Here is a 57671-nt window from a genome sequence, read left to right as displayed (position 1 = left end):
GTCACAGCTCAAGGGCGCGGACGTGACGCTGCCCGACATCCGGGCCGGGTTCTCGGCCGTGCTGGCCGCCGCGGTGGCGGACGGGACCTCGACGCTGCGCGGCGTCAACCACATCGAGCGCGGCTATCACCAGCCGTTCGAGCAGTTCGCGTCACTTGGTCTGAATATCCGCAGACAACAGTAAAGACGCGCGAGGCCGGTGTTTGCCGATGGCTTCCCGGCCGCAGATCAACTGAGTGACTGTGCTCAGATCCGTCGGCGTGCTCGCCGTGGCCGGGGCGATCGGCGGGGTCCTGGCGGCGGCGCTGGCAGCCCCGGTCGTGACCGGGGCGGGCCTGTCCGCCAAGAACGTCGCCATGACGTTCGTCGACCTGCCGCCCGCCCCTCGTGAGGAGCCGCTGTCCCAGGTGACCCGCCTCCTCGACCGGAACGGCAAGCAGTTCGCCCAGTTCTACGAGGCCAACCGGACGACGGTCCGGCTCGATCAGGTGGCGCAGGTGATGCGCAAGGCGATCGTGGCCATCGAGGACGCCCGGTTCTACGAACACGGCGGTCTGGACGTCAAGGGCACGATCCGGGCACTGCTCACCAACACGCAGGCGGGCGGGATCAAGCAGGGCGGCTCGTCCCTCACCCAGCAACTGGTGAAGAACATCCTGGTGGAAGGCGCCCGAACTGACGCCGAGCGCGACCGGGCCCGCGCGCCCAACCTGGCCAGGAAGATCACCGAGCTGCGGTACGCGCTGGCGATGGAGGAGAAGTACCGCAAGGACGAGATTCTTGAGAAATATCTGAACATCGCGTACTTCGGCGCGGGCGCTCATGGCGTCGAGGCGGCGGCCAGGCGGTTCTTCTCGACCACGGCCGCCCGCCTCACCCTGACCCAGGCGGCCACGCTCGCTGGGGCCGTGCGCGTGCCGTACTCGACCGACCCCTCGCTGGGCGAGCGGCACCTGGACCGGCTGCGGCAGCGGCGCGACATCGTGCTGGACCGGATGGCCGGGGTGGGCGCGATCTCGCAGCAGGAGGCGGCCGCGGCCAAGCGGACCGGCCTCGGTCTCAAGCTCCATCCGGAGCCCGGCGGCTGTGCCCAGAGCAGCTACCCGTTCTATTGCTATTACGTTCAGCGGGAGCTCCTGACCAATCCCGCCTTCGGCAACACCGCCGCCAAACGGCAGGCCAGGATGAGCACGGGCGGGCTGGTGATCCGTACGAGTCTCGACCCGGTGGCCCAGCGGGCCGCCGAGCACGCCATCCGGCAGCGGGTGCACCCCGACGACACCCAGGTGGCCGCCGAGGCCATGGTCGAGCCGGGCACCGGGCGGATCATGGCGATGGCGGCGAGCAAGCGTTTCGGCCGCAACCCGGGCAACAAGAAGAACGGCGCCAGGACCACCTTCAACCTGCCGGCCGACATGACGCACGGCGGCGGGATGGGGTTCCAGGCCGGTTCCACGTTCAAGGTGTTCACGCTGGCCACGGCGCTGAAGCAGGGCTGGCGGTTCGGGGACGGGTTTCAGACCCCCGGCGAGCTGACGCCCGATCAGGGCTATCGCGACTGCCGGGGCCGGCGCGTCAACGACCCGAAGACGACCATCTACAACGCCTCCGGCGAGGGCGCCGGCGGCCCGCACAGCCTGGAGACCGGCACCTGGAAGTCGGTCAACATCTTCTACATGATGCTGGAGCGCAAGGTCGGCCTCTGCAACGTGGTCACGACCGCCAAGGCGCTGGGCATCTCCCGCGCCGACGGGACGCCGCTGCGCGAGGTGCCCACGTTCACGCTCGGGGCCAACGAGATGGACCCGGTGACGGTGGCGGCGGCGTTCGCGACGTTCGCGGCCAGGGGGAGGTACTGCCGGCCGCTGGCGATCGTGGAGATCACCGGCCGGGCCGGCGAACGCACCCAGGTGCCGCCCGCCTGCGAGGAGGCCCTCGACCGGCCGGTGGCCGACGCGGTCAACTGGGTGCTGAGTGGTGTCTTCACCGAGGGCACCATGCGCGGCCAGAGCATCGGCCGTCCCGCGGCGGGCAAGACGGGCACGAACAACGGCTACACCTCGGCGTGGTTCGCCGGTTACACCCCGGACCTGGCGGCGGCGGTCAGCGTCGGGGACATCAGGGGCGCTTACCGCTACCCCCTGCAGAACGTCCAGATCGGCGACGAGTACTACGGCTCCGTGCAGGGCGCCTCGCTACCGGGCCCGATCTGGGTCGACTCGATGCAGGAGGCGCTGAGCGACACCGCCCCGTCGGGCTTTCCCCGTCCCGACATGTCCCGCTTCGGCGGCGGTTTCACCCCGGGCCTGAAGGAGGCGCTGGCGGCGGAGGCGAAGGCCCGTCACGAGCACGAGCGGTTCGCCCGCGACAGGCGCCGGAAGATCACCCACCGCGGACGCTTCACGTTCATGGAGCGATGGAACCGCCGGGACTTCCGGGAGCCACGGCATCGCCGTGACGCCCTGGAAAGGCGTCCCGGTGCCGCCCTGGAACCTCGGCGTCCCGAGGGCGCCCGAGACCCCCGGCGTCCCGAGGACGTCATGGAACCTCGGCGTCCCGACGACGTCATGGAACCGCGGCGTCCCCGTGATCTCCTGGAGCCGCGTCATCGCCGCGACAGGATCAACCGGCACTTCCGATAGCGGCGGTGACGGCCCCCGTCAGCGAGATCAGGTTGGCGGGGGCGGTCTCGATCTGCAGCCCCCGCTTGCCGGCGGAGAAGTAGATCGTCCCGAACTCCAGCGCCGACGCGTCGACCACGGTCGGCAGCCTCTTGCGCTGGCCCAGCGGGCTGATGCCGCCGACCACGTAGCCCGTGACGCGTTCGACCTTCGCCGCGTCGGCCATGGCCGCCTTCTTGCCGCCGAGCGCCGCCGCCAGCGCCTTGAGGTCGAGCTTGCCCGAGACCGGCACGACCGCCACCGCGAGCGCGCCCTCCACCTCGGCCACCAGCGTCTTGAAGATCCGCTCGTGCGGCACGCCGAGCGCGTCGGCGGCCTCCTCGCCATAGGCCTGCGCGTTGGCGTCGTGCTCGTAGGGATGAAGGGTGAACTCGGCCTTGGCCTTCGTCAGCGCCACTGTGGCCGGAGTGCCCCCTTGGGCTTTCGCTCTGCTCACAGGACGCCAGTGTAGCGAATCTACATTGTAAAGGCGCGGCCCGGGGTGTACCCGAGAGCTTCCCGGAAGGCGACGATGAAAGCGCTGGCGGTGGCCCAGCCGCACCGGTGCGCGACCGTGGTGACCGCGATCCCGTCGGCCAGCAGCAGCAACGCGTGGTGCAGGCGCAGCTGCGTACGCCATTGCGGGAACGTCATCCCCAGCTCGCTCCTGCAGAGCCGGGCCAGCGTCCGGTCGCTGGTGCCGGCCAGCCGCCCGAACTGCGCGAGCGTGCGGTGGTCGGCCGGGTCGTCGTGCAGGAGTGCGCAGACGGCGGCCAGTCGGGGATCGCGGGCCGTGGGCAGGTGGAACGGCTGCTCGGGGGAGCGGCGGAGCTGGTCCAGCAGGACGGCCCGCAGCCGCTGCCGCTCAGCGCCGCCGTCGCTGGGGTCGGCGGTATAGGCGATTCGGCCGTCGCCGGGGTCCGCGGTGTAGGCGATGATCAGCTCGCGCAGCAGCGGGCCGACGGCGAGCACGGCGGGCCGGTCGAGGCGCAGCGGGTTGTCGGTGATGGGCAGGCCGACGAGCCGCAGGTCGGTGTCGCCGTGCGCGCGGTGCTCGTGGACGGTACCGGCCGGCACCCAGATCGCCCGGTTGGCCGGAGCCACCCAGGTGCCCGCGCTCGTCGTCACCGACAGGACGCCCCGGCAGGCGTAGGTGATCTGGTGGGTGTCGTGGCGGTGCGCGTCGATCCCGGTGCCGGGCGCGAGCGGCCGGATCCCGGTGGGTGCCTCCGGAAGATGGCGGATTTCCATCATGGGTTGGCATTTTATCGGAAGCGGGCCAGGTCATCCCGGGGCGACGATCAGAGGGTGAAGGCGAACAAGGTCGTGATGCTGGCCGTCGGCCATGCCGGTGTGGACGTGTACCAGGGGGCGGTGCCGGCGTTGGTGCCCTTCCTGGTGGCGCAGCGCGGCTACGGGTACGTCGCCGCGTCGGGCATCGTGCTCGCCGCGACGCTGCTGTCCTCGATCGTCCAGCCGGTCTTCGGCGCGCTCACCGACCGCCGGCGGATGCCGTGGCTGATCCCGGTCAGCATGCTCACGGCCGGGCTCGGGGTGGCGCTCAGCGGTGTCACCGACGTGTACGCCCTCACCTGGCTGGCGGTGGCGCTGTCGGGTCTCGGCGTGGCGGCCTACCATCCGGAGTCGGCCCGCCTGGCCAGGATCGCCAGCGAGGGCAGTCACGTGCGGATGAGCTGGTTCTCGCTGGGCGGCACGCTCGGCTTCGCCACCGCGCCGATCGTCGTCACGCCGCTGCTGTCGCTGTGGGGGCTCGGCGCCTCGCCGTTGCTGGTCATCCCCGCCGTGGTGGGCGCGCTGCTCACGCTCACCGTGATCCGCTCGCTCTCCCGCCACGGTGAGGCGGCTCGGGCGAGCGCCCGTTCCGCCGGGCGGGACGACTGGCCGTCGTTCGTCCGGCTCACCCTGGTGATCGTCTTCCGGTCGATCGCGTACGTGGGGTTGAGCGCGTTCGTCGCCCTGTACATGGGTGGGGGCGCGGCGGGGGCGGTGGCGTTGTTCGTGCTGTTCGCCGGGGGTGCGGTGGGGACGCTGCTCGGCGGCCGGCTGGCGGGGCGCTGGGGCCGGGTGCGCACCATGTGCCTGGCGTACGCGGCCGCCGTGCCCGCCATCGCCGGGGTGGTGCTGGCGCCGGGTCCTTTCGCGTACGTGTTCATCGCGGCCTCGTCGATCACCCTGTACGCGCCGTTCTCGCTGCATGTGACGCTGGGCCAGGACTTCCTGCCCAATCGTCTGGGCACGGCCAGCGGCGTCACGCTCGGCCTGGCGGTGAGCGCCGGTGGCCTGACCAGCCCGCTCGTCGGGGCGGTGGCGGAGGCGACCTCGCTCCGGGTCGCGCTCGCCGGTCTGATCGTCTTTCCGGCCCTGGCCTGGCTGCTGGCCCGTACGCTCAAGGACCCCGCTCCCGCCGTACGGGAGCCGCTGCCCGCTGCCGGCGCGTAGCGATCGGCTCAGCCGGCGGCCCAGTCGCCGGTGTCCAGGCGTATCTCGTCCGGTTCGCGGTCGGGGCGCAGGCCGCGCCACGAGGGGTGGCGCAGGCGGCCGTCGCCGGTCAGCTCGGCGTACCGGACCTCGCCCACCAGGCGCGGTTCGACCCAGTGCGCGTCGCGGGCGGGCTCGCGGGGGACCGGTGCGGCGAACGGTGACTCGGGCCGCTCCAGCGGGGTGAGGCGCTCGTACAGGTCGTCCAGCATCGCCTGGGTGAAGCCGGTGCCCACGTGGCCGACGAACCGCAGCCGCCCGTCCCGGTCGTGCGCGCCGAGCAGCAGGGAGCCGATCGTGCCCGCGCGCCGGCCCGCGCCGGCCTTCCAGCCGCCGATGATCACCTCGACGGCCGTGAGGTTTTTGACCTTCGTCCACTCGGCGCTGCGCCGGCCCGGCCGGTAGGGCGACGACAGGCGCTTGCACACCACGCCCTCCAGGCCGAGCCGGCGAGAGGACTCGAGCGCACCGTCCGCGTGGTCGTGGAACCACACCGGCACCTGCCAGCGGAAGCCGGGCGTCAGGACGTGCTCCAGGAGCTCACGGCGTTCGGTGTAGGGCCGGCCGATGGTGCTGCCGGAGCCGAGGTGCAGCAGGTCGAAGGCCATGAACGTCACCGGTACCGCCCTGGCCAGCTCGGCGACCTTGGCCGGGTGGCGCTGGTGCATGCGGGGTTGCAGCGCGCCGAAGCTGGGCCGTCCCGCGTCGTCGAAGGCCACGATCTCCCCGTCGACGACCGCCGGCCGCCCGCCGGTGGCGCCCGCCATCAGCTGCAGCTCGGGGTAGGCCGCGGTGACGTCCTTGCCGTTGCGCGACAGCAGGCGGACGCCGCCGTCCTCCAGGTAGACGAGGGCGCGTACGCCGTCCCATTTCATCTCGACGGCCCACTTGTCCCCGCGTACCGACGGCAGGGAGCCGAGCTGAGCCAGCATCGGCGCATAGACGGGCAGCCGCGCCATGACCCCTGGCATACCCCTGCGGCAAGATCGGCACCTGGGGGCGGGGGTCTGCAGATGGTCAAGCCGGGAGATGGCTGTCCGGGCCTTATGCCGCTGGCGTACTAGATTCGTAATATCAGGACAAATGCACCTAAAGCCGAGCATGGTGTGGCGCTCGGGAACTCCCAGAGCGGGGCATTCGGGACGACCCGCCCCCGTCCCGGATGCTGGACAGAACCGGATTCAGGGAGGGGACTCCGTAAACTGGGTGGGTGATTTCCCGTATTGACATGCGCGGTTCCCTCCCGGCGAACCTGCGCGACGTGCTGCCCCGCGCCGAGCTCGACGTCGAGGCCGCCCTGGAAAAGGTGCGGCCCATCTGCGACGAGGTCCGCCATCGCGGGGCGGCAGCCGTACGGGAGCTGACCGCCAAATTCGACGGTGTCGAGATCCAGCAGGCCCGAGTTCCCCAGGAGACGATCCAGGCGGCGCTGCGGGAGCTGCGGCCCGAGGTCGTGGCCGCGCTGGAGGAGGCGATCCGGCGCACCAGGCTGGTCCACCGCGACCAGCGCCGCGCCGACGTCACGACCCGCGTCGTGCCGGGCGGCACCGTGACCGAGCGGTGGGTGCCGGTCGACCGCGTGGGCCTCTACGTCCCCGGCGGGCGCGCCGTCTACCCGTCGAGCGTGGTCATGAACGTGGTCCCGGCCCAGGAGGCGGGCGTGGAGTCGCTCGCCGTGACGAGCCCGGCCCAGCGCGACCACGGCGGGCTGCCGCACCCCACGATCCTGGCGGCCTGCGCGCTGCTGGGCGTGGACGAGGTCTACGCCGTGGGCGGCGCCCAGGCGGTGGCGATGTTCGCCTACGGCACCGAGGAGTGCCCGGCCGCGAGCATGGTGACCGGGCCCGGCAACATCTGGGTGGCCGCCGCCAAGCGCCTGCTCAAGGGCCGCATCGGCATCGACTCCGAGGCGGGACCGACGGAGATCGCGATCCTGGCCGACGAGACGGCCGACCCGGTGCACGTGGCGTCCGACCTGATCAGCCAGGCCGAGCACGACGTGATCGCCGCGGCCGTGCTGGTCACCGACAGCGTCCGGCTGGCCGAGGCCGTGGAGAAGGAGCTGCCGGGCCAGGTCGGCGTCACCAAGCACGCCCAGCGCATCACCGAGGCGCTCGGCGGCCGGCAGTCCGGCATCGTGCTGGTCGACAGCATCGACGACGGCCTCAAGGTCGTCGACGCCTACGCCGCCGAGCACCTGGAGATCCAGACCGCCGACGCGGCGGCCGTCGCGGCGCGGGTCCGCAACGCGGGCGCGATCTTCGTAGGCCCCTACGCCCCGGTGTCCCTCGGCGACTACCTGGCCGGCTCCAACCACGTGCTGCCCACGGGCGGCTGCGCCTGCCACTCCAGCGGCCTGTCGGTGCAGTCGTTCCTGCGCGGCATCCACGTCGTCGACTACACGCGCGAGGCGCTGGCCGAGGCGGCCGGGCACGTGACGGTGCTGGCCGACGCCGAGGACCTCCCGGCGCACGGCGCCGCCATCCGCGCCCGCTTCGACTGGCAGGTCCCATCGCGAAACGAGGCCCAGTGAATCCCCGCGTGAATCTTGACGTGACGCTCGACGACCTGCCGATCCGCGACGACCTGCGGGGCCGCACGCCCTACGGCGCTCCGCAGATCGACGTGCCCGTCAGGCTCAACACCAACGAAAACCCCTACCCGCCCTCCCCGGCCCTGGTCGCCGACCTGGCGGAGGAGGTGCGCGCCAGCGCGGCCGAGCTCAACCGCTACCCCGACAGGGACGCCGAGGCGCTCCGCACCGACCTGGCCGGCTACCTGGGTCACGGGCTGACCAAGGACCAGGTGTGGGCGGCCAACGGCTCCAACGAGATCCTCCAGCAGATCCTGCAGGCGTTCGGCTCCTACGGGCGCACCGCGCTGGGCTTCGAGCCGTCCTACTCGATGCACCCGATCATCACCACCGGCACCAGCACGGAGTGGATCTCCGGGGCCCGTGAGGCCGACTTCTCGCTCGATCCGGACAAGGCAGTCGCCGCGGTCGAGGAGCACCGGCCCGACATCGTGTTCCTGACCTCGCCCAATAACCCGACCGGCACCGCGCTGCCGATGGAGACGATCAGCCGGGTGCTCGACGCGGCCAAGGGCATGGTCGTGGTCGACGAGGCCTACGCGGAGTTCGCCCGGGAAGGCACGCCCTCGGTGCTCACCCTGCTGCCCGCGCACCCGAGGCTGATCGTGACGCGGACCATGTCCAAGGCGTTCGCCATGGCGGGCACCCGTCTGGGCTATCTGGCCGCCCACCCTGCCGTGATCGACGCGCTGCTGCTGGTGCGGCTGCCCTACCACCTGTCAACGCTCACGCAGACGGCGGCCCGCGTGGCGCTGCGGCACCGCGCCGAGCTGCTCGCCACGGTCGACACGCTCCGGCAGGAGCGCGACGACATCGTGGCCTGGCTGCGCGGTAAGGGGTTGACCGTCGCCGACTCAGACGCCAACTTCGTGCTGTTCGGGCGTTTCACCGATCGGCGGAAGGTGTGGGAGGCCCTGCTGGCGAGCGGTGTGCTCATCCGCGAGGTGGGCCCGCCAGAATGGCTGCGGGTGTCGATCGGCACCGACGAGGAGATGGCGGCGTTCCGCGCCGCCCTGGAGGGAGTCCTGCTGTGAGCGAGCCAACCAACGGAAACGGCGCTTCTGCGGCTCACAGCCCCGACGAAGGTGGGCCGGTGGGCCGGGTCGGTCGCGTCGAGCGCGCGACGAAGGAGACCTCGGTCCTGGTCGAGGTGGGTCTCGACGGCACGGGCCGGGTCGACGTCTCGACCGGGGTCGGCTTCTTCGACCACATGCTGGCGCAGCTCGGCAAGCACGGGCTGTTCGACCTGACCGTCAAGACCGAGGGCGACCTGCACATCGACTCGCACCACACGATCGAGGACACGGCGCTCGCGCTGGGCTCCGCGTTCCGCGAGGCACTGGGCGACAAGTCGGGCATCAGGCGGTTCGGTAATGCGTCGTGCCCGCTGGACGAGTCGCTCGCCGAGGTGACCGTCGACCTGTCGGGCCGGCCCTACCTGGTGCACACCGAGCCCGAGGGCATGGCGCCGATGATCGGGCCCGACTACGACACGACGATGACGCGCCACGTCCTGGAGTCGTTCGTCGCCCAGGCGGCGATCTGCCTGCACGTACGCGTGCCCTATGGCCGCAACGCGCATCACATCGTCGAGGCCCAGTTCAAGGCGCTGGCCAGGGCGCTGCGCGAGGCGTCGGAGTTCGACCCGCGCGCCACGGGCGTGCCGAGCACCAAGGGCGTGCTGTGACCGACAACACGATCGCCATCGTCATGGTGTTCATCGGGCTGTTCCTCATCGGCGGCGTGTTCTCGCTGTTCAGGCAGGGACTCAAGCTCGGCGCCGCCGCCTGCGCGGTCGGCGCCGCGCTGGCGATCACCGCGGGGGTGATGTGGTGGTGAAGAACATCGTCGTGCTCGACTACGGGTCGGGCAACCTGCGTTCGGCCGAGCGGGCCCTGGCCCGGGTGGGCGCCAACGTGACCGTCACCTCCGACTTCACCGCCGCGCTCGAGTGCGACGGCCTGGTCGTGCCGGGCGTCGGCGCGTTCGAGGCGTGCATGACCGGCCTCAAGAGTGTGTACGGCGAGCGGATCATCGGCCGGCGCCTGGCCGGTGGCCGCCCGGTGCTCGGCATCTGCGTCGGCATGCAGATCCTGTTCGCCAGGGGCGTGGAGCACGGGGTCGAGACCGAGGGCTGCGGCGAGTGGCCGGGCACGGTCGAGCGGCTCGACGCTCCCGTCCTGCCGCACATGGGCTGGAACACCGTCAAGGCGCCCGCGGGCAGTGTGCTGTTCGACGGGATCGACGAGGCGACGCGCTTCTACTTCGTGCACTCCTACGGCGTGCGCGAGTGGGAGCTGCACCCGGGTGACGGCTTCGCCGAGCCGCTGGTCACCTGGGCGGAGCACGGCGTGCCGTTCGTGGCGGCCGTGGAGAACGGCCCGCTGATGGCCACCCAGTTCCACCCGGAGAAGTCCGGCGACGCCGGAGCCGCGCTGCTCTCCAACTGGCTCGGCACCCTTGAGTAAGGAGCGGGCGCGCCGCCGGGCCGAGCGTGAGGCGGAGCGGGCGCGCGCGATCCGGCTCAACGAGGCACGGCAGGCGCGGGCCGCCCGCCGCCGCGCCTTACTCGGCCGGCTGGTCCCGCGCCCGGTCCGGATCGCCCGCCAGGGCGGCCTGCTCGCCCGCCGCCGCCGAGGCCAGAACGCCGTGGTGGCCCTGCTGTTCGTGCTGGTCCAGGTGGTGGCGTGGCTGGTGTGGGGCGCGCCGCTCCTGAGCCTGGCCGTGTTGGTGTTTTCCCTGCTGCTGGCACCTGTTGTCATGACTCTCGCTTTCGACCGGAGGACCTGATGTCGCTCGTATTGCTCCCTGCCGTGGACGTCGCGGACGGTCAGGCCGTACGCCTCGTCCAGGGTGCGGCCGGGACCGAGACCGGCTACGGCGAGCCGCTCGCCGCGGCGCTGGCCTGGCAGGAGGCGGGCGCGGAGTGGATCCACCTGGTCGACCTCGACGCCGCCTTCGGCCGGGGTTCCAACCGGGAGCTGCTCACCGACCTGATCGGCCGGCTGGACGTGAACGTGGAGCTGTCGGGCGGCATCCGTGACGACGCCTCGCTGGCCGCGGCGCTGGCCACCGGTTGCCGCCGGGTCAACATCGGCACGGCCGCGCTGGAGAACCCCGAATGGTGCCGCCGTGTCATCGCCGAGCACGGAGACAAGATCGCCGTCGGGCTGGACGTACGCGGCACGACGCTGGCCGCCCGCGGCTGGACCGAGGAGGCCGGGGACCTGTGGGAGGTGCTCGAACGCCTGGAGGCGGACGGCTGCCCCCGCTACGTGGTCACCGACGTCACCAAGGACGGCACCCTGCGCGGACCCAACCTGGACCTGCTTCGCGCGGTCTGCGAGCGCACCGACAAGCCGGTGGTGGCCAGCGGCGGCGTCTCCTCTCTTGACGACCTGGTCGCGCTGGCTTCGCTGGTGCCCGACGGCGTGGAGGGTGCCATCGTGGGCAAGGCCCTTTACGCTCAAGCTTTCACGCTGGAGAGCGCGCTGATCGCGGTACGCGCTTAGTTCCTCGGGAGGGGGCGTGATGGGCAGCATGAGTATGGAAAGCACCGGACCAAGGGTGTTCTCCGGAGGCATCTGGGAAGAGAGATACGGCTACGCGAGGGCGGTGGTCGTCGGTGACCGGGTGATCGTGTCCGGGTGCACCGCCACCGTCGACGGCGAGGTACGTCACCACGGTGACGCCTACCTGCAGAGCAGAACGGCCATGGACATCGCCCTCGAAGCGGTCGCGATGGGCGGCCTGAGCAGGGAGGACGTCGTCATGGTCCGCTACTATGTGGTCGAGCACGGCCACTTCGACCAGGTCGGGCGGGCGATCGGCGAGGTGTTCGGGCGGGTGCGCCCCGCCTGCACCGGCGTCCGCGTCGCCGGGCTGGTCGATCCCCACATGCTGGTCGAGATCGAGATAGAGGCGCTTCGGGCATGACGGTAGCCGTACGGGTGATCCCGTGCCTGGACGTGGACGCGGGGCGCGTGGTCAAGGGCGTCAACTTCGCCAACCTGCGCGACGCGGGCGACCCGGTCGAACTGGCCAGGCGCTACGACGCCGAGGGGGCCGACGAGCTGACCTTCCTCGACATCACCGCCTCGTCGGGCGAGCGCGACACCATGCTCGACGTGGTGCGCAGGACCGCCGAGCAGGTGTTCATCCCGCTGACCGTGGGCGGCGGAATCCGCTCGGTCGACGACGTCAACACGCTGCTGCGCGCGGGAGCCGACAAGGTGTCCTTCAACACCGCCGCCATCGCCCGGCCCGAGCTGCTCACCGAGGCGTCGCGGCGCTTCGGCGCGCAGTGCGTGGTGCTGTCGGTCGACGCGCGGCGGGCGCCGGGCACCGAGAGCGGCTTCGAGGTGACCACGCACGGCGGGCGCCGCGGCACCGGCATCGACGCGGTCGAGTGGGCCGCGCGCGGTGAAGAGCTCGGCGTCGGCGAGATCCTGCTCAACTCGATGGACGGCGACGGCACGCTCGACGGTTACGACCTCGAGCTGCTGCACGCGGTCAGGGCCGCGGTCCGGGTGCCGGTGATCGCCAGCGGCGGCGCCGGGCGGCTGGAGGACTTCCCTCCGGCGGTCGCGGCCGGCGCCGACGCGGTGCTGGCGGCGAGCGTGTTCCACTTCGGGACGTTGAAGATCTCCGAGGTCAAGGACACGCTCCGGATGGCCGGCCACCCGGTCCGCTAGAACCTGCGGACGGTCGGCTAGAACACCCGCATGTGGTGGAACAGCTCATAGGAGGCGTCCTTGGCCGCGAACGCGGCGGCCTCGGACCGCTTCACGGCCAGATACGCGCTACGCCGTAGCGGGCCGAGCGCCTCCATGAGCACCTCGTCCGCCTCCAGGGCGTCGAGCGCCTCCTCCAGTGAGGCGGGCAGGCGCGGGTAGCGGCCGGGCCGCGTGTCGGGGTCGACGTCGACCGCCTCGCCGGGGTCCAGCTTGCGCCGGATCCCGTCGAGCCCGGCGTGGATGACCGCGCCGAGCGACAGGTACGGGTTGGCCGAGGAGTCGGACGGCTTGAGCTCCAGGTTCGGCTCGCCGCTCTCGCCGAGCGGCGAGCAGACCCGGATCGCGGCCTCCCGGTTGTCGGGGCCGTAGACGGCGTAGGCGCTGGCCCACGTGCGCGGCGCCAGCCGCCGGAAGCCGTTGACGCTGCCGCAGGTCAGCGCGGTCAGGGCGGGCAGGTGGGCGATCAGGCCGCCGATGAAGCCCGCCCGCAGCTCGCCGTCGTCGGCGAAGACGTTCTGGGTGTCGTTCCACAGGGACAGGTGCAGGTGGGCCCCGTTGCCCGCCTGGTCGGCCAGCGGCTTGGGGGCCAGTGACGCCCACATCGACATGCGCATCGCGACCCCGCGCACGGTCTCGCGGTAGAGGACGTGGTTGTCGGCGGCCCGCAGGGCGGGCGCGTGGCGTACGGACAGCTCCTGCTGGCCCGGCCCGAGCTCGGGGTGGTAGTGCTCGACGTGCAGGCCCTGCGTCTCCAGGGCGCGGATCAGCTTGATCGTGTAGTCGTGGGCGGTGTCGAAGCCGGTGGCGGCGTAGCAGAGCGTGTCGTCGAGCGGCACCAGCCGGTCGAAGCCGCCCGTAGGGTCGGGCAACCGCCGGCCGAGCGTGAACTCCGGCTCGAAGGCGGCCAGCAGGGTGTAGCCCTCGTCCGCCAGCGCGCCGACCGCGTCCTTGAGGAAGGTGCGTGCGCAGGCCGCCCAAGGTGAGCCGTCCGGCTCGCGGAGATCTGAGAGCATCGCCGCGGCGCCGGGGGCGTGGGGGAGCGGGACGAAGGTAGAGGGATCGGGGACGATGCGCACCTCGCCCACCGGACCCAGGTGCTCGACCTCCTGCAACTGGTCGAGCATGTTCATCGCCATCATCGCCACCGTGTGCCCGATCCCGGTGTTGAGCCGCTCGGCGAGTCGCGACCGGGATGCCGCTTTCCCACGGATGACGCCTCCGTGGTCGGCGTACAGGAAGCGGACCAGCTCGATCCCCTCGATCTCGGCGCGTTCGAGGACGCGCCGGGCGTGGGGATCAGGCTGATTGAGTTTGGTGACGCTCGGACGATCTCTCATTCTGCCTGCGTAACACGATCTGGCATCGTGGGGAAGCGTCTAGCGCAGACAGAACCACACCTCAGGTCAGCACATTGGTAAAGAAGACAGCCAACTGGTTGGCGCCATGAACGATCCCGTCGAACACGCCGTTAACCGCGGATGCGGCCTGGGCCGGCCGGGTGAACAGGTAGAAAATCACGAACGCCACTAGAACGTACGTGACCACCTTCTTGACCTGCATGGGGGCCTCCTGCAGTCCATTCCCAGCCGTATATACCCGGATCTGGGCGATCCTTGGCATCTTCTGTGAAGACGTTCCTTGATCCTAACCGGGGGGCTTGTTTCTCACGCCATGGTAAGGCCAAGAGGTATCGCCGAGGCCCCTACGGAACCCCGGAAGTTGGTGCGCCATCACATGCCCAGCTTGGCGTTCTTGAGCCGGGCGACGGCGTCGGCATCGCCCGCCAGTTCGACCCTGGCGTGCTCCTGACGCCCGAAGCAGAACAGCAGCAGCTCGCCCGCCCGGCCCGTCACCTCCACCTTCGGGCCCTGCTGCGCGCCGCCCAGCGTCACGCCGCCGCCCAGGCGGTGCAGCACCACGCCCACGGGTGATCGGCGCAGCATCAGCCGTCCGCCGCCGGCCACCCGCTTCCACATGATCTGCTCCAGATCGGCGGGCAGCTCGCGCGGCTCCCACTCCGGCTGCGCGCGGCGCACGTCCTCGTGGTGGACGAAGAACTCCAGGGTGTTGACGGCGTTGTCGAGGAAGGGGAGCACGCCGTACACGCCGCCCGGCTTGCGGACCAGGTCGACCAGCTCGGGGTAGGAGTGCTTGGCCTTCAGCCCCTCCTGCACCGAGGCCGTGTAGCCGGCCAGCGGTTTGAGGGCGATGCCGCCCATGGCGTCGGGCCGGCGCTCGCGCAGGACCAGGTGGGCGGCCATGTCATAGGTGTTCCAGCCCGTGCAGAGCGTCGGCGCGTCCGGGCCGAGCTGGTCGAGCAGGTCGCACAGCGCGGCGCGTTCGCTACGAGCGTGAGTCACCCGGCCAACCCTACCCGCGGGAATAACGTGTTGATCGCCAGTGATAGTGACATATGTAGAAATGGGCGGGGAAAGGAAAATTTGCGAGTGGCGACCAAGGTCACCTCGGCTGTCATGCGTCAAGGGCTGCGCGTCCTTGGGGTGGCCGTCCGTACGGAGAAGGCGGTGTTCGCCGCGGCCGTCCTGGCCAGCGCGCTCTACGGTGGCATGACCGTGGCGTCCGCCTGGGCGCTCGGCTGGGCCACCCAGAACGTCGTACTCCCCGCCTTCGACAAGGGCGACACCGCCGCGGGCGCGCTCTGGACCGGCGTGCTGCTCATCATGGGCGCGGCGCTGCTCAAATCCATCGGCGTGGCGGGCCGCCGCATCCTGGCCGGGCTGATGCAGTACCGCATGCAGGCCCGTTCGCGGCGCGCGGTCACCAGGCAGTACCTGCGGCTGCCCCTGTCGTGGCACCACCAGCACCCGACCGGGCAGCTGCTGTCCAACGCCAGCGCCGACGCCGAGGCGGCCTGGGCGCCGCTCGCGCCGCTGCCCATGGCCGTCGGCGTGATCGTCATGCTGTTCACCGCGGCGATCGGGATGCTGCTCACCGACCCCGTGCTCGCGCTGGTGGGCTTCCTGATCTTCCCGGCCATCGCCGTACTGAACCTGATCTACCAGCGCCGCCTGAGTCCGCTGGCCACCCGCGCGCAGCAGTTGCGCGCGGAGGTCAGCGAGATCGCGCACGAGAGCTTCGACGGCGCGCTGGTCGTCAAGACGCTCGGCAGGGAGGCGATGGAGACCGAGCGCTTCCGGCGGCGCGCGCACGAGCTGCGTGACGCGAACATCGCCGTCGGGCGGGTGCGCGGACTGTTCGACCCCCTGCTGGAGGCCCTGCCCACGCTCGGCGTGCTCGCGGTGCTCGGCGTCGGCGCGCTGCGGCTGTCCACCAACTCGATCGACTCCGGCGAACTGGTGCAGGTCGCCTACCTGTTCACGCTGCTGTCCTTCCCCATCCGGGCGCTCGGCTGGGTGCTGGCCGAGCTGCCGCGCAGCGTCGTCGGCTGGGAGAGGGTGCAGGCCGTACTGGAGGCCGAGGGGTCCATGGAGTACGGCGAGGTCGCGCTCAGCGAGGCCCGGCCCGCCAAGCTGGAGGTCTCGGACGTCTCCTACGCCTACGGCGCCGACGAGGTGCTGCACGACGTCACCTTCGACGTGCCGGCCGGCGGCACCGTCGCGCTGGTGGGGCCGACCGGGTCCGGCAAGTCGACGCTGGTGCAACTGCTCGTACGGCTGGTCGACCCGGCTTCCGGACAGGTGCTGCTCGACGGCGTCGACGTGCGCCGGCTCGCCTACGGCGGGCTGGCCGAATCCGTCGCGCTGGTGCCGCAGCAGACGTTCCTGTTCGACGACACCGTGCGCGGCAACATCGCGCTCGGGCTGGACACCGACGACGCGGACGTGTGGGCGGCGCTGCGCGTGGCCCAGGCCGACGGGTTCGTCGCCAAGCTCGCTTCGGGACTCGACACCCGCGTCGGCGAACGCGGCACGTCGCTGTCCGGCGGCCAGCGCCAGCGCCTCGCGCTGGCCCGCGCGGTCGTCCGCCGCCCGCGCCTGCTCATCCTCGACGACGCCACCTCCAGCGTCGATCCGCAGGTCGAGGCCAAGATCCTGTACGGCCTGCGCGACGCGGCGTCGAGCGTCGTGGTCGTGGCCTACCGGATGGCCACGATCGCGCTGGCCGACGAGATCGTCTACCTGGACCGGGGGCGGGTCGTCGACCGGGGCGGCCACGAGGAGCTGCTGGAGCGCTGCGAGGGCTACCGGAACCTGGTGACCGCCTACGAGCGGGAGGAGGCCGAACGGGCGGCCATCGAGATTGAGCCCATCGAGGAAGAAGAGGTCAGCGCATGAGCGTCGGGCAGGGGATCCCCGGCAACACCGGGCGGGAAGTCAGCGCATGAGCGTGGAACAGGGCATCCGCGGCAACGCCGAGCGGTCGGCGCTGGCCACGATCCGCCAGGGGTTCTCGCTCACGCCGGAGTTCCGCAGCGGCCTGGCCGGGACGCTGGCGCTGGCCGTCATCGCCACCGGCGGCAAGATCATCGTGCCGATCGCGGTGCAGCAGACCATCGACACCGGCCTCAAGGGCGGCACCCCCGACCTGCCGTACATCTGGCGGGCCGTCGCCCTGTGCGCCGCCGCCGTGATCCTGACCGCCCTCGCCGGATATGTCATGAACGTTCGCCTCTACAAGGCGACCGAGTCCTCACTGGCCACCCTGCGGGTCCGCGGCTTCCGCCACGTGCACGACCTGTCCGTCCTCACCCAGAACACCGAGCGCCGCGGCGCCCTCGTCTCCCGCGTCACCAACGACATCGACCAGATCAGCACGTTCATGCAATGGGGCGGGCTGATGATCATCGTGGCGTTCGGCCAGGTGCTCGTGGCCAGCGTGCTGATGTTCATCTACTCCTGGCAGCTCACACTGCTGGTCTGGGCCTGCTTCATCCCGCTGGTGATCGCGCTGCCGCGCTTCCAGCGCTGGCTGTCCGGCGCCTACACCACCGTCCGCGAGCGGACCGGCGACATGCTCGCCGCCGTCAGCGAGTCCGTCGTCGGCGCCGCGGTCATCAGGGCGTACGCCTCCGAGCGGCGCACCGCCGACCGCATCGACACCGCCGTCGACGCCAACAGGTCCGCGCAGATCAAGGCGCAGACGATCGTCGGGTTCGTCTTCCCGCTGACCGAGATCGTGGCCGCGGTGGCCATCTCCGGGATCGTCCTGCTCGGGGTGCGGCTCGGGCTGTCGGGCGAGATCACGGCCGGGCGACTGGTGGCGTTCCTGTTCCTGGTCACGTTGTTCGTCTCGCCCCTGCAGACGGCCACCGAGGTGCTGAACGAGGCCCAGAACGCGGTCGCCGGCTGGCGGCGCATCCTCGGCGTCCTCGACACCCCGCCGGACGTGGCCGACCCCGGCGACTCCGGCGTGGACCTGCCGCGCGGCCCGATCTCCGTCGCCTTCGAGGACGTGCACTTCAACTACCCCGGCGGCGTCCCCGTACTGCGCGAGGTCACGCTGTCCATCCCGCCGCGCTCGCGCATCGCGATCGTGGGCGAGACCGGCTCCGGCAAGACCACGTTCGCCAAACTGCTCACCCGGCTCATGGACCCGGTCGCGGGCCGCGTCACCGTCGACGGCCACGACCTGCGCGACGTGCGCTTCTCCTCGCTGCGCGAGCGCATCGTGATGGTGCCGCAGGACGGCTTCCTGTTCGACGGCACCCTGGAGCAGAACGTCCGCTACGGCAAGCCCGCCGCCACGCGCGAGGAGATCCTGCTGGCCTTGACCGAGCTCGGCCTGGCCGACTGGCTGGAGGGCCTGCCCGCCGGCCTCGACACCCCGGTGGGCCAGCGCGGCGAGTCGCTCTCGGCGGGCGAACGCCAGCTCGTCGCGCTCGCCCGCGCCTACCTGGCCGACCCCGACCTGCTGCTGCTCGACGAGGCCACTTCGGCGGTCGACCCGGCGACGGAGGTACGACTGGCGCGGGCGCTCGAAGGCGTCACCAGGGGGCGGACGGCCATCTCGATCGCGCACCGGCTGTCGACGGCCGAGAACGCGAACGAGGTGCTCGTCTTCGACGTGGGGCGGCTGGTGCAGCGGGGGCCGCACGCCGAGCTGGTGACCGAGCCGGGCGTCTACGCCGACCTGCACGCCTCCTGGGTGTCGGCCGCCCACTCGTAGCGTGTTGTTCTTTTGGTGCGATTCTTTTGGTGCGATCGGGCTCATTCCCGGGCGGCGGCGAAGCGTACGCTGGTGCCGCCCGGGCCGGAGACGACCGTGACCTGGTCGCACAGCAGCCTGGTCAGCCACAACCCGCGCCCGCGCGGCTCGTACCCCGGCGGAGTGTGAGAGGCGCCCGTCCAGCCGGGCGGCAGGCCCGGCCCCTCATCGGTCACCTCGCACCAGAGCCGGTCGTCGTGCCACCACAGCCGTAGCCGTCCGCTGCCGCCGCCGTGCAGCACGGCGTTCGTGGTGATCTCGTTGACCGCCAGCACGAAGTCCTCCAGCCTCTTGCCCGCCAGACCCTCCCCGGCCGCGCGCTCGGTGACCAATCTGCGCAGGGCAGTGATCCGCCCTTGCGCGAACCCCGTACAGAGGACCTGTCTACCCATCGACGGCCCGGCGGACGGCGATGACCTCGTCGGCCCTGATCAGCCGCAGCACGCGCGCGACCGTCCCGCGGCACACCACCACCGTGCGATGGTGGTGGGCGGCGGCGCGTGCCAGCGCTGTCAGAGCGAGCAACTGGGCCGACCCGGCGTCGATGAAGTCGAGCCCCGTCGCGTCGATGACCACCTCGGCCGCCACCGCCTCCAACTGGGTCAGTACCGAGGCGAACGCCAGCCGGTTGGTGATGTCGATGTCACCCGACAGCAGCAGCCCCGGCTGCGGGCGCATGTTGACGAACCGCAGCAGCGCCTGCCCCGGCGCGATCGGATGGATTGCCGCCGCCCGGTTGACGGCCGCGGCCGAGTAGAGTCCGCGATCGTACTGGCACACGGCCGCCAGCCACCGCTCACCGAACAGCGCGTTGACCGCCGCCTCGAACCCCTCCCGCCCCGCCGCGTCCCGCACCCCCCACGCCGCGTCGACCAGCGCGTAGACTCCGCGATGCCCCTGCTCCCTGGCCTGCTCGCCGGCCGCGACCAGCACGCCCAGCAGCCACGCGGGCCCGTCCGCGCCCGCGCACGCCGTGATCTCGACCCGCCCCGCCGCCTCCGCCGCGGCCAGCCCCGGCACGAGCGGCGCCAGCCACTCCCGCGTCCGCTCCGGCGTGTCGGTGTGGGTGATGATCACCACTTTGGTCCGGCGGCGCAGCCCGTTCGCCGTGAACGCCCTGGTCGCGGCCATCCGCTCCCGATCACCCTGGAACGGCAGGCAGACGTGATCGCCCAGGTCGGGATCGAGGACGGAACCCGCGACGTCCACCACGAGCGTCCCTCCCCCTGCCGTGCGTCTGCCGGGCGTCGCACAGAAAATACTCCGCCGCGCATCATTACGTAATGCGTTCTTCGCAAAACCCTCGGTAACGTGGCGCGTCCCGGTGTACCTTTTCCGCGGGGGCCGCTAGTGGCGGAGTCATGAGGAGCATGGGCGTGGATGTGCTGGAGATGACGCGGCGCCGACATGGCGAGCTCGTGGTCGTCAGCCTCGCGGGCGAGGTCGACGCGGACAACGTGTCAAAGGTCCGCAAATGTTTCGACGAGGCGGTCGCGACACACGGGCCGCGCCTGGTCGTCGACCTGAGCAACCTGACCTTCATCGACACATCGGGCTTGGGGGTGCTGGTTCGCCAGCTTGCCGCTCTGCGGGATCGCGACGGCACCATGGCGCTGATCGCCACGGACGGCCAGGTCCTGAGGCGCCTGCGCCGGACCAACATCGCACCACTGTTCCCGATCTACGAGACGCTGTCACAGGCACTCGACTAGATCCTCGGGGGCGGTGCCCCGGACCGTCACAGGGATTTCAGGGCGGTCGTGTGACGAACCGCCCGGGTCGCCGCACCAGTGATCGGCGGCCTGGCCAGAGTGCCGGAACTGCGGCTGTGCCACCGTCGATTCGGGGAGCGGCCGCTCCGGCTGGTTGAATGACGACATGTCCCTTGACCCCAAGATCGCCGCGCGACTCAAGCGCAACGGCGACGGGCTGGTGCCCGCGATCGTCCAGCAGTACGACTCGGGCGAAGTGCTGATGCTCGCCTGGATGGACGACGAGGCGCTGCATCGCACCCTCACCACCGGCCGGGCCACCTACTGGTCGCGCAGCCGGGGGGCCTACTGGGTGAAGGGGGATACGTCGGGGCACGTGCAGCACGTCAAGGCGGTGTCGCTCGACTGCGACGGTGACACGGTGCTGCTCAAGGTGAACCAGGTGGGAGCGGCCTGCCACACGGGCGACCACACCTGCTTCGACGCCGACACGCTCGAGGTGACGATCACACCATGACGGCCACCGGACCTGACCCGGACACTGGATCCGAGTCGGTAACCGGATCCGGGTCGGTCACCGGACCTGAACCGGGCGTTGGACCCGGGCCGGTCACTCGCCCCGAGTCGGACGCCCGGCCCGAGTCAGACGCCGCGCCTCGATCAGGCGGTCCGGAATCCGGGTCTCGGTCGGGCGCCATGTCCCGGTCGGATGGCCGGGAGCCCGAGACTCGGTCGGAGGTCGCGTCTGGGACAGGCGGGGCGGCGGCGGGGTCTCAGACGGGTGACGTGTCCGAAGCCGGGGAGCAGAGCAGGGCCGGGGAGCAGGGCGAGTCTCCGGCTGAGGTCGCGGCTCGGCGGGGGCGGCGGGAGTTGACCGCTTGGCTGGTGGTGACGGCGGTCGGCTGTGTGCTGGTGCTGGTCGCCGCGGGTCGGGCGTGGGTGACGAACGTGCGCGGCGCCGGCACAGGGGCTTTGGCCGTGCCGAGCGGTGGTGACCTCAGTCCGGTTCTGACGCCCCTGGCGCTGGCCGGGCTGGCCGGGGTGGTGGCCGTGCTGGCCACCAAGGGAGCCGGTCGCCGGGTCATCGGAGTGCTGCTGGCCTTGTGCGGTGTGGGCGCCGGGCTCGGCGCGTGGCAGGCGGCCGGCGGGAGCGGCGTGCTGAGCTGGCTGCGCGAGCGGAACGTCATGCGCGCGACCGGCGCGATCCAGTGGGACGTGGTGCCGCTCTGGCCCGTGGTGTGCGGCCTCGGGGCGGTGTTGATGGTCGCGGGCGGCGTTGCGGCCGTCGTACGAGGTGGCGCTTGGGGCGGAATGTCCGCCAAGTACACCCGCGAGCGTCCCGAGACCACCGGCGACCGCTCCATGTGGGACGCCCTGGACCGCGGCGACGACCCGACCTAGCCGCGCGCGACCCCTCCCCGTCGCGGGCTCATCACAAAAAGTCCACGGTCTGAACCGTTGCCAGACCGGCGCGCGTTTCGTCAATAAGCTGCCTCTGCAACGGGCCAAGAGGGGATGAGGTGCCAGTGGCATGAGCTACGGGGATCAGGGCAACAGCGGGGGTTACGGCGCGCAGCCGCCCGGCGGAGGCTACGGACAGCCTCCGGGCCAGAGCCAGCCTCCGGCCTACGGCCAGTCTCCCGGCTATGGCCAGTCTCCGGGCTACGGTCAGTCTCCGGGTTACGGTCAGCAGCCCCCGAGCGGTTATTACGGCCAGCAGTCGTCCGGCGACTACGGCTACGGTCAGCAGCCGTCCGGCGAATATGGGTACGGCCAGCAGCCGCCGGGCGCCTACGGGCCACCCGGCTACGGCGCGTACGGGGCCCCGCAGAGGAACACCAGCGGCCTGGCCGTCGCCTCGCTCGTCCTGGGCATCGTCGGGTTGCTGTTCTGCGGCCTGACCAGCATCCCCGGTGCCGTCGTGGGTCACATCGCCCTCAACCGCATCAAGCGCACCGGCGAAGAGGGCCAGGGCATGGCCATGGGCGGCCTGATCACCTCGTACATCACGATTGTGCTCTGGGCGATTCTCTGGCTCGTGTTCGGCGGTATTTGGCTGACCTTCGTGGGGCTCGCGACCGCCACCACGACCGGAAACTACTGACCCGCAGGGCATCCAGTCGGTTACAAATTGTCCGCAACGTGGACGTTATTCCACGTCGATAGTGGTTTGTCGCTAGGCTGCCGCGCGCAACGCGCCACAGATTGAGGAGTCATCAGCATGAGCTACGGAAACCAGGGCGACGGCGGTTACGGCGCCCAGCCGCCCGGCGGCGGTTACGGTCAGCAGCCCCCGAGCGGTGGTGGCGGTTACGGTCAGCAGCCGCCCAGTGGCGGTGGCTATGGCCAGCAGCCGCCCAGCGGTGGCGGTGGTTACGGTCAGCAGCCCCCGAGTGGCGGTGGCGGTTACGGTCAGCAGCCGCCCAGTGGCGGTGGCTATGGCCAGCAGCCCCCGAGCGGTGGAGGCTACGGCGCCCAGCCTCCCGGTTACGGCCCGCCCCCCGGTGGCGGTTACGGTCAGCCCGGCGGCTACGGCGCGCCGCAGGGCCCGCCGGACAACCACCTGGTCGCGGCCATCCTCACGACGCTGTTCTGCTGCCTTCCCTTCGGTATCGTGTCGATTGTCAAGTCGTCGCAGGTGAACTCGAAGTGGCAGGCCGGTGACTACCAGGGCGCGATGCAGTCCTCGGAAGAAGCCAAGACGTGGTGGAAGCGCGCGCTGATCTTCGGCGCGATCATCAACATCCTCATCGTCATCGGCTACATCCTGCTCTTCGTGATCGTCGCCGCGAACACGTCGACCTCCGGATACTGATGGACATCGCGAACTTCGAGCGGCGCGGCACCGACCGGCTCCGGTCCGTGCTCGCGCCGCTCGGCGTCGCCGCCGCGGCGGGGGCGGTGTTCGCGGTCGTCGGCACGATCGACCCCAACCAGCCGGGCCACTATCCGACCTGCCCGTTCCTGTGGGCCACCGGCCTCTACTGTCCGGGCTGCGGTACGTTGCGCACCATCCACGCGCTGGCCCACCTCGACCCGGTGACCGCGCTCGGCCTCAACCCGCTCGCCATGGCGATGATCCCGTTTCTGCTGTTCTGGTGGGGTCGCTGGCTGGTCCGCGCCTGGCAGGGCAAGCCCCGGCGGACGACACTCGCGCATCCAGCTTGGCTTTGGGCGTTTCTCGGCATAGTGCTGGTGTACTGGGTGGTCCGAAACCTGCCATTCGGGGCGTTTCTCGCGCCGTAGTCGGGGGCCTGTGGTGAGGTGACCACGTCGGGGCCGATACCATCGCAAGACAGGCCGGGAGCGGACGCGATGCGAACTCTCTGCCGCCCCCAACTGCCGACCGGAGGGACCCCAAGCGCGTGAGTGAGCGGACCGAAGGGCCGAGCGTCCTCGACGACATCCTCGACGGGGTGCGCGCCGACCTCGCCACCCGTCAGCAGGCCGTGTCGCTTGACGAGCTCAAGCAGCGGGCCGAGCGGGCTTCGGGGCCCAAAGACGCGCTCGCCGCGCTCGGCGGCGACCGGATCTCGGTGATCGCCGAGGTCAAGCGATCCAGCCCGTCCAAGGGCGCGCTGGCCGCCATCGCCGACCCGGCCGCGCTGGCCGCCGACTACGAGGCGGGCGGCGCCCACGTCATCAGCGTGCTGACCGAACGGCGCAAGTTCGGCGGCAGCCTCGAAGACCTGGCCGCGGTCCGCGCCCGCGTCGACATCCCGATCCTGCGCAAGGACTTCATCCTCACCTCCTACCAGCTGTGGGAGGCCAGGGCCCACGGCGCCGACCTGGCGCTGCTGATGGTGGTCTGCCTGGAGCAGGAGGCCCTGGTGTCGCTGATCGAGCGGGCCGAGTCCATTGGGCTCACCCCGCTGGTCGAGGTGCACACCGAGGAGGAGCTGGAGCGGGCGGTCGCGGCGGGCGCCCGGATCATCGGGATCAACGCCCGTAATCTGAAGACACTCGAGGTCGACCGCGACGTGTTCGCCAAGCTGGCGCCGAAGGTCCCCGATAATGTGATCAAGATCGCGGAGTCGGGCGTGCGGGGTCCGCATGACCTGCTCGCCTACGCACGGGTCGGCGCCGACGCCGTCCTGGTGGGCGAGAGCCTGGTCACCGGCAAGGATCCACGCAAGGCCGTGGAGGCGCTGGTGACCGCCGGCGCCCACCCCGCGACGCGCCCCGACCACGGAGCAGAGGGATAGCAGTGGCAAACGACGGCACCATTCTCACCGCCGCCGACCTGGCAGGTAACGGCGCCTACGGCAACGACCCCGACGTGCACGGCAAGTTCGGCATCTTCGGCGGGCGCTACGTTCCCGAGGCGCTCATCCCGGCCCTCGACGAGGTCGCCGCGGTCTACGAGAAGGCCAAGAACGACGCCGAGTTCCTGCGCGAGTTCGATCACCTGCTGCGTACGTACGCGGGCAGGCCGACCACGCTGACCGAGGTGCCGCGCTTCGCCGAGCACGCCGGCGGCGCGCGGATCATCCTCAAGCGCGAGGACCTCACGCACACCGGCGCCCACAAGATCAACAACGTGCTCGGCCAGGCGCTGCTGACCAAGCGGCTCGGCAAGAAGCGAGTGATCGCCGAGACCGGCGCGGGCCAGCACGGCGTGGCCACCGCCACCGCGGCGGCCCTGCTCGGCCTGGAGTGCGTCATCTACATGGGCCAGGTCGACTGTGAGCGCCAGGCGCTCAACGTGGCCAGGATGAAGCTGCTCGGCGCCACGGTGGTGCCGGTGACCAACGGCTCCCAGACGCTGAAGGACGCCATCAACGAGGCGTTCCGCGACTGGGTCACCAACGTCGACACGACCCACTACCTGTTCGGCACCATCGCCGGCCCGCACCCGTTCCCCGAGATCGTGCGCGACTTCGCGCGCATCATCGGCGTCGAGGCCCGCCGCCAGATGCTGGAACTGACCGGCCGGCTGCCCGACGCGGTCGCCGCCTGCGTCGGCGGCGGCAGCAACGCGATCGGCATCTTCCACGCCTTCATCGGCGACGAGGGCGTCCAGCTGCACGGCTACGAGGCCGCCGGCCACGGCTTGGAGAGCGGCGAGCACGCGCTCACGCTCACCGCCGGCTCGGTCGGCGTGCTGCACGGCTCACGGACCTACGTGCTTCAGGACGAGGAGGGCCAGACGATCGAGTCGCACTCGATCTCGGCCGGTCTCGACTACCCGGGCGTCGGGCCCGAGCACGCCTGGCTCAAGGACAGCGGGCGGGCGGTCTACCACGGTGTGACCGACGACGCGGCGATGGCCGCGTTCTCGCTGCTGGCCAGGACCGAGGGCATCATCCCGGCCATCGAGTCGTCACACGCCCTGGCGGGCGCGCTTGAGCTCGGTCGTGAGCTGGGTCCCGAGGCGACCATCCTGGTCAACCTCTCGGGGCGCGGCGACAAGGACATGGGCACGGCGATGAAGTACTTCAACCTCTGACGGCCCGGGGTTCGCGCCGCACCGGCTCTGGAGGATGCCCGAGCACGGCGGCCGATGGCACCATGGCAAGGACGGCGGCGATGCGGCCCCTGACCACTGAGAACGGACGATCATGACTACTCTTCAGACGGTTTTCGCCACGGCGAAGGCGGAGAACCGGGCCGCGCTGGTCGGCTACCTGCCCGCGGGCTTCCCGTCCAAGGAAGGCGCCATCACCGCGGCCGCCGCCCTGGTCGAGGCCGGCTGCGACGTGATCGAGATCGGGCTGCCCTACTCCGACCCGCTGATGGACGGGCCGACCATCCAGGACGCCGTGCACCGGTCGCTGGTCAACGGCACCCGGATCGCCGACGTCCTGCGCACGGTCGAGGGAGTCGCCGCCACCGGCGCGGCCACGCTGGTCATGACGTACTGGAACCCGATCGACCGCTACGGCGCCGAACGGTTCGCACGTGACCTGGCCGCCGCGGGCGGCGTCGGCACGATCACGCCCGACCTGACACCGGAGGAGTCGGAGCCGTGGCGGGCGGCCTCGGCCGCGGCGGGCATCGACACCGTGTTCCTGGTGGCGCCCAGTTCCACCGAGGCGCGCATCAAGGCCGTCGTCGACTGCTGCACCGGGTTCGTCTACGCGGCCTCGCTGATGGGCGTCACGGGCGCCAGGGAGACCGTCAACGTGGCGGCCGAGGACCTGGTCAAGCGCACCCGCGCGCACACCGCGCTGCCCGTGTGCGTGGGACTGGGCGTCGGCACCGGCAAGCAGGCGGCCGAGGTGGCCGGCTACGCCGACGGCGTCATCGTGGGCTCGGCGTTCATCCGCCGGATGCTCGACGCGCCCGACGAGGCGGCCGGCCGTGAGTCGATCGGCGTGCTGGCCCGGGAGATGGCGGCGGGCGTCCGCTCCCGCGCCTAACCCTTTCTGTCAAATCCCGCGACTCGCAACTGGACAAGTGTCAGTATTTCTGGCGTCGGTCCATAGCGCGTGTTGCGGTGGCGGGTTGGTGGTATCGGGGCCCCACGCAGTACGACGCATACCTGTGAAAGGACATATATGCGTCGGAGTCCCGGTACCTTCGTAGCCGCCGCCGTCCTCGCCTTATCGGCCGTCGCCCTGGCCGCCCCCGCACAAGCCACGCGAGTGCCGGCGACGTCCGTGCCAGGCGCGGGGCCCACCCCGGAGCCGACGCCCACCTACGAACTGTCCTCGCCCGACCAGCCGACCACCGGTCCCACGCCCCCGCCTCCCACGCAGCAGAACCTGGCCCCCGAGCCCACCACCGTGGCCGAGCCCGTCAGGATCTCCTCCGGGCAACTGGCCGTCGACCTCGACCCGGCCTTCCCGAGGATCCTGCGCTACACCGACAAGGCGAGCGGCGCCGTACTCGACGGCAGCACCGCCGTGCCCGGCGTGGTGCTGAACGGCACGCCGTACGAGGCCACGGTCGCGCTGCGCGGCACCGACGGCGCGTCCGCCCGCTACCGGCTGACCTTCGAGGCGGGCGTCACGCTGGACGCCAGCATCCGCGTCAAGGACCGGGTGACGACCTTCGCGATCGACGCGGTCTCCGACACCGAGGCGTTCCGGGTCAACACCATCGACCTGCCAGGACACGATCTGGTGTCGGTGAGCAGCGACCAGCCGGGCGCCGCGACCGCGTTCACCAGGCTCGACCCCAACTCCACCCGTACGGCCGACGTCTTCGCCGCCGTCACCCCGGGGACGGCGCCCGACGCCGCCCCGATCGGCGCCTCGTACGCCATCGTCAACACCGGCGCCCTGGCCGCCGCGGTCGAGTCGAACTCCACCTACGACCGCCCCTCAGGCGTCACCGACAAGGACGCGGCCCGCTTCTGGCACCAGGCCAGGCAGGAGGACGGCGGCCGGATCAGGGTAGGCGTGTGGAGCGGTCAGTGGACCTACCGGGGCACCGGCGCGCCCTTCACCGAGGACCTGCCGTGGGCCAAGGTCGTGGTCACCCCCGACGCCAACGGCGACGGCGGCCTCGACTGGCAGGACGGCGCCGTCGCGTTCAGGAGCATCGGCGTCAAGGCACCCGGCGCGGACGAGACCAAGGACCGGGTGATCGCGCACATCCCGTTCAACTTCTCCAGCCAGGCCACCCACCCGTTCCTGCGCACCCTCGACGACGTCAAGCGGATCTCGCTGGCCACCGACGGCCTGGGCCAGCTGGCCCTGCTCAAGGGGTACCAGTCGGAGGGCCACGACTCGGCCCACCCCGACTACGGCGGCAACTACAACAAGCGCGCCGGCGGCCTGGCCGACCTCAACACGCTGCTCAAGACCGGCAAGGACTGGAACGCGACGTTCGGCGTGCACGTCAACGCCACCGAGTCCTACCCCGAGGCGAAGAGCTTCAGCGAGCAGCTCGTCAACAAGGACACCAAGGGCTGGAACTGGCTCGACCAGTCGTACCTGATCGACCAGCGCGGCGACCTGACCAGAGGAACCCTCGCCAAACGGCTGCAGCGGCTGCGCGCCGAGACCGACAGGAACCTGGCCCTCCTGTACGTGGACGTGTACCGCCCGCACGGCTGGGTGGCCGACCGCCTGCTCACCGAGCTGCGCGGACAGGGCTGGCAGGTGGCCACCGAATGGGCCGACAAGCTGGAGCGCTCGTCGCTGTGGTCGCACTGGGCCAACGACCTCAACTACGGCGGAGCCACCAACAAGGGACTGAACTCGCAGATCATCCGGTTCATCCGCAACGGCGAGAAGGACGTCTGGAACGCCCACCCCATCCTGGGCAACGCCCGCATCGTCGAGTTCGAGGGCTGGACCGCGCAGAACGACTTCACCGCCTTCTACCGCAACATCTGGGAACACAACCTGCCGGCCAAGTTCCTGCAGCACTACCAGATCACCGACTGGAACCCCGACGAGATCGTCTTCACCGGAGGCGTGCGCGGCAAGGTGGCAGACGGCCGGCGCCAGCTGTTCGCGGGCGGTCACAAGGTGCTCGACGGCACCACGTACCTGCTGCCGTGGGCGGGCAAGTACTACCACTACAACCCGGCCGGCGGCACCACCACCTGGGACGCCGCCCGGCCGATGACCGTCTACAAGCTCACCGACCAGGGCCGGGTCCGGGTGGGCGTCGCCACTCCGGCCGACGGCAAGATCACCCTGCGGGCCGAGGCGGGCGTGCCGTACGTGCTCTACCCCGGCAAGGCGCCCGCCCAGGCCGACCCCCGCTGGGGCGAGGGGAGCGGCGTCCGCGATCCCGGCTTCAACGGCGACGGACTGCGCGACTGGCAGGTCACCGGCCCGGTGAGCGTCCAGAAGAACGAGCGCGGCCAGCGCATGGCGCTGCTCGGCGGCGGTCCGCAGGCCCGGCTGGAACAGCGGCTGACCGGCCTCCAGCCCGGCCGCACCTACACCGCCTCGGCGTTCGTCGAGGTCGAACCCGGGCAGGCAAGACAGACCACGCTGGAGGCCGGTGGCCGGAAGGCGACGATCCAGCGCTCGACCGCCAAGAACTACATCGCCTCCGACGAGAAGCACGACACCTACTTCCAGCGCGTCAAGGTCGCCTTCACCGCGCCGCGCGACTCCGTCACGCTGCGGATCACGGCCGCCGCCGGTGCGGCGAAGGTGCGGGTGGACGACGTACGGCTCATCAGGAGCGATCCGGCGGGTGGGACCGAGACGTTCGAGTCCGTCGAGCCGGGATGGGGCCCGTTCGTCAAGGGTGACGCCGGTGGCGCGTTCGACGCGCGTACGCATCTGTCGGAGCGGCACGAGCCGTACACACAGGCCGGGTGGAACGGCAAGACCGTAGACGACGTGATCAACGGCGACTGGTCGCTCAAGGCGCACGAGGAGCGGCAGGGACTGGTCTACCGGACCGTGCCGCAGACCGTACGGTTCGAGCCGGGACACGCTTACGAGGTGTCGTTCGGCTACCAGAGTGCCCTGGCGGACGCCTACGCCTGGGTGACCGGCTACGACAAGGGCACCTCCAGCGTGGAGACCCGGCGGACGCCGGTGCCGGAGCGGCGGACCACCGGCAGGTTCGCCGAGCGGGTGGTCGCGGGCTGCGGCGACGTCTGGGTCGGGCTCCGCTCGCTGCTGCCCGAGCAGGCCGGGGCCGATTTCGTCCTCGACGACTTCGCCGTCAAGGACCTGGGGAAGGACCCCGAGGCCCAGGCGTGCGCGTCGCTGGACGTGGTGCCCGCGACGCCCGCGTTCGAGCAGGGCGCGGCCTCCGAAGTCACCACCACGTTCGTCAACCTGGAGGACGTGGCGGCCCAGGACGTCAAGGTGACGCTGACCGTACCCGAGGGCTGGACCGTCACCGGGAACGGGACCGGCACCGTAGAGCCTGGCGGCAAGCTGGTGACCATCTGGAAGGTGACGCCGCCCGCGAACGCGCCCTATGACACCTACGAGCTGAAGGCCGACGCCGCCTACACGGCGGCGGGAGCCGCCAAGTCGATCGGCGCGGTGACGACCGTACGGACGCTGCCGCCGCCACCCACCGCGGAGGCCTGGGCGAGCGACCTGGAGTGGGTCAGCGCGGTCAACGGCTGGGGGCCGGTCGAGCGCGACCGGTCCAACGGCGACCTCGGCGCGGCCGACGGCACGCCGATCGTGATCGGCGGCCAGACGTTCGCCAAGGGGCTGGGCACGCACGCGCCTGCCGACGTCCGTTTCTACCTCGGCGGCCGGTGTACGGCCTTCACAGCCTCCGCCGGCGTGGACGACGTCCAGGCCACCAGGGGGTCTGTGGAGTACAGCGTGGTCGCCGACGGGGTGGTCAAGGCACACAGCCCGGTGCTGCGAGCCGCCGATCCGGCCTACGAGCTGACCGCCGACCTCACCGGTGCCCGATACGTGGACCTCGTGGCGGGCGACGGCGGCGACGGCAACGGCAACGACCACGCGGACTGGGGCGCCGCCAAGTTCGCCTGCGGCTAGCGGTCTCACGGGTTAGTCGCCGGTCTCTGCGGTTAGCGGTCGGTCGGGTTCGTTCGCCATGGGCGCTCGGTGCGTCGCGGCTGCTCGCCGCGACGCCGTGAGCAGCGCGTACGGCCCGTGCGCGGGAAAACCCTCTTAACCGAGTCTTATCCCGGGCGTGGTCAGATGGGTTCCCGATACTGTGCGCTTTCCAGCGCAGAGAAAGAGGAGCCCTAGCCGTGGTCGCGTCGAAACAGTCACTTAACGCTCGGACGGCGGTACTCTGGGTGACGACCGTTGCCCGGCTTGTCCTGGGCGGGGTGCTGATCGTGGCCGGGTGGCTGAAGATCGGCAATCCGTCCGACTCCGTCGTGGCGGTCAAGGCTTACGAGCTGCTGCCCGACTCGCTCGCCACGACCGTGGGCTACGGCCTGCCGATCCTGGAGATCGTGATCGGTGTGCTGCTGGTCGTCGGGCTGCTGACCAGGGTGGCCGGGGTGATCGGTGGGCTGCTCATGTTCGCCTTCGTCTTCGGCATCGCCTGGGCGTGGGCGCACGGCCTGCGGATCGACTGCGGCTGCTTCGGGGGAGGCGGACAGCTCGGGGCGGGGGAGCAGCCGGCCTACCTGCTCGACATTCTGCGCGACTTCGGTCTCGTGGTGCTCGGCGCCTGGATCGTGCGCTTCCCACCGGGACGTTTCGCGCTCGACTCGGCGCTCGGGTTGGCGGGCGGCGAGCGCGGACATGATGAACAAGAGGGGATCGACCAATGAGCAAGGGGGACCGTGCGAAGTCCGCGCGGGAGAAGATCAAGGCGCAGCAGGCCGCCGACCGCGTGCGGGAGCGGCGCAGAAAGGCCGTCACCTACGCGACCGTGAGCGCGGTCGCGGTGGCGGCGGTCGGGCTCGGCGTCTGGTACGCCGCCAGCACGTCGCAGGCGGAGCAGGCCGGCGGCCAGCTTCCGCCGACCACGGTGAACCCCGACGGCTCGGTCACCATGGCCCAGAGCGGTGTCACCAAGCCCGTCGTCGACATCTTCGAAGACTTCCAGTGTCCCGCCTGCAAGCAGATGGAGGAGGTGAGCGGCAGCACGTTCAGGAACCTCGCGGCCGAGGGCAAGGCCAAGGTCGTCTACCACCCCATCACGATCTTCAGTACCGATCCGACGAAATCCAACTCCCTGCGCGCCGGCGCCGCCGCCCGCTGCCTGTCCGACGGCAAGCAATGGATCGCCTTCCACGACCTGCTCTACAAGAACCAGCCCAGTGAGACGGTCGAGGGCTTCAAGACCGACCAGATGGTGGACTGGGCCAAGCAGGCCGGGGCCACGGGGGCGGGCATCGACACCTGCATCACCGGCCAGAAGAACGTGCAGGCCCAGCTCGACTACAGCGCCAAGGTCATGAAGGAGCAGAAGCTGAGCGGCACGCCGACCGTCAAGCTCAACGGTACGGCTCTGGACAACAAGGTCGTCTTCGCACCAAAGGATCTTCGCGATGCGGTCACGAAGGCGGCCAAGTAGTCCCGCTTCCGCTACCCTCACCTGACATGCCCCTTGCCTCGATTCCCAGCCCTTCTCAAGGGGTCTGGTATCTCGGATTCGTGCCGATCCGGGCCTATGCCCTGTGCATCGTGCTCGGCGTCATCTTCGCCGTCTGGCTGAGCGAGCGCCGCTGGCGCGCTCGCGGCGGCCAGGCGGGCACGATCATCGATATCTCCGTGCCCGCGGTGATCTTCGGCCTCATCGGCGGACGCCTCTACCACGTCATCACCGACTGGCAGACCTACTTCGGCGAACGCGCGATCAAGAAGCCCTACCAGGCCCTGTTCATCTGGGAAGGCGGGCTGGGCATCTGGGGCGCGGTCGCGCTCGGCGGCGTCGGCGTCTGGCTGGCCTGCCGGAGGCGCGGCCTGTCCCTCAGCGCGGTGGCCGACACGGTGGCGCCCGGCATCATCTTCGCGCAGGCGATCGGCCGCTGGGGCAACTGGTTCAACCAGGAGCTGTACGGCGGGCCGACGACGCTGCCGTGGGGGCTCGAGATCGACCAGTTGCACGGGGGCGAGCCGGGGGTGCTCTACCATCCGACGTTCCTGTACGAGTCGATCTGGGATGTCCTGCTGGGCTTCGTCCTGCTCTGGGCGGGCAAGCGGTTCGCGCTGCACCATGGGCGGCTGTTCGCCCTCTATGTCGCCGGCTACACACTGGGACGGTTCTGGATCGAGGGGCTGCGAATCGACCCCGTCGGTGGGGTGGACCACGCGGTGACACTCCTGGGACTTCGGCTGAACCAGTGGACGTCGATCGTGGTGTTCATCGGGGCGCTGGCCTACTTCTGGCTGACCCGCAACAAGGACAGCGAGGAGTTCATCCTCCCGGCCGAGGTGCGGGAGGCCGCTGCGAGCGGCCCGGATCCGGCCCACGGGGTCGACCAGGCCGACTCGGCGGGCGACACCGCTGCTGATTCAGACGCCGCTGCGGAGGCCGGGCAAGCGGACAAGGCGCCGGAAGACGCCCCGGATCCTGAGGTCGTACGTGCGGATGCTCCGGACCCCGCGGTGGTCGCTGAGGACGTCGCGCCGAAGGAGGAGTCCGTACGCGAGGAGTCCGTACCTGAGGAGTCCGCCAGCGAGGACGACGCCCGCGAGGACGACGCCCGCGAGGGTGACGCGACCGCGAAGCAGGGGGAGACCCCCGAGGTCGTTCAGCAGGAGAAGAACTCCAGATGAGCGGGGGCGCGGAGCAGCACCACCAGCACCGTGACGTCACCGGCGGCTGGCTGCGGCCGTCGGTGTTCGGCGCGATGGACGGCCTGGTGTCCAACTTCGCGCTCATCGCCGGTGTCGCGGGCGGCACCGGTGACACCAAGGTCATCGCCCTGGCGGGCATCGCGGGCCTGGCGGCGGGTGCCTTCTCGATGGCCGGTGGCGAATACGTCTCGGTGGCCAGCCAGCGCGAGCTGGCCCTGGCCGAGATCGCCGTCGAGCGCCGCGAGCTCGAACGCCACCCCGAGGCCGAGCAGGAAGAGCTCGCCCAGGTATTCATCGCCAGAGGCGTGGCGCCGGACCTGGCCGCCGAGGTGGCCAGGCAGATCTCCGAGAACCCCGCCGAGGCCCTGGAGGTCCACGCCCAGAGCGAGCTCGGCGTCGACCTGCACGACCTGCCCTCGCCCAAGGTGGCCGCGGGCTCGTCGTTCCTGTCCTTCAGCGTGGGCGCGCTCCTGCCGCTCGTGCCGTACCTGATCGGCGTGACGAGCCTGTGGGTGTCGGCGGTCATCTCGTGCCTGGCGCTGTTCGGGGCGGGGGCGCTGGTCTCCACGGTGACCGCGCGTTCCTGGCTGTACTCCGGGCTGCGGCAGCTGATCGTCGGCGTGGTGGCGGCCGGGCTCACGTTCGGGCTGGGCAACCTGATCGGGGCGGGTGGGCTGTGATGGCCTCCAGAACGGCGACCCGCAAGCGCCGGCGCCCCGCGCGCTCCGACTGGCAGTTCCCCCTGCTCACCGACTTGGGGATGGACCCCAAGAAACAGAAGCTCCTGGTGATCATCGTGTCGGCGGTGGGGGTGCTGGCCGCGGCGTTCGCCCTGGTCGCCTTCGTCAACTCGCTGGGCCAGTACACCCCCGAACAACGCCGCGGCGCCGCCATCGTGCAGGCCGACGCGGCGCTGCCGGAGACCTATCACAGCTGGGCCTCGCCCAAGCTGTTCGATCCGATCGCCGACCGGGCCAAGGACCGCACGCCGCTCACCGAGAAGGAGGTGTTCGGGCAGAAGACGCTCACCGGTGAGAAGAAACTCACTCTCAAGCTGGCCGGCAGCAAGCTCGACGCCGACTGCTCGGCCGCCGTCTGGGGCCCCGAACTCCTCGACCTGGTCGCCGGCGCCGAGTGCAGCCAGGCGGCCCGCGGTGTCTACACCACCCCGGACGGCCGCTACGTGGGCCAGTACACCCTGCTCAACCTGCGCGACGGCAAGGCCGCCAGTGAGCTGGTCGAATCGCTCAAGACGCTCTACCGGGGCGGCTGGACGAGCCCGGTCGGCTCCGGCAAGACCGCCTTCCCGCCGGGAGCTCACACCGAGGGAGGGGGCTACGCCTTGGGCCACTACGTCGGGCTGGTCTGGATCGGCCGGGCCGACGGCGCCGCCCCGACGCCCAAGGACGACTTCGTCTCGCTCTCGCTGACGCTCCGGGGGGCCGAGAAGGCCGTCTACCGCCGGGTCGTCTCGGTCACCGGGCCGGCGTCATGATGCGCGCCCGCGTCATGATCCCGCTGGGCATCGCCCTGGTGGCGGTGCTCGCCGTCGCGGGCTGGCTGTTGTTCCTGCGGCCCGAGGCCCGGCCGTCCACCTTCCGGGGCGAGCCGACCTCGGCGCTCTACTCCCTCATCGACTCCCGGCAGCGCGACGCGGCTCCGCTGACCGTGGACGAGGTGTTCACCCCCGACACGGCGACGCTCGGCGGATTGCGCCGCGTCTCGGCCGAGCAGCTCGCGGACTGCGACGACGCCCTCTGGGGCGCTTCGGCGGCGGGCTGCACGCAGGCGCTGCGGGCCACCTACACGGGCGACTCGGGGGCGGGGCAGTTCGTCATCTTCAACCTCACCGACGGGCGGGCCGCCGACGCGCTGGTGAAGGCGCTGTCCAAGGACGGGTTCGTCCGGCAGGCGGTCCCCTTCGACGCCGTACGCAGCCGCGCGCAGGCCAGGGCGCTCGGCCACTACGTCACCGTCGCGTGGGTGGGGCCGGTGCGGCCAGGGGAAACGGGGGACCTGGTGTCGCAGCTGGTCGCCCTCGACGGGCTCGGGCACATCATCCAGAAGCGCGTGGTCGACGCGACCTGACGCGCCCACCGTTCCGGCCGGTCAGGTGGTCTTGGACAGGGCCGTGACCGTGGCGGAGACCGTGGTGGGGAGGTCGGCGAGGCGGTGGAGGGGCGTCTCCAGCGGCGTGACGGCCTCGGCCCAGGGCGCCGCCTGCCGGATGAGGGCGCGGGCGTCGTTCTTGGTGAGGGTGGTGCCCTGTGAGCGGGCCACCGCGATGAGCCCCTCGCGCCAGGTGTTGGCCAGTTTGCCGTGCCCGTTGTCGAGGATCCGCCGCAGCACCCCGGCCTCGTCACCGATCGGCTGCGGGAGTCGTACGGCCTCCAGGACGCCGCCGTCGGACGTCAGCTCGTAGACGGACCCCAGGACATCCGGGAGAGGGGCCGGCGCGGACAGCAGGACCCGCACGTGGGCGGCTCGCGTGGCCAGCAGGAGGCGCGGGAGCGCGGCCTCCAGGCCGGCGGGCAGCGCGATCGCCACCCGCTCCACGGCGGCCGCGTAGGGCTTGGCCAGCCACGTGGACAGCTTCACCCGGGGCTGCGGCAGCTCCTTCGGCCAGTCACCCACCAGCAGGTCGGCGTCGGCCGCCGAGGAGCTGTCGGCCGCCGAGGAGCCGGTGGACTCGATCGACTGGGGGCCCTGGGTGTAGATGGCGGTGGTCAGGCGGTCGAGGCGGGCGGTGACGGCGGGACGGGTCTTGGTGGTGGGACGCAGGACATAGAGGTCGGCGGCGGAGCCGATGGCTTCCGCCCCGAAATATCTGTTGAAATCTGGGTAAATAGCGTCATATGCGAGGTTGAGGGCGGAGAGGGAGTTCTGCACCTTCAGGGCGAGCATCGGAGTGCGCTCGCTCGCCCCGTACGCCAGCAGCACCCGCCCATCGTCCTTGAGCCCCTCGATCGCGCGCGCCACGAACAGCCCGACGCCCTCCGGTGTGTACGGCGGGTCGGTGACGGCCAGGTCGTGGTCGCGGGCCGACGGCGGCAGCGACAGCCGCAGATCGGCCCACCGGGTCCGTACGCCGAGATCCTGGGCGTCCAGATAGGCCAGGATGCGCTCGTCCACGTCGACCACGGTGACCTCGGCCTCGGGGTGGACCAGTTTGACGGCCAGCGAGGTGAGGTCGTGGTCGCCCACGAACAGCAGCTTCGCGCCCCGCAGCCAGAAGCGGGCGCCGAGCAGCAGCGCCCTGCGCAGCACGGTGTCGGGGGTGGCGGCCACGTGGTCCAGCGCGTGGCGGGAGCGCGGCGCCTCGTCGATGAGGCGGCGCAGCCGGTCGAGCACGTGCGTGTAGTGGGGGAGCAGATAGGCGACCGGGTCGGCCGGGGGCGGGGCCACGGCCAGCAGGTCCTGGAAATCCGGCGAATGCGTGAGCGGCACCCGGAACCTGTCGCCGGAGTGCTCCAGCGGGACCTCGCGCAGCAGTGCCTCGATCGTCCGCCGGGCCGTTGCCGACTCCCTGACCAGGTCGGACAGGGTCCACCACTGGCCGTCGCAGAGGAGGGTCAGGGCGTGCCTGAGCCGTCTGCCGTCGACTCCGGCCTCGTCGAGCAGGCGTTCCACCCCGTCACGGTCCATGGTCCAACCCTATCGAGGGAATTCCGGGCCTCCAGTCCGGTGTTTGGGACATAGCAGCTCGTATGTCGGGATTGTCGCCAATGTTCGCGATGTGGACCAGGCGGGAACTATTCCGGCAGGGTGTTGTAACCTCTACGCACACGCAGCAGGGCCAACGTCGTCCCCGCCTGTAGAGCAGTTCTTGACAGACGATGACGACGGGAGGGATTCAATGCCTGCTGCCCACCTCGGGTTCCCCGAGCCCCAGGGCCTCTACCACCCCGCCAACGAGCATGATGCCTGCGGAGTCGCCATGGTGGCCGACGTCGCCGGGCGCCGCGGGCACGGGATCGTGGTGAAGGCGCTGACGGCGCTGTGCAATCTCGATCACCGGGGGGCCAAGGGTAGCGAGCCTGACACAGGCGACGGAGCCGGGATCCTCACCCAGATCCCGGACACTTTCTTCCGTACGAACGTGAGTTTCGCGCTGCCCGAGCCCGGCCACTACGCCGTCGGCATGGCCTTCCTGCCGTTCGACGGTGAGGCGCGCGACATCGCCTTCCGCATGATCGAGGAGATCGCCGCCGAGGAAGGCCTGAACGTCCTGGGCTGGCGCGAGGTGCCGGTCGACCGGGCGCTGCCCGGACCGAGCGCCAGAGCCGTCATGCCGCATTTCACGCAGCTGTTCGTGGCGAGCCCCAACGGAGAGTCGGGGCTGGCGCTGGACCGGCTGGCGTTCTGCCTGCGCAAGCGGGCCGAGCACGAGGTGGACGTCTACTTCCCCTCGCTGAGCGCCCGTACGATCGTGTACAAGGGCATGCTCACCCCCGACCAGGTCGAGCCGTTCTTCCCCGACCTGTCGGACGAGCGCTACGAGACCGCGATCGCGCTGGTGCACTCGCGCTTCTCCACCAACACCTTCCCGAGCTGGCCGCTGGCCCACCCCTACCGTTACATCGCCCACAACGGCGAGATCAATACGGTCAAGGGCAACCGCAACTGGATGCGGGCCCGCGAGGCGATGCTCGAATCCGCCCAGATCCCGGGCGACATGTCGCGACTTTTCCCGATCTGCGATCCAGACGGCAGCGACACCGCATCCTTCGACGAGGCTCTGGAGCTGCTCCACATCGGCGGCCGGAGCCTGCCCCACGCCGTCCTGATGATGATCCCCGAGGCGTGGGAGAACCACACCGAGATGGACCCCGCGCGGCGGGCCTTCTACGAGTTCCACTCCTCGATGATGGAGGCGTGGGACGGCCCCGCGTCGATCACCTTCACCGACGGCACGCTGGCCGGAGCCGTGCTCGACCGCAACGGCCTGCGCCCGGGCCGATTCTGGGTGACCGCCGACGGGCTGGTCGTGCTGGCATCCGAGGCGGGCGTGCTCGACTTCAAGCCCGAAGACGTGGTGCGCAAGGGCCGCCTGCAGCCCGGCCGGATGTTCCTCATCGACACCGCCCGCGGCAAGATCATCGAGGACGACGAGATCAAGGCCGAGCTCGCGGCCGCGCTGCCGTACGAGGACTGGCTGCACGCCGGCCTGGTCCGCTTCGAGGAGCTGCCGGCCCGGCAGCGGGAGATCCCCACGCACGAGGCGCTCGTCAAGCGGCAGCAGACCTTCGGTTACACCGGGGAAGAGCTGCGGATCATCCTGTCGCCGATGGCCAGGACCGGCGCCGAGCCGATCGGCTCCATGGGCACCGACACGCCTGTCGCGGTGCTCAGCGAGAAGCCCAGGCTGCTGTTCGACTACTTCACCCAGCTGTTCGCGCAGGTCACGAACCCGCCGCTGGACGCCATCCGCGAGGAGCTGGTGACCTCGCTGGCCAGCGTGCTCGGGCCGGAGGGCAACCTGCTCGACCCCGGGCCCTCCTCCTGCCGTCAGCTGGTCCTGCCGTACCCGGTGATCGACAACGATGAGATCGCCAAGATCATCCATATCAACGACGAGCACGACCTGCCAGGCTTCCACCCGCACGTGATCTCCGGCCTCTACGAGGTGTCGGGCGGTGGCGCGGCGCTGCTGCACCGCCTGGAGGAGATCCGCGCCGAGGCGTCGCAGGCGATCGCCAACGGCGCGCGCATCATCGTGCTGTCGGACCGCGGCTCGTCCGACACGCTGGCGCCGATCCCGGCGCTGCTGCTGACCGGGGCGGTCCACCACCACCTGATCCAGGAGAAGACCCGCACCAAGATCGGTCTCGTCGTCGAGACCGGTGAGGCGCGGGAGTGCCACCACATGGCGCTGCTCATCGGCTACGGCGCGGGCGCGGTCAACCCGTACCTGGCCATCGAGACCGTCGAGGACCTGGTCGACACCGGTGCGCTCCAGATCGACAAGCACAAGGCCGTACGGAACCTGATCAAGGCCTACGGCAAGGGCGTCATCAAGGTGATGTCGAAGATGGGCGTCTCCACCGTGGCCTCCTACACCGGCGCGCAGATCTTCGAGGCGCTCGGCCTGAGCCAGGAGGTCATCGACGCCTGCTTCACCGGCACCACCTCGCGGCTCGGCGGCGTCGGCTTCGACGTGCTGGCCGAAGAGGCCGCCCGCAGGCACGCGCACGCCTACCCGAGGGTGGCGAACGCGCACCGCGGGCTCCAGATCGGCGGCGAATATCAGTGGCGGCGCGAGGGCGAGCCGCACCTGTTCAACCCCGAGACGGTCTTCAAGCTGCAGCATGCCACCCGCACGCGCCGCTACGAGATCTTCAAGGAGTACACCGGCATGGTGGACTCCCAGGCCGAGCGGCTCATGACGCTGCGCGGGCTGTTCAAGCTGAAGGAGGGCCGGACCCCGGTCCCGATCGACGAGGTCGAGCCGGTTTCCGAAATCGTCAAGCGGTTCTCCACCGGCGCGATGTCGTACGGCTCGATCTCGATGGAGGCGCACGAGACGCTCGCCATCGCGATGAACCAGCTGGGCGGCAAGTCCAACACCGGCGAGGGCGGCGAGGACCCGGAGCGCCTGTACGACGCGACGCGGCGCAGCGCCATCAAGCAGGTGGCGTCGGGCCGGTTCGGCGTGACGAGCGAATACCTGGTCAACGCGGCGGACCTGCAGATCAAGATGGCCCAGGGCGCCAAGCCCGGTGAGGGCGGCCAGCTGCCCGGCCACAAGGTCTACCCGTGGATCGCCAAGACCCGGCACTCCACGCCCGGCGTCGGCCTCATCTCGCCGCCGCCGCACCACGACATCTACTCGATCGAGGACCTCGCCCAGCTCATCCACGACCTGAAGAACTCCAACCCCGAGTCGCGCGTGCACGTCAAGCTCGTGGCCGAGGTCGGGGTCGGCACGGTCGCGGCGGGCGTGTCCAAGGCGCACGCCGACGTGGTGCTCATCTCCGGGCACGACGGCGGCACCGGCGCCTCGCCGCTCACCTCGCTCAAGCACGCGGGCGCGCCGTGGGAGCTCGGCCTGGCCGAGACGCAGCAGACACTGCTGCTCAACGGGCTGCGCGACCGCATCGTGGTGCAGGTGGACGGCCAGCTCAAGACCGGCCGCGACGTGGTCATCGCCGCGCTGCTCGGCGCGGAGGAGTACGGCTTCGCCACCGCTCCGCTGGTCGTGTCCGGCTGCGTGATGATGCGGGTCTGCCACCTCGACACCTGCCCGGTGGGCGTGGCCACGCAGAACCCCGAGCTGCGCAAGCGCTTCACCGGCAAGCCCGAGTTCGTGGTGAACTTCTTCGAGTTCATCGCCGAGGAGATCCGCGAATACCTCGCCGAGCTGGGCTTCCGCTCGCTCGAAGAGGCGATCGGGCACGTCGAGCTGCTCGACATGACGGCCGCCGAGGACCACTGGAAGGCCAACGGCCTCGACCTGTCGCCGATCCTGCACCAGCCGGAGCTGCCCGCGGGGACCCCGCTGCGCCGCACGGTCGAGCAGGACCACGGGCTGCAGCACGCGCTCGACAACACGTTGATCCAGCTGGCCGAAGGCGCCCTGAACAACGGCACCCCGGTCACGCTGGAGCTGCCGATCCGCAACGTGAACAGGACCGTCGGCACCATGCTCGGCTACCAGGTCACCAAGCGTTACGGTGGCGCCGGCCTGCCGGAGAACACGATCGACATCGGTTTCACCGGCTCGGCGGGCAACTCGTTCGGCGCGTTCCTGCCGCGCGGCATCACGCTGCGGCTGACCGGTGACGCCAACGACTACCTGGGCAAGGGCCTGTCGGGCGGGCGCATCATCCTGCGGCCGCACGAGGAGGCACCGCTCGACGGTCACATCATCTCCGGCAACGTCGCCCTCTACGGCGCCACGTCCGGGGAGGCGTTCATCCGCGGCGTCGTCGGCGAGCGCTTCTGCGTCCGCAACTCCGGCGCCACCGCGGTCGTCGAAGGCGTCGGCGACCACGGCTGCGAGTACATGACCGGCGGCAAGGCGGTCGTCCTCGGCCCGACCGGGCGCAACTTCGCGGCCGGCATGTCCGGCGGCGTCGCCTACCTGCTCGACCTCAACGTCGGGCGGGTCAACCGCGAGATGGTCGCCATCGAGGAGCTCACCGAGGAGGACGGCGAGTTCCTGCGCGAGACGGTCGAGAAGCACTTCGCGGAGACCGGCTCCCCGGTCGCCAAGGAACTGCTGGCCGACTGGCACGCGGCGCTCGCCCGGTTCGGCAAGATCATGCCGACCGACTACAAGCGGGTCATGGAGGCGGCCGAGGCGGCTCGCATCGAAGGCAGGGACATCGACGAGGCGGTCATGGCCGCCGCGGTCAAGGGTTAAGGGAGGCGTAACCGATGGCTGACCCCAAGGGTTTTCTCACGCACGACCGGGAGCTGCCCGCGCGCCGCCCCATCGACGTCCGCATCGGCGACTGGCGGGAGGTCTACCAGGACTTCTCCCAGGACAAGCTGATCAAGCAGGCATCACGCTGCATGGACTGCGGCATCCCGTTCTGCCACAACGGCTGCCCGCTCGGGAACCTCATCCCCGAGTGGAACGACCTGGTCCACCGCACCGACTGGCGGGAGGCGATCGAGCGGCTGCACGCCACGAACAACTTCCCGGAGTTCACCGGCAGGCTCTGCCCGGCTCCGTGCGAGGCGGCGTGCGTGCTCGGCATCAACTCCGACCCGGTGGCGATCAAGCGGGTCGAGGTCGAGATCATCGACCGCGCGTTCGCCGAGGGCTGGGTGACCCCGCAGCCCCCGCCGGTGAAGACGGGCAAGAAGGTCGCGGTCGTCGGCTCGGGTCCCGCCGGGCTGGCCGCGGCCCAGCAGCTCACCCGGGCGGGCCACGACGTGGTGGTGTTCGAGCGCGCGGACCGTATCGGCGGCCTGCTGCGGTACGGCATCCCCGAGTTCAAGATGGAGAAGCGCCACATCGAGCGGCGTCTGGACCAGATGCGGGCCGAGGGCACCGAGTTCCGCACCGGCGTGAACGTCGGCGTCGACGTCACGGCGGCCCAGCTGCGCGCGGAGTTCGACGCGGTGGTGCTGGCGGGCGGTGCCACCCTGTGGCGCGACCTGCCGGTGACCGGGCGCGAGCTCGGTGGCGTCCACCAGGCGATGGAATACCTGCCCCTGTCGAACAAGGTGCAGGAGGGCGACCTCAGCGAGCCCCCCATCTCGGCCAAGGACAAGCACGTCGTGGTCATCGGCGGCGGCGACACCGGAGCCGACTGCATCGGCACGGCGATCAGGCAGGGGGCCAAGTCGGTCACCCAGCTGGAGATCATGCCGCAGCCACCCGCCGCGCGGCCCGGCAGCCAGCCGTGGCCGACGTTCCCCATCCTGTTCAAGATGGAGAGCGCGCACGAGGAGCTCGCGGAGGGCGGGGGCGCGCGGGTGTACGCGGTCTCGACGACGGAGTTCGTCGGCGACGACGCCGGAAACATCCGCGCGTTGCGGCTGGTCGAGGTCGAGGGCCCGCAGAACGGCTTCAAGCCGATCCCCGGCACCGAGCGGGAGATCCCGGCCGAGCTGGTCACGCTCTCGATGGGCTTCCTCGGCCCGGAGAAGGGTGCCCTGCTCCAGGACCTCGCTGACGTCGGTGGGGACGGGTTCTACGACGCGCGTGGGAACGTCTCCCGCGACAAGTCGTACATGTCCAAGGTGGACGGGGTCTTCGTGGCGGGCGACATGGGTCGCGGGCAGTCGCTCATCGTCTGGGCGATCGCCGAGGGCCGCGCGGCCGCCTCGGGCGTGGACCGGTTCCTGTCCGGCGACACCTCGCTGCCGTACCCGATCCTGCCCACCGCTCGTCCGCTGGTTTGATGCCCGTGACGTGTCTGCTGGTCCGACGGCCGCGATCTGGTTTGACGCGCTGACCGTCTGCTCGTCTGACGGTCCACTCGTCTGACGGCCTTGCTGTTTCGAGGCGCCCGCCCGGTCCCCCCGGGCGGGCGCTTTGTTTTTCTTTACGGCCGGCAGTGGCCAGCCCCACCCTCTGCACGGGGCTGGGCTCCATCCAGGGGAACGCTCCTCCGGTTCCCGGGCTGGCCGCCGTGACGTGCGTACTCTTGACCAGGGCCGCCCTTTTGCCTGACCAGGGCTGGACAACCTGATCCCGTTTTGCCCTCTAAAGTCCGAAATTTTACGACAAAGTTGCATCGCGGGACTGGGGTCGGGAAGATGCACTTTCTGGTGTGACGCCGTGGATGGGGGAAGTATGAGGCGATTCGCCGCCGGCCTGATGGCCTTGGCTGTGGCCGGTTCGCTGGCGGCCTGCGCGACCCCTGCGGCGCCCAAAGCGGGGCCGGACCAGGAGTACCTCGTCTTCTATGCCGACGGCCGGGCGGGAGCGGCGCTCTCCGCCGTCGAGCGCGCCGGTGGCCGCCTCGTCAGCACCGACACCAAGCTCGGCTACGTCGTGGCCAAGGGCGGCGGCGACGCGTTCGTCGACGCCCTCGGCGCGGACCAGGCCGTCGTCGGCGTCACGACCGACCGCGAGATCGGCTTCGCGCCAGGGCTCACCCCTCGCGCCCAAGGCTCGACGGCCGCGCTCGCGTCCGGTGCCCTGAGCACGACGGCCGGGGGCACGCTCGCATCCGGTGCTCGGGGTGCGCTGGAGCCGCGGGCGTTCCCCGACGCGTCGGCCCTCACGACCAGGGCGGGCGAGCCCCTCGCGCCCCGTCAGTGGGACATGAGGATGATCGGCGCCGACCGCGCCAACAAGAAGGTGCCCGGCAGCAAGAAGGTGCTCGTCGGCGTCATCGACACCGGCATCGACGGCAAGCACCCCGACATCGCCCCGAACTTCAACCGCGCCCTCAGCCGCAACTTCGTCACCGACAAGCCGAACGACGAGAACGGCGACACGCTCGACGGCCCCTGCGAGGTGTCGAGCTGCAAGGACCCGGTCGACCAGGACGACGAGGGCCACGGCACCCACGTGGCCAGCACGATCGGCTCGCCGCTGAACCACATCGGCATCGCGGGCGTGGCGCCGGGCGTGCAGCTCGTCAACATCAGGGCGGGGCAGGACTCCGGGTTCTTCTTCCTCAAGCCCAGCCTCGACGCGCTCACCTACGCCGCCGACATCGGAGTGGACGTGGTGAACATGAGCTACTACGTCGACCCGTGGCTGTTCAACTGCGCCCACAACAAGGCCGACAGCAAGAAGCAGCAGCTGCAGCAGCGCGCGATCATCACCGGCATGCAGCGGGCACTCGACTACGCGCGCAAGAAGGGCGTCACGCTCATCTCCGCGCTCGGCAACGGCTCCACCGACCTCGGCAGGCCCAAGGTCGACACGTCCAGTCCCGGCTACCCGCGCGGCAGCGAGAAGACCCGCAAGGTCGACAACTCCTGCATCAACGTGCCGGCCGAGTCCAAGGGCGTCATCTCGGTCGCCGCGGTGGGCCCCTCCGGCCGCAAGGCCAGCTACAGCGACTACGGGATCGAGCAGGCAGACCTGTCCGCGCCCGGCGGCGACGTGACGGAGGGCAAGGGCGCCTCGACCACCAGGTCGATCCTGGCGGCCGCCCCCGAGGCTGTGCTGCGTCGTACCGGCCTGCTGGACAAGTCGGGCAAGCCGAAGACCTCCGCGGTCGTCCGTGACTGCAGCAGCAGCCCTTGCTCCTACTACCAGTATCTGGACGGCACCTCGATGGCGGCCCCGCACGCGACCGGCGTCGCCGCGATCCTGATCAGCCGCTTCGGCAAGCCCGGCAAGGGTGGTCTGGCGCTCTCTCCAGCCACCGTTGAGAAGCTCCTGTACAAGACCGCCGATCGCAAGGCGTGCCCGTCGCCGCGTACGTACACCTACGAGAGCGCCGGCGAGAGCGACAAGCAGACCTGCGAGGGCGGCAAATCCAAGAACGGCTTCTACGGCCGCGGCATCGTCGACGCCTGGAAGGCCGCGACCGTCGCACGATGATCTCCCGGAAGGCCGCAACCGCCACGCCACCATGATGTCCTGGAATGGCGCTACCGTCAGAGCATGATGTATCGCCTCATCGCGGACACCGCGATGGTGGTGCACTTCGCCTTCCTGGCCTACATGGCCGTGGGCGGGTATGTCGCATGGCGCTGGCGGCGCACGATCTGGGTCCATCTCGCGGTCACGACCTGGGGCCTGATCTCGCTGGCCACCGGCGTCGAATGCCCGCTCACGGTGGTGGAGGATTGGGGGCGCCGCAACGCCGGACTCCAGGGCCTCCCGCCCACCGGCTTCATCGACCACTACATCGAAGGCGTGATCTACCCCGAGGAATACGCGAACTTGGCCCGTCTGGGGGTCGCCATTCTCGTGTTGTTCTCCTACGCCGGGTACGTTCTGCGTCGTCAATGACAGCCAAGTGGTCTGTACCAATTAAGGTAGGACTCGTGACTCGTCGCGCGAAAATAGTCTGCACTCTAGGTCCCGCCACGTCCTCTCCTGAACGCCTGCGCGAGCTGATCGCCGCCGGCATGGACGTGGCCCGGTTCAACCTCAGTCATGGCGACCATGACATGCACCGTGAGGTCTACGACCGGGTCAGAGAGGTGGCGGCCGACCTCGGCCGCGGTGTAGGCGTGCTCGCCGACCTGCAGGGCCCCAAGATCCGTGTCGGCAGGTTCGAGGAAGGCCCGGTCCGGCTCGGCTTCGGCGACGTCTTCACGATCACCACCGAAGACGTGCCGGGAGACCGCGAGCAGGTCTCCACGACCTACAAGGGCCTGCCGGGCGACGTACGCCCCGGTGACACCATCCTGGTCGACGACGGCCGCCTCGTCCTGGAGGCCACCAGCGTCGATGGCGACCGCGTCATCACGCGCGTCGTCATCGGCGGCATGATCTCCGACAACAAGGGCCTCAACCTGCCGGGCATCAACGTCAGCGCGCCCGCGCTCACCGACAAGGACGAGGCCGACCTGCGCTGGGCGCTGCGCACCGGCTTCGACATGATCGCCCTGTCCTTCGTCCGCCGCCCGTCCGACGCCGACGTGGTGCGCAACATCATGGAGCAGGAGGCCGTCCGCCTCCCGCTGCTCGCCAAGATCGAGAAGCCGCAGGCGGTCGACCGCCTGCCCGAGATCGTCGAGGCGTTCGACGGCATCATGGTCGCCCGTGGTGACCTCGGTGTCGAGCTGCCCCTGGAGCAGGTGCCGATCGTCCAGCGGCGCATCATCGAGCTCTGCCGTGAAAAGGCCCGCCCGGTCATCGTCGCCACCCAGATGCTCGACTCGATGATGAGCGCGCCCCGCCCCACCCGCGCCGAGGCGTCCGACGTCGCCTACGCGGTCATGGACGGCGCCGACGCGGTCATGCTCTCGGGCGAGACCTCGGTGGGCAACTATCCCATCGAGTCGGTCTCCACCATGGACCGCATCGCGCGGGCGGCGGAGGAGCACTCGCTGCACGCCACCCACTCCCTGGAGCGCCTGCCGGAGACGACGGGCGGCGCCATCGCCCGCGCCGCCGCCGAGGTCGGCGCGATCGTCGGCGCGAAGGCGCTGATCGCGTTCACGATGTCGGGGGAGACGGCCCGCCGCCTGGCCCGCTACCGCTCGCCGATCCCGCTGCTGGCCTTCACCTCGGCCCCGCACGTGCGGGGGCAGCTGTCGCTGACGTGGGGCGTGGAGACGTTCCATGTGCCGTTCGTCCACCACACGGACGACATGGTGCGTCAGGTGGAGGCGTCACTGCTGACGCTGGGCCGCCTGGAGAAGGGCGACAAGGTGGTCATCGTGGCCGGCTCCCCTCCCGGCACGCCGGGCTCCACCAACGCCCTCCGCGTCCACACCATCGGCTCGGCGGTCTCCCACAGCTGATTTATGGCAAAGCCTTTTAGGGCTATTTTTTTACGGCAAGCACGGGAGGACCCACCCTGGATGGTCGGCTGACGGCCCTCCAGGGGAACGCTCCTCCGCTTCCCCGGCGTGCCGCCGTGACGTGCGCAATCTTGGTCGTCTCCGTGGGCAGTGCGGTGCGCGGTGGGTGGTGGGTCACGGCTGGCGGATGGGGACGGGCCGAGTGTGGGCGCGCCACGCCACACGAAAGCCATGGCCGACCGGACGGCGCGCACATCACGGCACTCAGCCGGTCGCCGGCTTCATCCTCATCGACCGTTGAACAGGATCGTGCTGGGAAGTGCTGGTCTTGCTTCTGTCCAGCCGGACGCGGTCAGTGCGGTCCATGAGGTCAGTGCCCCCGCTCCGTCGGTGGATCGTTCTTGCGCGGCCAGCAGCCGACCTGAGGTTTCGTCGATGATGATCTGTCGTCCGCTGCCTGACAGCTCGATCCCCGTCCCGGCGCGTCCGATCGGGTCGGTGGTCGCCCCGATGTTCTTCACCCTCGAAAGGCCCGCCAGCAGGCGGTAGAGCGCGGCCCGTTGGGCGGGAGTGGTCGGAAGCTGGGAGAGCAGGCTGGTGGTCTGCGCGTACAGGGACTCCTCGTCGGCTGGATAGCCACCTCTCCGAGCCCACTCCTGAAGCACTTTCCTGAGCTTCATCACATCGGTGGGTAGGTTCATGACCTCCTTGGTGGTGACGTGTGTGGCTCCCGCCTGGGGATAGGAAACTTCAGGAGCGCGCTTGTCGTCGAGTCGCATGGCGAACGGCGGTGCGGGCAGTGTGCCGCCCACACTCGGAACGCCGACCCCTTCGCAACCGCCGATTCTGTACGCGCCCTGCTGGCGCCAGGTCTCCTCGTCAGTCTTGGTGAGCGGCTTGCCCGATTGGGCGGTGACCACGAGCCAGCTGGGATCCCGATCTGACTTCGCTATCCAGACCTCATGGGTGCACGTGACTTGGTAACGGACCAGTTTGGGTTCCATGCCGACAGGCGCTTCGCCTCCTTCCCCAACGGCCATGCTCTGGCCGGTTGTGTGCCAGTATCGGCCGGTTGCCGGGTTCTCGGCCTCGACCCGTTCCGCAGCGGCCAGCAGCACGGTACGGGCGGGCTCTGGGGAAGGCACGGCGCGCTCGACATTCGCGCTTCGCACAAGGAGGACGGCTGCGACCGCGAAGGCCGTCGCGACGGCGGTGAGTCGAAGGGCGGTCAAGAGGTGCCGTCTCGGGTGCGGTGGCCTGCGATTGGGCTCTCCCGGTGTCTCGGCGGCCGCCTTGATCAGGATGTCATCGGTGGAGATGCGCGATCCGCGGTCCAGCGAAGCAGGGCGCGCCATGGTGAGGAGATACATCGCGTCGGGCTTGCGGCTCATCGGAGTTCTCCCCCTGGAACGATCACCGGCTTTTGGTTGGTGATGGTGTCTGTGGCGTCGATCGCCGATTGCAGTCGCCGGCGCGCTCGATGTAATCGGACGAAGAAGGCCGCCTTGGTACAGCCCAGCACCTCGGCCGCTTCGCTGGTTGTCAGCCCATGCCAGGTGGTCAGGGTCAGGATCTCTTTGTCGTCGTCGGACAGGGTGGCCAGCGCGCGGAGCACGGCAAGCCGCTCGGTGGCGTGTTCGCCCACGTCGGCGACGGCCTCTTTGATCCACGTTCTCAGCTCGGCCTCCAGAGATTCCCTTCGAGCGGCCTGCCGGAAGTTATCGCGCAGGATGTTGCGGGCGACGCGGAAGAGCCATTGCAGCTGTGCTTGATCCGGGATGTCGTCGAGACGCCGCCAGGCGACCAGGAAGGTCTCGCTGACCACTTCCTCGGCGAGCTGGTGTCCGGCTCGGCTGGCCGCATAGCCGTACACCCGCGCTTGGTAGGTGTTGTAGAGCACGGTGAAGCGCTCGTGTGGGTTGGGCAAGCCGGTTCCTTCGGTCGGGAGCACGTCGTTCAGAAGCATGTGGTCCGATGGAAGGGTTTCTTACATCCCGATTGCACGACTCCTGCCGACCCACGGCTGGATGGCGGAGGGTGGTGGGGTGACGAAGCGCTCCCTTTATGGTCAGGCCGTACATGTCACAGACGTGGCGAAGGTCGCCCCGCGCCGGCACAAGTCCTCGTTCAGGATGCGGGCTGCCCGCGACGCGTGGGGAGCAGCTGTGCGCGCGGCAGGCGCGGAAGCCGAGCCGGCCGAGCCAGCCGGGCATGTCGATGGCGGGAGCAGTCGGGAAGGGCGTGTGGTCGGTGAGCTCGACGAGGGCGGCTCGGGCGTCGTCGCGGAGGCCCATCGTGGGTGCCCTTCACGGCAACCCCTCACGGAGGCCCTTCACGGAAATCCCTCGCGGAGCTCCCTGCGGAAACCTCTCGTGGAGGCCCCTCGCGGAAACCTCTCGCGGGGGCCCCTTGTGGAATCACGAGGCCAGGTGCCGGCCACGTGTGGCGGTTGTGGTGCCCCACCGGGCTGGCCGGCCGTAACAGATCTTGAGCTTGTGGATCTCGCAGAGTCAGTTGGCGTGGAGCGAGGCGTTGAGCTCGACGGGACCGCCGGCGCGAGGGGCGGCTTCCACGGCGCCGGTTTGGGAGTTGCGGCGGAACAGGAGGCCGTTCGTGCCGGACAGTGACTTGGCCTTGACGACGCGGCCGTCCGGGAGGGCGACCTTGGTGCCGGCCGTGACGTAGAGGCCCGCCTCCACCACGCAGTCGTCGCCCAGCGAGATGCCGATGCCCGCGTTCGCGCCCAGCAGGCAGCGTTCGCCGATGGAGATGACCTCCTTGCCGCCGCCCGAGAGCGTACCCATGATCGAGGAGCCGCCGCCCACGTCGGAGCCGTCGCCGACGATCACGCCCGCCGAGATGCGGCCCTCGACCATCGAGGCGCCCAGCGTGCCCGCGTTGAAGTTCACGAAGCCCTCGTGCATCACCGTGGTGCCGGTGGCCAGGTGCGCGCCGAGGCGTACTCGGTCGGCGTCGGCGATCCGGACACCCGCCGGCAGCACGTAGTCGACCATCCGCGGGAACTTGTCCACCCCATACACCGACACCGCTCCCCGGGCCCGCAACCGCAGCCGGGTCTGCTCGAACCCCTCCACCGGACACGGCCCGAAGTTGGTCCACACGACGTTCGCCAGCAAGGAGAACAGGTTGTCGAGACTCAGCCCATGCGGCTGGACCAGGCGGCTGGAGAGCAGGTGGAGCCTGAGGTAGGCGTCGTGGGTGTCCGCCGGCGGCTCGGAGAGCTTGGCGATGCCGGTGCGCACGGCCACCACCTCGACGCCCCTGGCCGGGTCGGGACCCACCAGCGAGGCCAGCTCGCCGGCCTCCTCGGCGGAGAGCCGCTCGGTGCCCGTAACGGGCGGGTCGCCCAGCTGAGGAGCGGGGAACCAGGTGTCAAGTACGGTGCCGTCAGCGGCGATGGTTGCGAGCCCGATGGCGTACGCGCCGGTCACGGTGGGATCGATAGCTGTCACTGGCACAAACTATCGTCATCCGGTCCGACCCCAGAGCCCGGAGTCGTCCGTGTCATCACCTCGCGGTCCACCGGACGGCATTCCACGAGTCACGCGCGCCCATGGTTGATCACCCGGTCACCTGGCTCAGTCGCGGGCCGGCGTGCCATGTCTCCGGCCGCGACGGCGGCAGTCGCGACGTCCGTATCCGCAACCCCTGCACCTGCGACACCCGCCACGTCCGCACCCGCCACGTCCATACCGGCGACGTCCCCGGCTGCGACACCCGCAGTCGCGCCGATGTTCGCGATGTCCGCGGCGGTGCGGACGAAGGCGGCCAGGGCGGGGGAGCGGGTCTGCTCGGGCCAGGCCAGGACGACCGTGGTGGGGGCGGCGTCCACGACCGGTATGCAGACCAGATCGCGCCGTACCTGCTCCTTGGCCGATTCGGGGACGACGGCGATCAGCCTGCCGAGGGCGACCAACTGCATGATCTGAGCGGCATCGCCCGCCCGCAGCCCGGCCGCGACATGCGGCTCGGACCCGCCCAGCGACTTGGACGCGACCTGCCGTCCAGAGACCTGCGGCCCGGGGACGTGCGGCCCGGAGACGTGCGGCCCGGAGGCATGCCGTCCGGAGGCGCCAGGATTGGGAGTGCGGGGATCGGGCCAGCGCGGGGTCGGGTCGGCGTCCAGGTCGGCGAGGTGGACGAACGGCCGTCCGGCCAACGGGTGCCGGGCAGGTACGACGGCCACACCGCCCTCCACCAGCAGCGGCTCCGTGTCGAACCCCGTCATGTCCTCCCAAGGGTGGTGCAGGAACGCCACGTCCGCCGTACCGTCACGCAACAGCCGGGCCCGCTCGGCCACCCCGCACAGCACCACCTCCACCGGCAGGGCGTCCGGGCACGACTGGTAGGCGGCCAGGATGTCCGGGAGCAGCGCGCCGTCGCCGCCCGGCTTCAGGGCCACCACGAGCCGCGGCTCGGTCCGCCCCGCCCTGCGAGTACGGTGTTCGGCCGCCGCCACCGCGTCCAGGGCCTTGGCGGCCTCCCTGGCCAGTACCTCGCCCGCCGGGGTGAGCGCCACCCTGCGGCCCGAGCGGTCGAAGAGGGTCACCCCGAGCCGTCGTTCGAGCTTCTGGATCGCCCTCGACAGCGGCGGCTGCGCGATCCCCAGCCGCGCGGCCGCTCGGCCGAAGTGCAGCTCATCGGCGACGGCGGCGAAGTAGGCCAGCTCACGCGTCTCCATACCCGCAGGGTATCGATCCTGACCCAGCTGGTGTTGGCCGGTCCACGATCGACGGTGGTGTGCTCGGGGAATGACCACATCGAAGATCGCCCTGGTGACCGGGGCGAACAAGGGCATAGGTTTCGAGGTCGCCGCCCAGTTGGCCGCCAGGGGCATGACGGTGCTGCTGGCTGCCCGCGACGCACGCCGAGGTGAGGCGGCAGCCGCCAAGCTCCGCGCGACCGCCACAGACATGGCCACGCCAGACTCCGCCACCATGGATCGGCCAGACTTCGCCACCATGGATCAGCTAGACCCCGGGGGAGCGGAAGGGCCAGGATCCGGGGAAGCGGACAGATCAGGGTTCGGCGGAGTGGACAGGGCCGTTGGCGTCGACATCCATCCGATCGTGCTCGACGTCACCGACGCCGCCACTATCCAGGCAGCCGCCGCCCACGTCGCCGACCGCTATGGCCGTCTGGACGTACTCGTGAACAACGCCGGCATCTCCGGCCACCACGCAGGCGAGGCACCCAGCACCACCCGGCCCGAGCTGGTGCGCCAGGTGTTCGAGACGAACGTCGTCGGCGTGCTCATGGTGACGAACGCGTTCCTGCCCCTGCTCAGGCGCGCGCCCGCCGCCCGCATCGTGAACGTCTCCAGCGGCGTGGGCTCCCTGAGCCATCACACGACCTCGGATCACTACATGTCGGGAATTCCGGCGTCGGCGGTGTATCCGCCGTCCAAGACGGCGCTCAACGCGTTGACGATCCAGTACGCCAAGGAGCTGCGTGCAGACGGCATCTTGGTCAACGCCGCAGCGCCCGGAGCCTGTGCCACGGACTTCACCAAGGACCTCGGGCTGCCCATCACCCGCACAGCGGCCGACGGAGCGGCCGTTATCGTCAGATTGGCCACCCTCGGCCCCGACGGGCCGACGGGCGGATTCTTCGACGATGACGGGACAGTGCCTTGGTAGACATCATTGAGCTCAACCGCCGGTCTGTGCAGGCGACCGTCGACCTGGTGGCGACCATCAAGCCGGGCGACCTGGACCGGCCGACCCCGTGCGCCGGCTGGGCGGTGCGCGACCTGCTCGCCCACCAGATCGTGCAGAACCACGGCTTCGCCTTCGCCGCCTCCGGTGCGCGGTCCGATCTGGCGAGGTGGGAGCCGAGTACGGTGGGTGACGACCCGGTGGAGGAGTACGCGGCGTCGGCGCGGGCGGTGATGGACGCCTTCGCCGCGGACGGCGTACTTGATCGGGGGTTCTACCTGCCGGAGATCCGCGACGGAGGTCCCTTCCCCGCGCACATGGCGATCGGGTTTCACTTCGTCGACTGCGTGGTCCACGACTGGGATTTCGCCAAGGCGCTGGGCGTCCCCGCGAACGTGGACGAGGATCTGGCGGAGGCCGCGCTGCCGGTGGCCGCCAAGGTGCCCGACACACCGGAGACGCGTGGGGAGGGCAGGGCGTTCGTGGCGGGGGTGCCGGTGGCGGACGACGCCCCGGCTCTGGACCGGGTGGTGGCGCTACTCGGCCGCTCGCCGGGCTGGTCGGCGAGCTGAATCGGCTCGTCGAGTTGGCCGGTGGCCAAGACGGCTCGTCAGGCTGGTCGGCGGGCTGAAGCGCACCGCCAGCCTGGTGGGCACACCAAAGTGCGCCGCCAGCCTGGTGGGCACGCCAAAGCGCATCGTCGGGGTTGGTGGCCGCGCGTCTGAAATGTCGGCCGAGGTCAGGACCGCGCCCCGTCGAAGGTCATCACGGCGGACGCCTCCGGCATGGGGAACGGCTCGTCGCTCGGCTCTCCCTGGCCGACCCAGCCCTCGCGGCAACGTCCTCGCGGTCCTGAGGACTCGAACACGAGGCCCCACGGCCCGTCCCGAAACAGCGCCTGTCCCGGCGACAGTGCCCGTTCCGAAAGCAGACGCCTGTTCCGGCGACAGCACCTGTCCCGGAGATTGCACCCGTCCTGGAAACGGTGCCCAGACAAGGAACAGCGCCCGGCCGAAGTGGCCGGGCGACTGATCGAAGTGCCCCGGGTGGGACTCGAACCCACACTGTGCGGGTTTTGAATCCGCTTCCTCTGCCAATTGGGATACCGAGGCGAGGATCCGGAAATATCCGGATCCGTCCTTATCGCACGGCGAAAGGGTAGCCGAAACTCGCAGCCACCCACCACCGGCGTCGCTCTAATCTAGCGGACATCGGTACTCTCTTGCTCGTGAGTACGCAGCGGCGAGTGGTGATCGCGGAAGACGAGGCCCTGATCCGCCTCGATCTCAAGGAGATGCTCGAGGAAGACGGTTACATCGTCGCGGGCGAGGCCGGTGACGGCGAGCGGGCGATCCAGCTGGCCACCGAGCTGAGGCCGGACCTGGTGATTCTCGACGTCAAGATGCCCGTCCTCGACGGCATCTCGGCGGCCGAGCGGATCGTGGCGGAGCGGATCGCTCCGTGCCTCATCTTGACCGCCTTCTCCCAGCGTGACCTGGTCGAGCGGGCCAGGGACGCGGGGGCCATGGCCTATCTGGTCAAGCCGTTCACCAAGGCCGACCTGGTGCCCGCGATCGAGATGGCGGTCAGCAGGCACGAGGAGATGGTGGCGCTGGCCGCCGAGGTGTCGAGCCTGTCCGACAGGCTGGAGACCAGGAAGCTGGTGGAGCGGGCGAAGGGGCAGCTGATGTCCGCGCACGGCTGGAGCGAGCCGCAGGCGTTCCGGTGGATCCAGAAGGCGTCGATGGATCGCCGGCTGAGCATGCGCGAGGTTGCCCAGATCGTTATAGATGACACGGCGGAGCGCGCCTGAGGGGCCGTATATCACCGGATTTGTCCCCTCGGGTTGTGGCGCGATTACGAGTGGGCATCCAACCGGCCTCGGTTTCCTTCGCCTGAGGCGTCCCGGTCGCATGCTGATGGGCGGACAGAAGATCCGCTCACCTGGACGGAGACGCTTCGATGATCCGCATTTCCCGGGCCATGGCCGTCGCCACCGCAGCGGCCATGGCACTGGCGGCCTGTTCCACCGGGGGCACCACCACTGGGGGCACCACCACCGCGCCGACCTCCTCGGGCACGGCCACCGCGCAGGCGACAGGGAGTGGGGCCAAGGGCGACGGCACCTTGACCATCGGCTCGGTGCTGCCGCAGACGGGTTCGCTGGCCTATCTCGGCCCGCCCGAGTACGCCGGCGTCGACCTGGCCGTCAAGGAGATCAACGACGCCGGCGGGGTGCTCGGCAAGCCGGTGAAGAAGATCCACACGGACTCGGGCGACACCACCACGAACATCGCCTCGCAGGCGGTGGACAAACTGCTCGCGCAGAAGGCGGACGCCATCATCGGCGCCGCGGCGAGTGGGGTGTCGAAGATGATCATCGACAAGATCACTCGGGCGGGCGTGGTGCAGTTCTCGCCGGCCAACACCTCCGACGAGTTCACCACGATCAAGGACAACGGGTTCTACTTCCGTACGGCGCCGCCGGACAAGCTGCAGGGCCGGGTGCTGGGCGATCTGATCGTGTCCGACGGAAACGACACGGTCGGCATCCTGGCCATGCAGGACGCCTACGGCACCGGCCTGGCCGACCAGGTCGCGCAGATCGCCGAGGCGGGGGGCGCCAAGGTGGTCGAGCGGGTGGACTACGACCCGAAAGCCGCCGACTTCTCCGCCGACGTGGCGAAGATCAAGGCGGCGAACCCGAAAGGCATCGTGCTCATCGGCTTCGAGGAGAGCGCCAAGGTCGTCGCGGAGCTGGTCAAACAGGGCCTCACGGCCGACAAGCACAAGTGGTACATGGTCGACGGCAACATGTCGAACACCAACTACCTGAAGATGCCAAAGGGCACGCTGGCGGGCGTCAAGGGCACCATTCCCGGCGCGGCGGCGCCCGAGGCGTTCCAGAAGCGGCTCCTGACCACCGATCCGAAGCTGACCAACTACACCTACGCCGCGGAGTCGTACGACGCGGCGAACCTCATCGCGCTGGCCGCCGAGGCGGCCAAGGACGACACGGGCGCGGCCATCGCGGCCAAGCTCGTGGACGTCAGCAAGGGCGGCGAGAAGTGCAAGGACTTCAAGTCCTGCGACGAGCTGCTCAAGGCGGGCAAGGACATCGACTACGACGGCGTGAGCGGGCCGGTCGACTTCAACGACGCGGGCGATCCATCCGTCGCGACGATCGGGGTCTATCAGTACGGCGCCGACAACAAGTACAACGCCGCCAAGGCGCTCGAATATCGCAAGGGCGACATCTCCGGCTGAAGCCTCCCGCAGCGACGACGGCCCCGATCCTCGGATCGGGGCCGTCCGCGACTGACGGGGACGTCGCGAACGCCTCCCGCAACGACGGTCCCGCGGCGACTGACAGAGACATTACGAACGCCCTCCGCAGCGGACGGCCCCGAATCGAGGATCACGGACCATCTCCACTGACTAAGACATTACAAATGGGTATAAAAAGGCTGTCAGAACTCCACGCCTCCTCCCCAGGCGTGCATGCTGAGCTTGGGAAACGCGGCGAGGTAGATCGTTCCCTTCGCTGACACAGAGGGGGAGTCACATGATGCGCAAACGCCTGCTGGCGGCCGCGGCGGTCTCGAGCCTGGCATTGACGGCCTGTGGCGGTGGCGGTGACACGGGAGCCAAGGGCGCGACGTCGGCCGCTCCGACCTCGGCCGCCGCCGAGGCCAAGGGCGACGGCACGTTGACGATCGGCACCCTGCTGCCGCAGACAGGGTCGCTGGCCTTCCTCGGGCCGCCCGAGTTCGCGGGGGTCGACGCCGCCGTGAAGGAGATCAACGACGCGGGCGGGGTGCTCGGCAAGCCGGTTGTCAAGATCGATACGGACTCGGGCGACACGACGACGAACATCGCCTCGCAGTCGGTGGACAAGCTGCTCGCGCAGAAGGCCGACGCCATCATCGGCGCCGCGTCGAGCTCGGTGTCGGAGTCGGTGATCGACAAGATCACGGGTGCCGGGGTGGTCCAGTTCTCGCCGGCCAACACCTCCGACAAGTTCACCACGATCAAGGACAACGGCCTGTACTTCCGTACGGCGCCGCCGGACAAGCTGCAGGGCCGGGTGCTGGGCGATCTGATCGTGGCCGACGGCAACGACACGATCGGCATCCTGGCCATGCAGGACTCCTACGGCTCGGGCCTGGCCGACCAGGTCACGAAGACCGCGCAGGACGCCGGGGCCTCGGTGGTGCAGCGGGTGGACTACGACCCGAAGGCCGCCGACTTCTCGGCCGACGTGGCCAAGATCAAGGCGGCGAACCCGAAGGCGGTCGTGCTGATCGGCTTCGAGGAGAGCGCCAAGGTGGTGGCGGAGCTCGTCAAGCAGGGCCTGACGGCCGACAAGGTCAAGTGGTACATGGTCGACGGCAACATGTCCAACAGCAACTACCTGAAGATGCCCAAGGGCACGCTGGCGGGCGTCAAGGGCACCATCCCCGGCGCCGCGGCGCCCACCGACTTCCGGAAGAAACTGCTGGCGATCAATCCCAAGCTGACCAGCTACACCTACGCCGCGGAGTCGTACGACGCCACGATCCTCATCGCGCTGGCCGCCGAGGCGGCCAAGGACGACAGCGGCCGGTCGATCGCCGCCAAGCTGCCCGAGGTGAGCGAGGGCGGCGAGAAGTGCAAGACCTTCAAGTCCTGCGACGAACTGCTCAAGACCGGCAAGGACATCGACTACGACGG

General features: G+C 70.2%; 53 protein-coding genes and 1 tRNA gene (2 of these 54 only partly in view). 40 read left to right on the top strand and 14 right to left on the bottom strand.

What is annotated here, in order from left to right; genetic code table 11:
- A protein-coding gene (gene murA, locus AB0B64_RS29070) for a UDP-N-acetylglucosamine 1-carboxyvinyltransferase (protein WP_358181054.1) crosses the window boundary here: on the top strand, positions 1-184 show its end. The gene continues 1127 nt to the left of window position 1, outside the view; the window shows 184 of its 1311 coding nt (coding positions 1128-1311); its start codon lies beyond the left edge, outside the window; the stop codon is at positions 182-184.
- Between the two features lie 58 nt (positions 185-242).
- Positions 243-2642, top strand: coding sequence for a transglycosylase domain-containing protein (locus AB0B64_RS29065; RefSeq protein WP_358181051.1), 2400 nt, complete (start codon positions 243-245; stop codon positions 2640-2642).
- Here the strand turns inward: AB0B64_RS29065 and ybaK are convergent.
- Both ybaK and AB0B64_RS29055 read right to left on the bottom strand, forming a co-directional pair.
- The gene (ybaK, locus tag AB0B64_RS29060) at positions 2623-3117 is read right to left on the bottom strand and encodes a Cys-tRNA(Pro) deacylase (protein WP_358181048.1); all 495 of its coding nucleotides are present in this window, start codon (positions 3115-3117) and stop codon (positions 2623-2625) included. The genes AB0B64_RS29065 and ybaK overlap by 20 nt on opposite strands.
- Positions 3118-3137: 20 nt before the next feature.
- Positions 3138-3914 (bottom strand): helix-turn-helix transcriptional regulator, encoded by a 777-nt coding sequence (locus AB0B64_RS29055; protein ID WP_357945463.1) that lies wholly within the window; start codon positions 3912-3914, stop codon positions 3138-3140.
- 54 nt (positions 3915-3968) lie between these two features.
- On the opposite strand from AB0B64_RS29055, the gene AB0B64_RS29050 reads away from it, so the two are divergent.
- Positions 3969-5120: an MFS transporter gene (locus AB0B64_RS29050; RefSeq protein ID WP_357945465.1), complete on the top strand. Its 1152-nt coding sequence runs from the start codon at positions 3969-3971 to the stop codon at positions 5118-5120.
- Positions 5121-5128: 8 nt separating this feature from the next.
- Here AB0B64_RS29050 and ligD read toward each other — a convergent pair whose 3' ends face one another.
- Positions 5129-6118 (bottom strand): non-homologous end-joining DNA ligase, encoded by a 990-nt coding sequence (gene ligD / locus AB0B64_RS29045; protein WP_358181045.1) that lies wholly within the window; start codon positions 6116-6118, stop codon positions 5129-5131.
- Between the two features lie 251 nt (positions 6119-6369).
- On the opposite strand from ligD, the gene hisD reads away from it, so the two are divergent.
- Genes hisD through hisF form a run of 9 tightly spaced genes read left to right on the top strand, consistent with a single transcriptional unit; the run spans position 6370 to position 12446 of the window.
- Complete coding sequence (gene hisD, locus AB0B64_RS29040) at positions 6370-7692, top strand: histidinol dehydrogenase (protein ID WP_358181042.1); 1323 nt, start codon at positions 6370-6372, stop codon at positions 7690-7692.
- Positions 7693-7700: 8 nt separating this feature from the next.
- On the top strand, positions 7701-8786 hold the full coding sequence (locus AB0B64_RS29035) for a histidinol-phosphate transaminase (protein ID WP_358181039.1): 1086 nt from the start codon (positions 7701-7703) through the stop codon (positions 8784-8786).
- A 59-nt stretch (positions 8787-8845) separates the two neighbouring features.
- A complete protein-coding gene (gene hisB, locus AB0B64_RS29030) occupies positions 8846-9439 on the top strand; it encodes an imidazoleglycerol-phosphate dehydratase HisB (RefSeq protein ID WP_358181222.1) in 594 nt (197 codons plus the stop codon).
- On the top strand, positions 9436-9591 hold the full coding sequence (locus tag AB0B64_RS29025) for a hypothetical protein (RefSeq protein WP_357945477.1): 156 nt from the start codon (positions 9436-9438) through the stop codon (positions 9589-9591). Before hisB ends, AB0B64_RS29025 begins: the two co-directional genes overlap by 4 nt.
- A complete protein-coding gene (gene hisH / locus AB0B64_RS29020) occupies positions 9585-10220 on the top strand; it encodes an imidazole glycerol phosphate synthase subunit HisH (protein ID WP_357945479.1) in 636 nt (211 codons plus the stop codon). The genes AB0B64_RS29025 and hisH overlap by 7 nt, the downstream gene beginning before the upstream one ends.
- Positions 10213-10542: a hypothetical protein gene (locus AB0B64_RS29015; RefSeq protein ID WP_358181036.1), complete on the top strand. Its 330-nt coding sequence runs from the start codon at positions 10213-10215 to the stop codon at positions 10540-10542. The genes hisH and AB0B64_RS29015 overlap by 8 nt, the downstream gene beginning before the upstream one ends.
- Positions 10542-11264 (top strand): bifunctional 1-(5-phosphoribosyl)-5-((5-phosphoribosylamino)methylideneamino)imidazole-4-carboxamide isomerase/phosphoribosylanthranilate isomerase PriA, encoded by a 723-nt coding sequence (priA, locus tag AB0B64_RS29010; RefSeq protein ID WP_357945483.1) that lies wholly within the window; start codon positions 10542-10544, stop codon positions 11262-11264. The genes AB0B64_RS29015 and priA overlap by 1 nt, the downstream gene beginning before the upstream one ends.
- A gap of 28 nt (positions 11265-11292) precedes the next feature.
- Positions 11293-11688, top strand: a complete 396-nt coding sequence (locus AB0B64_RS29005) for a Rid family hydrolase (protein ID WP_357639495.1) — start codon at positions 11293-11295, stop codon at positions 11686-11688.
- On the top strand, positions 11685-12446 hold the full coding sequence (hisF, locus tag AB0B64_RS29000) for an imidazole glycerol phosphate synthase subunit HisF (RefSeq protein ID WP_357945485.1): 762 nt from the start codon (positions 11685-11687) through the stop codon (positions 12444-12446). Before AB0B64_RS29005 ends, hisF begins: the two co-directional genes overlap by 4 nt.
- A 17-nt stretch (positions 12447-12463) precedes the next feature.
- Here hisF and AB0B64_RS28995 read toward each other — a convergent pair whose 3' ends face one another.
- The 3 genes from AB0B64_RS28995 to AB0B64_RS28985 all read right to left on the bottom strand — a co-directional run bounded on the left by AB0B64_RS28995 (position 12464) and on the right by AB0B64_RS28985 (position 14848).
- The gene (locus tag AB0B64_RS28995; RefSeq protein WP_358181033.1) at positions 12464-13825 is read right to left on the bottom strand and encodes a glutamine synthetase family protein; all 1362 of its coding nucleotides are present in this window, start codon (positions 13823-13825) and stop codon (positions 12464-12466) included.
- Between the two features lie 61 nt (positions 13826-13886).
- On the bottom strand, positions 13887-14048 hold the full coding sequence (locus AB0B64_RS28990) for a hypothetical protein (protein WP_214637633.1): 162 nt from the start codon (positions 14046-14048) through the stop codon (positions 13887-13889).
- Between the two features lie 170 nt (positions 14049-14218).
- Positions 14219-14848: a TIGR03085 family metal-binding protein gene (locus AB0B64_RS28985; protein WP_358181030.1), complete on the bottom strand. Its 630-nt coding sequence runs from the start codon at positions 14846-14848 to the stop codon at positions 14219-14221.
- Between the two features lie 114 nt (positions 14849-14962).
- On the opposite strand from AB0B64_RS28985, the gene AB0B64_RS28980 reads away from it, so the two are divergent.
- Positions 14963-16744 (top strand): ABC transporter ATP-binding protein, encoded by a 1782-nt coding sequence (locus tag AB0B64_RS28980; RefSeq protein WP_358181219.1) that lies wholly within the window; start codon positions 14963-14965, stop codon positions 16742-16744.
- Positions 16745-16790: 46 nt separating this feature from the next.
- Complete coding sequence (locus AB0B64_RS28975) at positions 16791-18575, top strand: ABC transporter ATP-binding protein (protein ID WP_358181027.1); 1785 nt, start codon at positions 16791-16793, stop codon at positions 18573-18575.
- Between the two features lie 41 nt (positions 18576-18616).
- Here the strand turns inward: AB0B64_RS28975 and AB0B64_RS28970 are convergent, their stop codons facing one another.
- On the bottom strand, positions 18617-19006 hold the full coding sequence (locus AB0B64_RS28970; protein WP_357945497.1) for an ATP-binding protein: 390 nt from the start codon (positions 19004-19006) through the stop codon (positions 18617-18619).
- Complete coding sequence (locus AB0B64_RS28965; protein WP_358181024.1) at positions 18999-19826, bottom strand: MEDS domain-containing protein; 828 nt, start codon at positions 19824-19826, stop codon at positions 18999-19001. Before AB0B64_RS28965 ends, AB0B64_RS28970 begins: the two co-directional genes overlap by 8 nt.
- 164 nt (positions 19827-19990) lie before the next feature.
- Between AB0B64_RS28965 and AB0B64_RS28960 the strand changes: the two genes are divergently transcribed.
- From AB0B64_RS28960 to AB0B64_RS28885, 16 genes are all read left to right on the top strand, one after another.
- Positions 19991-20326, top strand: coding sequence for an STAS domain-containing protein (locus tag AB0B64_RS28960; protein ID WP_225291741.1), 336 nt, complete (start codon positions 19991-19993; stop codon positions 20324-20326).
- Positions 20327-20492: 166 nt separating this feature from the next.
- A complete protein-coding gene (hisI, locus tag AB0B64_RS28955) occupies positions 20493-20843 on the top strand; it encodes a phosphoribosyl-AMP cyclohydrolase (protein WP_358181022.1) in 351 nt (116 codons plus the stop codon).
- 269 nt (positions 20844-21112) lie between these two features.
- Positions 21113-21727 carry a Trp biosynthesis-associated membrane protein gene (locus AB0B64_RS28950; RefSeq protein ID WP_358181019.1) on the top strand — a complete coding sequence of 205 codons (615 nt, stop codon included), beginning with the start codon at positions 21113-21115 and terminating at the stop codon, positions 21725-21727.
- 130 nt (positions 21728-21857) lie between these two features.
- Complete coding sequence (locus AB0B64_RS28945) at positions 21858-22430, top strand: DUF4190 domain-containing protein (RefSeq protein ID WP_358181016.1); 573 nt, start codon at positions 21858-21860, stop codon at positions 22428-22430.
- Positions 22431-22547: 117 nt separating this feature from the next.
- On the top strand, positions 22548-23141 hold the full coding sequence (locus tag AB0B64_RS28940) for a CD225/dispanin family protein (RefSeq protein WP_358181013.1): 594 nt from the start codon (positions 22548-22550) through the stop codon (positions 23139-23141).
- Positions 23141-23572 carry a DUF2752 domain-containing protein gene (locus tag AB0B64_RS28935; RefSeq protein WP_357945515.1) on the top strand — a complete coding sequence of 144 codons (432 nt, stop codon included), beginning with the start codon at positions 23141-23143 and terminating at the stop codon, positions 23570-23572. Before AB0B64_RS28940 ends, AB0B64_RS28935 begins: the two co-directional genes overlap by 1 nt.
- Positions 23573-23691: 119 nt before the next feature.
- A complete protein-coding gene (trpC, locus tag AB0B64_RS28930) occupies positions 23692-24531 on the top strand; it encodes an indole-3-glycerol phosphate synthase TrpC (protein ID WP_225291735.1) in 840 nt (279 codons plus the stop codon).
- A gap of 38 nt (positions 24532-24569) precedes the next feature.
- A complete protein-coding gene (trpB, locus tag AB0B64_RS28925) occupies positions 24570-25775 on the top strand; it encodes a tryptophan synthase subunit beta (protein ID WP_357946351.1) in 1206 nt (401 codons plus the stop codon).
- Between the two features lie 112 nt (positions 25776-25887).
- Positions 25888-26688 (top strand): tryptophan synthase subunit alpha, encoded by an 801-nt coding sequence (gene trpA, locus AB0B64_RS28920; RefSeq protein ID WP_357945518.1) that lies wholly within the window; start codon positions 25888-25890, stop codon positions 26686-26688.
- 138 nt (positions 26689-26826) lie between these two features.
- Positions 26827-30714, top strand: coding sequence for an endo-alpha-N-acetylgalactosaminidase family protein (locus tag AB0B64_RS28915; protein WP_358181010.1), 3888 nt, complete (start codon positions 26827-26829; stop codon positions 30712-30714).
- Positions 30715-30980: 266 nt separating this feature from the next.
- Positions 30981-31466 (top strand): DoxX family protein, encoded by a 486-nt coding sequence (locus tag AB0B64_RS28910; protein WP_357945522.1) that lies wholly within the window; start codon positions 30981-30983, stop codon positions 31464-31466.
- Positions 31463-32215, top strand: coding sequence for a thioredoxin domain-containing protein (locus AB0B64_RS28905; protein WP_357945525.1), 753 nt, complete (start codon positions 31463-31465; stop codon positions 32213-32215). Before AB0B64_RS28910 ends, AB0B64_RS28905 begins: the two co-directional genes overlap by 4 nt.
- Before the next feature lie 26 nt (positions 32216-32241).
- On the top strand, positions 32242-33420 hold the full coding sequence (gene lgt, locus AB0B64_RS28900) for a prolipoprotein diacylglyceryl transferase (RefSeq protein WP_358181005.1): 1179 nt from the start codon (positions 32242-32244) through the stop codon (positions 33418-33420).
- Positions 33417-34121, top strand: a complete 705-nt coding sequence (locus tag AB0B64_RS28895) for a VIT1/CCC1 transporter family protein (RefSeq protein ID WP_357945529.1) — start codon at positions 33417-33419, stop codon at positions 34119-34121. The genes lgt and AB0B64_RS28895 overlap by 4 nt, the downstream gene beginning before the upstream one ends.
- Positions 34121-34936 carry a hypothetical protein gene (locus tag AB0B64_RS28890; protein WP_358181002.1) on the top strand — a complete coding sequence of 272 codons (816 nt, stop codon included), beginning with the start codon at positions 34121-34123 and terminating at the stop codon, positions 34934-34936. The genes AB0B64_RS28895 and AB0B64_RS28890 overlap by 1 nt, the downstream gene beginning before the upstream one ends.
- Positions 34937-34950: 14 nt before the next feature.
- Positions 34951-35529, top strand: a complete 579-nt coding sequence (locus AB0B64_RS28885) for a hypothetical protein (protein ID WP_358180999.1) — start codon at positions 34951-34953, stop codon at positions 35527-35529.
- Between the two features lie 21 nt (positions 35530-35550).
- On the opposite strand, the gene AB0B64_RS28880 is transcribed toward AB0B64_RS28885, so the two are convergent.
- Entirely contained in the window at positions 35551-37086 is a 1536-nt protein-coding gene (locus AB0B64_RS28880; protein WP_358180996.1) for a bis-aminopropyl spermidine synthase family protein, read from the bottom strand.
- 211 nt (positions 37087-37297) lie between these two features.
- Between AB0B64_RS28880 and gltB the strand changes: the two genes are divergently transcribed.
- The 5 genes from gltB (at position 37298) to pyk (ending at position 47280) form a co-directional block, all read left to right on the top strand.
- Complete coding sequence (gene gltB, locus AB0B64_RS28875) at positions 37298-41806, top strand: glutamate synthase large subunit (protein WP_358180993.1); 4509 nt, start codon at positions 37298-37300, stop codon at positions 41804-41806.
- 14 nt (positions 41807-41820) lie between these two features.
- Positions 41821-43299, top strand: a complete 1479-nt coding sequence (locus AB0B64_RS28870) for a glutamate synthase subunit beta (RefSeq protein WP_357945540.1) — start codon at positions 41821-41823, stop codon at positions 43297-43299.
- Positions 43300-43693: 394 nt separating this feature from the next.
- The gene (locus AB0B64_RS28865; protein WP_357945543.1) at positions 43694-45403 is read left to right on the top strand and encodes a S8 family serine peptidase; all 1710 of its coding nucleotides are present in this window, start codon (positions 43694-43696) and stop codon (positions 45401-45403) included.
- 63 nt (positions 45404-45466) lie between these two features.
- Positions 45467-45817 (top strand): DUF2784 domain-containing protein, encoded by a 351-nt coding sequence (locus tag AB0B64_RS28860; RefSeq protein ID WP_357945545.1) that lies wholly within the window; start codon positions 45467-45469, stop codon positions 45815-45817.
- Between the two features lie 35 nt (positions 45818-45852).
- Positions 45853-47280 (top strand): pyruvate kinase, encoded by a 1428-nt coding sequence (gene pyk / locus AB0B64_RS28855; protein ID WP_357945547.1) that lies wholly within the window; start codon positions 45853-45855, stop codon positions 47278-47280.
- 287 nt (positions 47281-47567) lie between these two features.
- Here the strand turns inward: pyk and AB0B64_RS28850 are convergent, their stop codons facing one another.
- The 4 genes from AB0B64_RS28850 to AB0B64_RS28835 form a co-directional block, all read right to left on the bottom strand.
- On the bottom strand, positions 47568-48671 hold the full coding sequence (locus tag AB0B64_RS28850; protein ID WP_358180990.1) for a CU044_5270 family protein: 1104 nt from the start codon (positions 48669-48671) through the stop codon (positions 47568-47570).
- Entirely contained in the window at positions 48668-49246 is a 579-nt protein-coding gene (locus AB0B64_RS28845; RefSeq protein WP_357945553.1) for a sigma-70 family RNA polymerase sigma factor, read from the bottom strand. Before AB0B64_RS28845 ends, AB0B64_RS28850 begins: the two co-directional genes overlap by 4 nt.
- A gap of 544 nt (positions 49247-49790) precedes the next feature.
- Positions 49791-50753: a 2,3,4,5-tetrahydropyridine-2,6-dicarboxylate N-succinyltransferase gene (gene dapD, locus AB0B64_RS28840; protein WP_357945556.1), complete on the bottom strand. Its 963-nt coding sequence runs from the start codon at positions 50751-50753 to the stop codon at positions 49791-49793.
- Positions 50754-50842: 89 nt separating this feature from the next.
- Positions 50843-51982 carry a LysR family transcriptional regulator gene (locus AB0B64_RS28835; protein ID WP_357945558.1) on the bottom strand — a complete coding sequence of 380 codons (1140 nt, stop codon included), beginning with the start codon at positions 51980-51982 and terminating at the stop codon, positions 50843-50845.
- Between the two features lie 70 nt (positions 51983-52052).
- Here AB0B64_RS28835 and AB0B64_RS28830 point away from each other — a divergent pair, with 70 nt between their 5' ends.
- Complete coding sequence (locus AB0B64_RS28830) at positions 52053-52940, top strand: SDR family NAD(P)-dependent oxidoreductase (RefSeq protein ID WP_358180987.1); 888 nt, start codon at positions 52053-52055, stop codon at positions 52938-52940.
- Positions 52934-53530, top strand: coding sequence for a TIGR03086 family metal-binding protein (locus AB0B64_RS28825; RefSeq protein WP_358180984.1), 597 nt, complete (start codon positions 52934-52936; stop codon positions 53528-53530). The genes AB0B64_RS28830 and AB0B64_RS28825 overlap by 7 nt, the downstream gene beginning before the upstream one ends.
- A 466-nt stretch (positions 53531-53996) precedes the next feature.
- Here AB0B64_RS28825 and AB0B64_RS28820 read toward each other — a convergent pair.
- Positions 53997-54070 (bottom strand) — tRNA-Leu (locus AB0B64_RS28820).
- Positions 54071-54186: 116 nt separating this feature from the next.
- Between AB0B64_RS28820 and AB0B64_RS28815 the strand changes: the two genes are divergently transcribed.
- The 3 genes from AB0B64_RS28815 to AB0B64_RS28805 all read left to right on the top strand — a co-directional run.
- Complete coding sequence (locus tag AB0B64_RS28815; RefSeq protein WP_357945566.1) at positions 54187-54771, top strand: response regulator; 585 nt, start codon at positions 54187-54189, stop codon at positions 54769-54771.
- 149 nt (positions 54772-54920) lie between these two features.
- Positions 54921-56225 carry an ABC transporter substrate-binding protein gene (locus tag AB0B64_RS28810; RefSeq protein WP_357945569.1) on the top strand — a complete coding sequence of 435 codons (1305 nt, stop codon included), beginning with the start codon at positions 54921-54923 and terminating at the stop codon, positions 56223-56225.
- 298 nt (positions 56226-56523) lie between these two features.
- A protein-coding gene (locus tag AB0B64_RS28805; RefSeq protein ID WP_357945572.1) for an ABC transporter substrate-binding protein crosses the window boundary here: on the top strand, positions 56524-57671 show its 5' portion. 136 nt of this gene lie beyond the right edge of the window; only the first 1148 of its 1284 coding nucleotides appear in the window; the start codon lies at positions 56524-56526; its stop codon lies beyond the right edge, outside the window.

It is taken from the genome of Nonomuraea sp. NPDC049129, from assembly GCF_040648495.1.
Taxonomy (GTDB): Bacteria; Actinomycetota; Actinomycetes; order Streptosporangiales; family Streptosporangiaceae; genus Nonomuraea.
Note: the sequence above shows the minus strand (reverse complement) of the source record. Positions and strands in the feature narration are given on the sequence as shown.

Bases quoted from the DNA above. Each gene is read 5' to 3' on its own strand.
- AB0B64_RS29055 (WP_357945463.1), bottom strand. From the start codon at position 3,914: ATGATGGAAATCCGCCATCTTCCGGAGGCACCCACCGGGATCCGGCCG.
- ligD (WP_358181045.1), bottom strand. From the start codon at position 6,118: ATGGCGCGGCTGCCCGTCTATGCGCCGATGCTGGCTCAGCTCGGCTCC.
- priA (WP_357945483.1), top strand. From the start codon at position 10,542: ATGTCGCTCGTATTGCTCCCTGCCGTGGACGTCGCGGACGGTCAGGCC.
- AB0B64_RS29005 (WP_357639495.1), top strand. From the start codon at position 11,293: ATGAGTATGGAAAGCACCGGACCAAGGGTGTTCTCCGGAGGCATCTGG.
- hisF (WP_357945485.1), top strand. From the start codon at position 11,685: ATGACGGTAGCCGTACGGGTGATCCCGTGCCTGGACGTGGACGCGGGG.
- AB0B64_RS28995 (WP_358181033.1), bottom strand. From the start codon at position 13,825: ATGAGAGATCGTCCGAGCGTCACCAAACTCAATCAGCCTGATCCCCAC.
- AB0B64_RS28990 (WP_214637633.1), bottom strand. From the start codon at position 14,048: ATGCAGGTCAAGAAGGTGGTCACGTACGTTCTAGTGGCGTTCGTGATT.
- AB0B64_RS28980 (WP_358181219.1), top strand. From the start codon at position 14,963: ATGCGTCAAGGGCTGCGCGTCCTTGGGGTGGCCGTCCGTACGGAGAAG.
- AB0B64_RS28975 (WP_358181027.1), top strand. From the start codon at position 16,791: ATGAGCGTGGAACAGGGCATCCGCGGCAACGCCGAGCGGTCGGCGCTG.
- AB0B64_RS28970 (WP_357945497.1), bottom strand. From the start codon at position 19,006: ATGGGTAGACAGGTCCTCTGTACGGGGTTCGCGCAAGGGCGGATCACT.
- hisI (WP_358181022.1), top strand. From the start codon at position 20,493: ATGTCCCTTGACCCCAAGATCGCCGCGCGACTCAAGCGCAACGGCGAC.
- AB0B64_RS28945 (WP_358181016.1), top strand. From the start codon at position 21,858: ATGAGCTACGGGGATCAGGGCAACAGCGGGGGTTACGGCGCGCAGCCG.
- AB0B64_RS28940 (WP_358181013.1), top strand. From the start codon at position 22,548: ATGAGCTACGGAAACCAGGGCGACGGCGGTTACGGCGCCCAGCCGCCC.
- AB0B64_RS28935 (WP_357945515.1), top strand. From the start codon at position 23,141: ATGGACATCGCGAACTTCGAGCGGCGCGGCACCGACCGGCTCCGGTCC.
- trpA (WP_357945518.1), top strand. From the start codon at position 25,888: ATGACTACTCTTCAGACGGTTTTCGCCACGGCGAAGGCGGAGAACCGG.
- AB0B64_RS28915 (WP_358181010.1), top strand. From the start codon at position 26,827: ATGCGTCGGAGTCCCGGTACCTTCGTAGCCGCCGCCGTCCTCGCCTTA.
- AB0B64_RS28905 (WP_357945525.1), top strand. From the start codon at position 31,463: ATGAGCAAGGGGGACCGTGCGAAGTCCGCGCGGGAGAAGATCAAGGCG.
- lgt (WP_358181005.1), top strand. From the start codon at position 32,242: ATGCCCCTTGCCTCGATTCCCAGCCCTTCTCAAGGGGTCTGGTATCTC.
- AB0B64_RS28895 (WP_357945529.1), top strand. From the start codon at position 33,417: ATGAGCGGGGGCGCGGAGCAGCACCACCAGCACCGTGACGTCACCGGC.
- AB0B64_RS28890 (WP_358181002.1), top strand. From the start codon at position 34,121: ATGGCCTCCAGAACGGCGACCCGCAAGCGCCGGCGCCCCGCGCGCTCC.
- AB0B64_RS28885 (WP_358180999.1), top strand. From the start codon at position 34,951: ATGATCCCGCTGGGCATCGCCCTGGTGGCGGTGCTCGCCGTCGCGGGC.
- AB0B64_RS28880 (WP_358180996.1), bottom strand. From the start codon at position 37,086: ATGGACCGTGACGGGGTGGAACGCCTGCTCGACGAGGCCGGAGTCGAC.
- gltB (WP_358180993.1), top strand. From the start codon at position 37,298: ATGCCTGCTGCCCACCTCGGGTTCCCCGAGCCCCAGGGCCTCTACCAC.
- AB0B64_RS28870 (WP_357945540.1), top strand. From the start codon at position 41,821: ATGGCTGACCCCAAGGGTTTTCTCACGCACGACCGGGAGCTGCCCGCG.
- AB0B64_RS28865 (WP_357945543.1), top strand. From the start codon at position 43,694: ATGAGGCGATTCGCCGCCGGCCTGATGGCCTTGGCTGTGGCCGGTTCG.
- AB0B64_RS28860 (WP_357945545.1), top strand. From the start codon at position 45,467: ATGATGTATCGCCTCATCGCGGACACCGCGATGGTGGTGCACTTCGCC.
- AB0B64_RS28850 (WP_358180990.1), bottom strand. From the start codon at position 48,671: ATGAGCCGCAAGCCCGACGCGATGTATCTCCTCACCATGGCGCGCCCT.
- AB0B64_RS28845 (WP_357945553.1), bottom strand. From the start codon at position 49,246: ATGCTTCTGAACGACGTGCTCCCGACCGAAGGAACCGGCTTGCCCAAC.
- AB0B64_RS28835 (WP_357945558.1), bottom strand. From the start codon at position 51,982: ATGGAGACGCGTGAGCTGGCCTACTTCGCCGCCGTCGCCGATGAGCTG.
- AB0B64_RS28830 (WP_358180987.1), top strand. From the start codon at position 52,053: ATGACCACATCGAAGATCGCCCTGGTGACCGGGGCGAACAAGGGCATA.
- AB0B64_RS28810 (WP_357945569.1), top strand. From the start codon at position 54,921: ATGATCCGCATTTCCCGGGCCATGGCCGTCGCCACCGCAGCGGCCATG.